The 57,671-nt window shown below is 51.4% G+C and carries 51 protein-coding genes (2 of these 51 only partly in view); 32 read left to right on the top strand and 19 right to left on the bottom strand.

The features are described 5' to 3' along the window. The 13 genes from gyrA to ACH50O_RS07610 all read left to right on the top strand — a co-directional run. A protein-coding gene (gene gyrA, locus ACH50O_RS07670; RefSeq protein WP_446811430.1) for a DNA gyrase subunit A crosses the window boundary here: on the top strand, positions 1–1,479 show its 3' portion. The gene continues 1,134 nt to the left of window position 1, outside the view; the window shows 1,479 of its 2,613 coding nt (coding positions 1,135–2,613); its start codon lies beyond the left edge, outside the window; its stop codon occupies positions 1,477–1,479. Positions 1,480–1,481: 2 nt separating this feature from the next. Beyond that, the gene (gene serC, locus ACH50O_RS07665) at positions 1,482–2,561 is read left to right on the top strand and encodes a 3-phosphoserine/phosphohydroxythreonine transaminase (protein WP_446811429.1); all 1,080 of its coding nucleotides are present in this window, start codon (positions 1,482–1,484) and stop codon (positions 2,559–2,561) included. 8 nt (positions 2,562–2,569) lie between these two features. Beyond that, entirely contained in the window at positions 2,570–3,655 is a 1,086-nt protein-coding gene (pheA, locus tag ACH50O_RS07660) for a prephenate dehydratase (protein WP_446811428.1), read from the top strand. An 11-nt stretch (positions 3,656–3,666) separates the two neighbouring features. Further along, complete coding sequence (gene hisC, locus ACH50O_RS07655; protein ID WP_446811427.1) at positions 3,667–4,770, top strand: histidinol-phosphate transaminase; 1,104 nt, start codon at positions 3,667–3,669, stop codon at positions 4,768–4,770. Continuing rightward, positions 4,763–5,638, top strand: a complete 876-nt coding sequence (locus tag ACH50O_RS07650) for a prephenate dehydrogenase (RefSeq protein ID WP_446811426.1) — start codon at positions 4,763–4,765, stop codon at positions 5,636–5,638. Before hisC ends, ACH50O_RS07650 begins: the two co-directional genes overlap by 8 nt. A gap of 10 nt (positions 5,639–5,648) precedes the next feature. Next, on the top strand, positions 5,649–6,965 hold the full coding sequence (aroA, locus tag ACH50O_RS07645) for a 3-phosphoshikimate 1-carboxyvinyltransferase (protein WP_446811425.1): 1,317 nt from the start codon (positions 5,649–5,651) through the stop codon (positions 6,963–6,965). Between the two features lies 1 nt (position 6,966). Then, entirely contained in the window at positions 6,967–7,623 is a 657-nt protein-coding gene (cmk, locus tag ACH50O_RS07640) for a (d)CMP kinase (protein WP_446811424.1), read from the top strand. Between the two features lie 96 nt (positions 7,624–7,719). Then, the gene (gene rpsA / locus ACH50O_RS07635) at positions 7,720–9,381 is read left to right on the top strand and encodes a 30S ribosomal protein S1 (RefSeq protein WP_033158077.1); all 1,662 of its coding nucleotides are present in this window, start codon (positions 7,720–7,722) and stop codon (positions 9,379–9,381) included. A gap of 66 nt (positions 9,382–9,447) precedes the next feature. Then, positions 9,448–9,753, top strand: a complete 306-nt coding sequence (locus ACH50O_RS07630) for an integration host factor subunit beta (RefSeq protein WP_446812124.1) — start codon at positions 9,448–9,450, stop codon at positions 9,751–9,753. A gap of 158 nt (positions 9,754–9,911) precedes the next feature. Next, positions 9,912–10,871 (top strand): acetylxylan esterase, encoded by a 960-nt coding sequence (locus ACH50O_RS07625; RefSeq protein ID WP_446811423.1) that lies wholly within the window; start codon positions 9,912–9,914, stop codon positions 10,869–10,871. Positions 10,872–10,874: 3 nt separating this feature from the next. Continuing rightward, positions 10,875–11,603 (top strand): esterase family protein, encoded by a 729-nt coding sequence (locus tag ACH50O_RS07620; protein ID WP_446811422.1) that lies wholly within the window; start codon positions 10,875–10,877, stop codon positions 11,601–11,603. Positions 11,604–11,641: 38 nt separating this feature from the next. After that, a complete protein-coding gene (locus ACH50O_RS07615; RefSeq protein ID WP_446811421.1) occupies positions 11,642–12,736 on the top strand; it encodes an efflux RND transporter periplasmic adaptor subunit in 1,095 nt (364 codons plus the stop codon). After that, complete coding sequence (locus ACH50O_RS07610; RefSeq protein WP_446811420.1) at positions 12,733–15,780, top strand: efflux RND transporter permease subunit; 3,048 nt, start codon at positions 12,733–12,735, stop codon at positions 15,778–15,780. The genes ACH50O_RS07615 and ACH50O_RS07610 overlap by 4 nt, the downstream gene beginning before the upstream one ends. A gap of 157 nt (positions 15,781–15,937) precedes the next feature. On the opposite strand, the gene ACH50O_RS07605 is transcribed toward ACH50O_RS07610, so the two are convergent. From ACH50O_RS07605 to purE, 3 genes are all read right to left on the bottom strand, one after another. Then, positions 15,938–18,961: a bifunctional diguanylate cyclase/phosphodiesterase gene (locus ACH50O_RS07605; RefSeq protein ID WP_446811419.1), complete on the bottom strand. Its 3,024-nt coding sequence runs from the start codon at positions 18,959–18,961 to the stop codon at positions 15,938–15,940. A gap of 232 nt (positions 18,962–19,193) precedes the next feature. Further along, a complete protein-coding gene (locus ACH50O_RS07600) occupies positions 19,194–20,288 on the bottom strand; it encodes a 5-(carboxyamino)imidazole ribonucleotide synthase (protein ID WP_446811418.1) in 1,095 nt (364 codons plus the stop codon). Further along, positions 20,285–20,782 carry a 5-(carboxyamino)imidazole ribonucleotide mutase gene (gene purE / locus ACH50O_RS07595; protein ID WP_020481450.1) on the bottom strand — a complete coding sequence of 166 codons (498 nt, stop codon included), beginning with the start codon at positions 20,780–20,782 and terminating at the stop codon, positions 20,285–20,287. Before purE ends, ACH50O_RS07600 begins: the two co-directional genes overlap by 4 nt. A gap of 145 nt (positions 20,783–20,927) precedes the next feature. On the opposite strand from purE, the gene ccmA reads away from it, so the two are divergent. The 11 genes from ccmA to ACH50O_RS07540 all read left to right on the top strand — a co-directional run bounded on the left by ccmA (position 20,928) and on the right by ACH50O_RS07540 (position 31,255). Continuing rightward, positions 20,928–21,560 carry a cytochrome c biogenesis heme-transporting ATPase CcmA gene (gene ccmA, locus ACH50O_RS07590; RefSeq protein ID WP_446811417.1) on the top strand — a complete coding sequence of 211 codons (633 nt, stop codon included), beginning with the start codon at positions 20,928–20,930 and terminating at the stop codon, positions 21,558–21,560. Beyond that, on the top strand, positions 21,551–22,225 hold the full coding sequence (gene ccmB / locus ACH50O_RS07585) for a heme exporter protein CcmB (RefSeq protein ID WP_446811416.1): 675 nt from the start codon (positions 21,551–21,553) through the stop codon (positions 22,223–22,225). Before ccmA ends, ccmB begins: the two co-directional genes overlap by 10 nt. Then, positions 22,225–22,986, top strand: coding sequence for a heme ABC transporter permease (locus ACH50O_RS07580; protein ID WP_446811415.1), 762 nt, complete (start codon positions 22,225–22,227; stop codon positions 22,984–22,986). The genes ccmB and ACH50O_RS07580 overlap by 1 nt, the downstream gene beginning before the upstream one ends. Beyond that, the gene (gene ccmD / locus ACH50O_RS07575; RefSeq protein WP_446811414.1) at positions 22,983–23,150 is read left to right on the top strand and encodes a heme exporter protein CcmD; all 168 of its coding nucleotides are present in this window, start codon (positions 22,983–22,985) and stop codon (positions 23,148–23,150) included. Before ACH50O_RS07580 ends, ccmD begins: the two co-directional genes overlap by 4 nt. Further along, positions 23,147–23,581, top strand: coding sequence for a cytochrome c maturation protein CcmE (gene ccmE, locus ACH50O_RS07570; protein ID WP_446811413.1), 435 nt, complete (start codon positions 23,147–23,149; stop codon positions 23,579–23,581). The genes ccmD and ccmE overlap by 4 nt, the downstream gene beginning before the upstream one ends. Next, positions 23,578–25,521, top strand: coding sequence for a heme lyase CcmF/NrfE family subunit (locus tag ACH50O_RS07565; protein ID WP_446811412.1), 1,944 nt, complete (start codon positions 23,578–23,580; stop codon positions 25,519–25,521). Before ccmE ends, ACH50O_RS07565 begins: the two co-directional genes overlap by 4 nt. Continuing rightward, complete coding sequence (locus ACH50O_RS07560; protein WP_446811411.1) at positions 25,521–26,051, top strand: DsbE family thiol:disulfide interchange protein; 531 nt, start codon at positions 25,521–25,523, stop codon at positions 26,049–26,051. The genes ACH50O_RS07565 and ACH50O_RS07560 overlap by 1 nt, the downstream gene beginning before the upstream one ends. Next, positions 26,048–26,503, top strand: coding sequence for a cytochrome c-type biogenesis protein (locus ACH50O_RS07555; protein ID WP_446811410.1), 456 nt, complete (start codon positions 26,048–26,050; stop codon positions 26,501–26,503). Before ACH50O_RS07560 ends, ACH50O_RS07555 begins: the two co-directional genes overlap by 4 nt. Continuing rightward, positions 26,500–27,708, top strand: a complete 1,209-nt coding sequence (ccmI, locus tag ACH50O_RS07550; RefSeq protein WP_446811409.1) for a c-type cytochrome biogenesis protein CcmI — start codon at positions 26,500–26,502, stop codon at positions 27,706–27,708. Before ACH50O_RS07555 ends, ccmI begins: the two co-directional genes overlap by 4 nt. Next, entirely contained in the window at positions 27,708–29,087 is a 1,380-nt protein-coding gene (hemN, locus tag ACH50O_RS07545; protein ID WP_446811408.1) for an oxygen-independent coproporphyrinogen III oxidase, read from the top strand. The genes ccmI and hemN overlap by 1 nt, the downstream gene beginning before the upstream one ends. 941 nt (positions 29,088–30,028) lie before the next feature. Next, complete coding sequence (locus tag ACH50O_RS07540; RefSeq protein WP_446809210.1) at positions 30,029–31,255, top strand: IS256 family transposase; 1,227 nt, start codon at positions 30,029–30,031, stop codon at positions 31,253–31,255. 96 nt (positions 31,256–31,351) lie between these two features. On the opposite strand, the gene ACH50O_RS07535 is transcribed toward ACH50O_RS07540, so the two are convergent. Next, positions 31,352–32,359: a DUF6602 domain-containing protein gene (locus ACH50O_RS07535; protein ID WP_446811407.1), complete on the bottom strand. Its 1,008-nt coding sequence runs from the start codon at positions 32,357–32,359 to the stop codon at positions 31,352–31,354. Positions 32,360–32,695: 336 nt separating this feature from the next. After that, entirely contained in the window at positions 32,696–34,771 is a 2,076-nt protein-coding gene (locus ACH50O_RS07530; RefSeq protein ID WP_446811406.1) for a carbon starvation CstA family protein, read from the bottom strand. Between the two features lie 233 nt (positions 34,772–35,004). On the opposite strand from ACH50O_RS07530, the gene ACH50O_RS07525 reads away from it, so the two are divergent. Then, positions 35,005–35,496, top strand: coding sequence for a cytochrome P460 family protein (locus tag ACH50O_RS07525; RefSeq protein ID WP_446811405.1), 492 nt, complete (start codon positions 35,005–35,007; stop codon positions 35,494–35,496). 28 nt (positions 35,497–35,524) lie between these two features. Here ACH50O_RS07525 and ACH50O_RS07520 read toward each other — a convergent pair whose 3' ends face one another. Together ACH50O_RS07520 and ACH50O_RS07515 are read right to left on the bottom strand one after the other, a co-directional pair. Beyond that, a complete protein-coding gene (locus ACH50O_RS07520; protein WP_446811404.1) occupies positions 35,525–36,472 on the bottom strand; it encodes a histone deacetylase family protein in 948 nt (315 codons plus the stop codon). Positions 36,473–36,801: 329 nt separating this feature from the next. Further along, on the bottom strand, positions 36,802–38,385 hold the full coding sequence (locus ACH50O_RS07515; protein WP_446811403.1) for a peptide chain release factor 3: 1,584 nt from the start codon (positions 38,383–38,385) through the stop codon (positions 36,802–36,804). Positions 38,386–38,789: 404 nt separating this feature from the next. Between ACH50O_RS07515 and ACH50O_RS07510 the strand changes: the two genes are divergently transcribed. The 5 genes from ACH50O_RS07510 to ACH50O_RS07490 all read left to right on the top strand — a co-directional run bounded on the left by ACH50O_RS07510 (position 38,790) and on the right by ACH50O_RS07490 (position 47,369). Next, entirely contained in the window at positions 38,790–41,420 is a 2,631-nt protein-coding gene (locus ACH50O_RS07510; protein ID WP_446811402.1) for a chemotaxis protein CheB, read from the top strand. Further along, entirely contained in the window at positions 41,404–43,635 is a 2,232-nt protein-coding gene (locus ACH50O_RS07505) for an EAL domain-containing protein (RefSeq protein WP_446811401.1), read from the top strand. The genes ACH50O_RS07510 and ACH50O_RS07505 overlap by 17 nt, the downstream gene beginning before the upstream one ends. Before the next feature lie 321 nt (positions 43,636–43,956). Further along, the gene (locus ACH50O_RS07500) at positions 43,957–44,565 is read left to right on the top strand and encodes a BON domain-containing protein (RefSeq protein ID WP_446811400.1); all 609 of its coding nucleotides are present in this window, start codon (positions 43,957–43,959) and stop codon (positions 44,563–44,565) included. Further along, entirely contained in the window at positions 44,562–45,686 is a 1,125-nt protein-coding gene (locus ACH50O_RS07495) for a DUF1207 domain-containing protein (RefSeq protein WP_446811399.1), read from the top strand. Before ACH50O_RS07500 ends, ACH50O_RS07495 begins: the two co-directional genes overlap by 4 nt. A 126-nt stretch (positions 45,687–45,812) precedes the next feature. After that, positions 45,813–47,369, top strand: a complete 1,557-nt coding sequence (locus ACH50O_RS07490; protein WP_446811398.1) for an HD domain-containing phosphohydrolase — start codon at positions 45,813–45,815, stop codon at positions 47,367–47,369. A 27-nt stretch (positions 47,370–47,396) separates the two neighbouring features. On the opposite strand, the gene ACH50O_RS07485 is transcribed toward ACH50O_RS07490, so the two are convergent. Continuing rightward, entirely contained in the window at positions 47,397–47,840 is a 444-nt protein-coding gene (locus tag ACH50O_RS07485) for a DUF2383 domain-containing protein (protein ID WP_446811397.1), read from the bottom strand. Positions 47,841–47,999: 159 nt separating this feature from the next. Beyond that, positions 48,000–48,191 (bottom strand): hypothetical protein, encoded by a 192-nt coding sequence (locus ACH50O_RS07480; RefSeq protein ID WP_446811396.1) that lies wholly within the window; start codon positions 48,189–48,191, stop codon positions 48,000–48,002. A 521-nt stretch (positions 48,192–48,712) separates the two neighbouring features. Between ACH50O_RS07480 and ACH50O_RS07475 the strand changes: the two genes are divergently transcribed. Next, positions 48,713–49,066, top strand: a complete 354-nt coding sequence (locus ACH50O_RS07475) for an EF-hand domain-containing protein (protein WP_446811395.1) — start codon at positions 48,713–48,715, stop codon at positions 49,064–49,066. A 69-nt stretch (positions 49,067–49,135) separates the two neighbouring features. Here the strand turns inward: ACH50O_RS07475 and ACH50O_RS07470 are convergent, their stop codons facing one another. The 9 genes from ACH50O_RS07470 to ACH50O_RS07430 all read right to left on the bottom strand — a co-directional run bounded on the left by ACH50O_RS07470 (position 49,136) and on the right by ACH50O_RS07430 (position 55,608). Next, on the bottom strand, positions 49,136–50,206 hold the full coding sequence (locus tag ACH50O_RS07470) for a protoglobin domain-containing protein (RefSeq protein ID WP_446811394.1): 1,071 nt from the start codon (positions 50,204–50,206) through the stop codon (positions 49,136–49,138). Positions 50,207–50,310: 104 nt separating this feature from the next. Beyond that, on the bottom strand, positions 50,311–51,663 hold the full coding sequence (gene gorA / locus ACH50O_RS07465) for a glutathione-disulfide reductase (RefSeq protein WP_446811393.1): 1,353 nt from the start codon (positions 51,661–51,663) through the stop codon (positions 50,311–50,313). A 24-nt stretch (positions 51,664–51,687) separates the two neighbouring features. Beyond that, positions 51,688–52,218, bottom strand: coding sequence for a peroxiredoxin (locus ACH50O_RS07460; RefSeq protein WP_446811392.1), 531 nt, complete (start codon positions 52,216–52,218; stop codon positions 51,688–51,690). A 52-nt stretch (positions 52,219–52,270) separates the two neighbouring features. Continuing rightward, the gene (locus tag ACH50O_RS07455) at positions 52,271–52,714 is read right to left on the bottom strand and encodes a DUF2383 domain-containing protein (protein ID WP_446811391.1); all 444 of its coding nucleotides are present in this window, start codon (positions 52,712–52,714) and stop codon (positions 52,271–52,273) included. Between the two features lie 44 nt (positions 52,715–52,758). Further along, the gene (locus ACH50O_RS07450; RefSeq protein WP_446811390.1) at positions 52,759–53,256 is read right to left on the bottom strand and encodes a hypothetical protein; all 498 of its coding nucleotides are present in this window, start codon (positions 53,254–53,256) and stop codon (positions 52,759–52,761) included. A gap of 234 nt (positions 53,257–53,490) precedes the next feature. After that, complete coding sequence (locus ACH50O_RS07445; protein ID WP_446811389.1) at positions 53,491–54,312, bottom strand: alpha/beta fold hydrolase; 822 nt, start codon at positions 54,310–54,312, stop codon at positions 53,491–53,493. A 249-nt stretch (positions 54,313–54,561) separates the two neighbouring features. After that, positions 54,562–54,912 (bottom strand): four-helix bundle copper-binding protein, encoded by a 351-nt coding sequence (locus ACH50O_RS07440; RefSeq protein WP_446811388.1) that lies wholly within the window; start codon positions 54,910–54,912, stop codon positions 54,562–54,564. A 175-nt stretch (positions 54,913–55,087) separates the two neighbouring features. Further along, the gene (locus ACH50O_RS07435; protein ID WP_446811387.1) at positions 55,088–55,366 is read right to left on the bottom strand and encodes a CsbD family protein; all 279 of its coding nucleotides are present in this window, start codon (positions 55,364–55,366) and stop codon (positions 55,088–55,090) included. A gap of 59 nt (positions 55,367–55,425) precedes the next feature. Next, on the bottom strand, positions 55,426–55,608 hold the full coding sequence (locus tag ACH50O_RS07430; RefSeq protein WP_446811386.1) for a CsbD family protein: 183 nt from the start codon (positions 55,606–55,608) through the stop codon (positions 55,426–55,428). Between the two features lie 392 nt (positions 55,609–56,000). Here ACH50O_RS07430 and ACH50O_RS07425 point away from each other — a divergent pair, with 392 nt between their 5' ends. After that, positions 56,001–57,002, top strand: coding sequence for an SbmA/BacA-like family transporter (locus ACH50O_RS07425; protein WP_446811385.1), 1,002 nt, complete (start codon positions 56,001–56,003; stop codon positions 57,000–57,002). Positions 57,003–57,190: 188 nt separating this feature from the next. On the opposite strand, the gene ACH50O_RS07420 is transcribed toward ACH50O_RS07425, so the two are convergent. Then, on the bottom strand, positions 57,191–57,671 hold the 3' portion of the coding sequence (locus ACH50O_RS07420) for a hypothetical protein (protein WP_446811384.1). Its footprint extends 41 nt past the window's final position; 481 of the gene's 522 nt are visible here — the last part of the coding sequence; the start codon falls outside the window, past its right edge — the gene reads right to left on this strand; its stop codon occupies positions 57,191–57,193.

The following is a 57,671-nucleotide window of genomic DNA, read 5'->3' as shown; positions in this document are numbered from 1 at the left end:
ATCCTGGAAGGTTTGGCGGTTGCGTTAGCAAACATCGACGAAATGATCGAATTGATCAAAACTTCGCCGAATCCGCAAGAAGCTAAAGTAGGGTTGCTGGCACAAACCTGGCAAGCCGGTTTGGTGGCCGCATTGCTGGATAGAGCAGACGCCGACCGCTCGCGACCGGACGATTTGTCAATCGAATTTGGTCTGGTGAATGGCGCCTATCGCCTGTCCGAAGCCCAGGCTCAAGCCATTCTGGATTTGCGTTTGCATCGTTTGACCGGTTTGGAGCAAGAAAAAATCGTCAACGAATACAAACAATTGCTGGAGTTGATCGACGAATATCTGCATATTTTGGGTAGCGATGTGCGCTTGATGGAAGTGATCCGCGAAGAGTTGGAAGAAATCAAAACCCAATACGGCGATGCCCGTCGTACCGAAATCGTGCAGGATTACTCCAACCTGTCCGCCGAAGATCTGATCACCGAAGAAGATATGGTGGTGACGATGTCGCACGAAGGTTACGTGAAAACGCAACCGCTGAGTGATTACAAAGCCCAGCGCCGCGGCGGTCGCGGTAAGTCGGCAACGGCGACGAAGGAAAACGATTTCGTCGAAAAATTAATCATCGCTAATACCCACGACACCATTCTGTGTTTCTCGTCGGCGGGCAAGGTTTATTGGTTGCGGGTATTTAATTTGCCGGTCGCCAGTCGGGCGTCGCGCGGTAAGCCGTTCGTAAATTTGCTGCCGTTGGAAGAGGGCGAGAAAATCAACGCGATGTTGCCGGTCCGGGAGTACAGCGCGGATAAATACATCTTTATGGCAACCTCATCGGGCACCGTGAAAAAAACTCCGTTGCCCGAGTTCGAACGACAACGCAGCAATGGCAAAATCGCCATCGATTTGAACGAAAACGACACCTTGGTGGGCGTGGCGATTACCGACGGTCAACAAAACGTATTGCTGTTCAGCAGTGACGGCAAAGCGGTTTGCTTCAACGAAACCGACGTGCGTTCGATGGGCAGAACGGCTACCGGTGTGCGTGGCATTCGCCTGCAGGAAGGCCAAAAGGTCATTTCCCTGATCATTGCCAGTGAAGGCACGGTCTTGAATATCACCGAAAACGGCTACGGCAAACGTACCAAACTGGAAGAGTTTACCCAGCACAGGCGCGGCGGTCAGGGTTTAATCGCGATTCAAACCTCCGAGCGTAATGGCGCGGTGGTCGGCGCGGTATTGGTGAACGACACCGACGAAATCATGTTGATTACCGACGGCGGCATATTAGTGCGGACTCGGGTTAAGGAAATTTCCGTGGTCGGTAGAAATACCCAAGGCGTTACCGTGATTCGTCTGGATAAGGGCGAAAGAGTGGTCGGTGTGGATCGAATCGATGGTCTCGGTGATGAAGACGACGATGCCGAAGGTGATATCGACGAAAGCGATGTCTCTGCGGACAGCGCCGAACAACAAGGCGGAGAAGAGGAATAAGCATGACAAGGATTTATAACTTTAGCGCCGGACCGTCGATGTTGCCGGAATCGGTTTTGCGGCAAGCCCAGCAAGAGATGCTGGATTGGCAAGATAGCGGCATGTCGGTGATGGAAATGAGCCACCGCGGCAAGCATTTCATGGCCATAGCCGAAGCGATGAAAAGCGATCTAATCGATCTGCTCGGCATTCCAGCCAATTACAAAGTGTTGTTCCTGCAAGGTGGTGCCAGTGCGCAGTTCGCGATGATTCCGCAGAACATTCTCAACGGCAAAACCAAGGCGAGTTATGTGAATACCGGTGCCTGGTCGACTAGTGCGATTAAAGAAGCCGGCAAGTATTGCGAAGTACAACTTGTTGCTACCTCGGAAGCCGAAAAATTTACCACTATCCCAGCGTTCGATACCTGGAATATCGATAAAGACGCTGCATATCTGCACTACACATCCAACGAAACCATCCACGGTGTGGAGTTTTCCGAGGTTCCCGATACCGGCGATTTACCGTTGGTGTGCGATATGTCGTCGAACATTTTGTCGCGTCTGGTCGATGTCAGTCGCTATGGCATCATTTACGCGGGCACGCAGAAAAACATGGGGCCGTCCGGCGTGACCGTAGTCATCGTTCGAGATGATTTGGTCGGTTTTGCACCGAAAACCGTGCCTGCGGTATTTGATTACCAGCAGCAGGCAAAAGCCGATTCCATGTTGAATACCCCTGCTACCTATAACTGGTATTTGCTCGGGTTGGTACTGCAATGGCTGAAACAGCAAGGCGGCATTACGGCCATTGAACAACAAAATATCAGCAAGTCCGGTAAATTGTATCAGGCGATTGATCAATCCACTCTCTACAGTAACCCTGTCGTGAAAGATTACCGTTCCAGAATGAACGTGCCTTTCGTGTTGGCTGATGCCGCCCTGGACAAAGAATTTTTGGCGCTTGCCGAGAAAAATGGTTTGGGTTCATTGCCCGGTCACCGCTCGGTCGGCGGTATGCGAGCCAGTATTTACAATGCCATGCCGGAAGCCGGGGTCGATGCCTTGATCGACTTTATGGCCGAGTTCGAGCGCACGCACTAGTTACCGGTATGACGGCGATTATTCCCCTGACTGAATTGCGCGAGCGTATTGACTCCATTGACAGGCAGTTGTTGCAACTGATCAATCAACGGGCCGAATGCGCTATCGAAGTGGCACGGACCAAATTGGCGGAAGGCGAGACCGGCAGTTTTTATCGTGCCGATCGCGAAGCCCAAGTATTACGCAAAATCAAAGAACTCAATCCCGGGCCTTTGAGTGATGAAGCTTCGGTACATCTGTTCCGGGAGCTGATGTCGGCTTGCCTGGCTTTGGAAAAACCTTTGGAAGTGGCGTTTTTGGGGCCGGTTGGCACCTTTACCCAGCAAGCGACGTTCAAGCATTTCGGGCATGCGGTGAAAGGTATCCCGGCGGCGACCATCCCGGAGATTTTTCTGGCGGTGGAAACCGGCCATTGCCAGTTTGGCGTAGTACCGGTGGAAAATTCCACCGAAGGCGTGATCGCGCATACGCTGGATCGTTTTATGACCACGTCACTGCAAATTTGCGGCGAAGTGGAAATTCGGGTGCATCAAAACCTACTCGGCAAAATGGATTCGTTGGCGGCGATTAACGAAGTCTATTCGCATCAGCAATCCCTGGCGCAATGCCGGCAATGGCTAAATACCTATTTGCCTGGCGTACCCTGCACTGCGGTAAGCAGTAATGCCGAAGCGGCCAGGCTAGCGTCTTTGGATCACAATAAGGCTGCGGTAGCCGGTTTAATGGCGGCCGAATTGTATGAGTTGAACATCATCGAACAGCATATCGAAGATGAATCCAACAACACCACGCGCTTTATCGTAGTAGGTAAGCAGCAACCGGCATCCACCGGACTCGATAAGACCTCTATTTTAGTGTCTACCGGCAATCAAGCCGGCGCCTTGCATAAGATTTTGGGGCCGTTTGCCGAATACGGCATCAGCATGGCGCACATAGAATCCAGGCCATCGCGGCAAGGCTTGTGGGAATACGTGTTTTTTATCGATATTGACGGTCATCGCGACGATCCCGATGTCGCCAAGGCGCTGGAAACCCTGCAAAACAACGTCAAAATGTTGAAAATCCTCGGCTCTTATCCAAAAGCCGTCATTTAAATCTTAGGTCGATGAACAAATTTTTAGAACTTGCTACTGCCGGTGTTCAACAGCTGGTGCCTTACGTGCCTGGCAAGCCGGTTGAAGAATTGCAACGCGAGCTGGGTATAGCAGAAGTCATTAAGTTAGCGTCCAATGAAAATCCCCTGGGCACCGGTGCGAAAGTTGCCGCCGCCATCCAGGCGACATTGCCCGAACTAACCCGCTATCCTGATGGCAGCGGTTTTGCGTTGAAAGCCGCACTATCCGCTAAATTAAACGTGGTGCCCGAGCAAATCACCCTGGGCAATGGTTCCAGCGAGATTCTGGAACTGGTGATGCGGACTTTCGTCACCCCGGAATTGGAAGTGGTGTTCTCTCAGCATGCGTTCGCGCTTTATCCGATTCTGACTCAGGCTGTAGGTGCCAAGGCCAAAGTGGTGCCGGCTAAAAATTACGGTCATGATTTGGCCGCGATGCGCGAACAGATTAGCGATAAAACGCGTTTGGTGTTTATCGCCAATCCCAACAATCCAACCGGTACCTTGCTGGATAAGGATGAGCTGGAAAAGTTTATCGCGTCTTTACCTGCCCATGTGTTGTGCGTATTGGACGAGGCTTACTACGAGTTTGTCGATCCTGCCGTGCGGACCGAATCGCTGGCTTGGCCGAATCGTTACCCGAATCTGATTATCGCGCGTACTTTTTCCAAAGCATACGGATTGGCGGGTTTACGCATCGGTTATGGGATTTCCTCGCCGGACATCGCCGATTTGTTGAACCGGGTGCGTCAGCCATTTAATTGCAGCATGCTGGCCTTGGCCGCTGCGGAAGCCGCGCTGGGTGATACAGACTATTTGAATGCAACGGTTTCGCTAAATAACGCCGGCATGGCGCAGCTGACTGATGCTTTTAAGGATTTGAATTTGTCGTGGATTCCTTCTTCCGGCAACTTCGTTTCGGTCGATGTCAAGCAGGCGGCTTTGCCGATTTACGATGCCTTATTGCGCAAGGGTGTCATCGTGCGGCCGGTGGCTAACTACGAAATGCCCAAGCATTTGCGGGTAAGTATTGGCACCGAACGTGAAAACGCGATATTCATAAAAGCATTGCACGAGGTGCTGAGCGGTGTTTAACCGCCTGTGCATCATAGGCATAGGTTTGATCGGCGGCTCGATTGCCAGAGCCGCCCGTGCTCAAGGCTTATGCCGTGAAGTCGTTGCATACGGCCGGGAGAAAAATCTGCCGAATATGCAATTGGCCAAGCAACTCGGCGTTATCGACGAGTTTTACACCGATATTGCCGCCGCACTGGAAAATACCGATTGCGTGATTGTGGCGACGCCGGTTGGTAGCATGCGAGCGATTTTCGAGCAGATTAAACCGCATTGGAATCCGAATGCGATCTATAGCGACGCCGGCAGCACCAAAGGCAGCGTGGTATCGGCGCTGGAAGCGGTTTTCGGCACCGTACCAAGCAACTTTGTGCCGGCACATCCGATTGCCGGTGCCGAGCGCAGCGGCGTGGATGCCTCAACCGTCGATTTATTTGTTAATCGCCGCCTGATTCTGACGCCGTTAGCAAATACCGATAAACAGGCGCTGGCAAAAATTCATTCATTTTGGGAAAAGATCGGCTCCAGCGTTTCGGTGATGTCGGTGGAGCATCACGATACCGTTTTAGCCGCCACCAGTCATTTGCCACACATACTGGCCTTTGCCTTGGTCGGTCTGTTGGGGCGCAAGGACGAACAGCGCGAGATATTTAAATACGCCGCCGGCGGTTTCAGGGATTTTACTCGCATCGCTTCCAGCGATCCGACCATGTGGCAGGACATTTGTCTGGCCAATAAACAGGAAATCCTGCCTTTGATTCGGCAGTTTCAAGCGGAATTAAGCCAAATAGAACAATTGCTGGTTGAGGATCAATCCGCGCAACTGTTCGAAACCTTTACGTATGCCAGAAATGCCCGGCAGCGTTTTCTCGATCAACAAGAAGACTAAGAAGATTAACATGTCACAAACCATTACTTTTCAAGTGCAGCCGGGTGGTAGTTTGCGCGGCGAGATCCGTGTGCCAGGCGATAAATCCATGTCACACCGTTCCATTATGCTGGGCTCTTTGGCGGAAGGCGTCACCCATGTCACCGGTTTTTTGAATGCGGAAGATGCCATATCTACCCTGGAAGCTTTTCGCGCGATGGGGGTGAAGATTGAAGGTCCAGTCAATGGCGAAGTAACGATACACGGCGTAGGCAAACACGGTTTGCAAGCGCCGGCAAAACCTTTGTATTTGGGCAATTCCGGTACCTCGATGCGATTGCTGAGCGGTCTGTTGGCGGGGCAACCATTCGATACTGTTTTGACTGGTGATAAATCGTTGGAATCGCGGCCGATGAAGCGTGTCACCGCGCCTTTGGCGCTGATGGGCGCCGAGATTATTACCCAGGAAAACGGTACTGCGCCACTGCATATCATGGGTAAGGCCGGCAAATTGCAGGGCATTCACTACGATATGCCTATCGCCAGCGCGCAGGTCAAATCCTGTTTGTTGCTGGCCGGCATGTATGCAGAAGGCGAAACCAGCGTCACCGAACCAGCACCGACGCGCGATCATACCGAGCGCATGTTGAATGGCTTTGGTTATCCCGTTACACGTGAAGGCAGTACCGCACGCATCAACAACCAAGGGAAATTAACTGCCGCACGGATTGATGTGCCTAGCGATATTTCCTCGGCGGCGTTCTTTTTGGTCGGCGCCAGTATCGCGCCTGATTCCGATGTGACTTTGCGCCATGTCGGTATCAATCCGACGCGCACCGGTGTGATAGATATTTTGCGTTTGATGGGAGCGAATATCGAAGTATTGAATGAACGAGAAGTTGGCGGCGAGCCTGTTGCCGATTTGCGCGTGCGTTCTGCGCAATTGAAAGGGATCAATATTCCTGAATATTTGGTACCGCTGGCAATCGACGAGTTTCCAGTCTTGTTTGTGGCCGCGGCTTGTGCCGAGGGTCAGACAATTTTGACCGGAGCCGAGGAATTGCGGGTTAAGGAATCCGACCGTATCCAAGTAATGGCTGACGGTTTGCAAATTCTGGGTGTCGACGCGCAACCTACCAAGGACGGCATGATAATAAACGGCGGCGGCCATATCGGCAGTGGCGAGGTCGAATCGCATGGCGATCATCGCATAGCGATGTCGTTTTCGATTGCCGGTCTGCGGTCGTCTGGTCCCACCACAATTAAAGACTGCGCGAACGTCAACACATCGTTCCCCGAGTTTCGTGATTTAGCCACTAAGCTAGGTTTGGCGCTGACGAGCTTTTAAGATGCAAGTACCGGTATTGACGATAGACGGTCCAAGCGGGGCTGGTAAAGGCACGGTTAGCCGTGCTGTTGCAAAACTTTTGGGCTGGAATTATCTGGATAGCGGCTCGATTTATCGCTCGTTAGCTGTTGCGGTCTTAAAATCGAGCGTCGAGTTAACGGACGTAGCCGCTATTTGCCGCGTCGCTGAAGCTATGTCGTTAGAATTCGATTGCGGTGACGAGTTAATCGTTAAGCTAGATGGCGCTGACATTACCAGCCAACTGGGCACCGAAACCACCGGCAATACCGCGTCCGTCATTGCCGCGTATCCGGAAGTAAGAGAAGTGTTATTGCAAAAACAAAAGGATTTTCAAAGGCTTCCGGGTCTGGTTGCAGACGGTCGGGACATGGGTAGCGTGGTGTTTCAAGATGCCAAAATCAAGGTTTATTTAACCGCCAGCGCCGAGGAAAGGGCGCTTAGGCGATATAAACAGTTGATTGGCAAGGGGATTGATGCTAATCTTCCTCAAATCACTCGGGAAATAGAAGAACGCGATCGTCGCGATCAGCAGCGGGCTGCGGCTCCGCTCACCGTGCCGGAAGGTGCGCATTATATCGATTCATCCAGTTTGACTATTCAGCAAGTGATTGAACAGGTAGTAAATTTAGTCGATTAAGGCTATTGGTGGTTAACGAATTATTTTCGGTGACTTTATTTTAATTTCAGAGAAGAGAAAGCTTGCTTGAGTCTTAGCAAGTTTGGGAAAGAAGAGATGGGCGAAAGCTTTGCAGAGTTGTTTGAAGAGAGTTATGCCAAGACCGAAATGCGTCCTGGCGCAATGCTAATTGGTACAGTTGTTGATATCGAAAACGAATTTGTTATCGTCAGCACACAAGCCAAATCAGAAGGGGTCATTCCTAAATGGCAATTTCTGAATGCCGACGGCGACCTAGAGGTCAATGTAGGCGACGAAATTGAGGTTGCTCTCGATTTATTTGAAGATGGCCTGGGCGCCACTCTTCTTTCCCGTGATAAAGCCAAGAAAAGTAAAGCTTGGGCGGAACTGGAAAAAGCCTTTGAAACGCAAGAAACCATCGTTGGCCGTATCAACGGCAAAGTACGTGGTGGTTTCACCGTTGCAGTTGGTGCATTACGCGCTTTCTTGCCAGGCTCATTGGTTGACGTTCGTCCTATCCGCGATACTGCTTTCCTGGAAAATCGCGATCTGGAATTTAAAGTCATCAAAATCGACCAAAAACGCAACAACGTTGTATTGTCTCGCCGTGCCGTCGTCGAAAGCGAATACAGCGCAGAGCGCGAAGAATTGGTTAAAACGCTGCAAGACGGCGCGATCGTTACCGGTATCGTTAAAAATCTCACCGATTACGGTGCGTTTATCGATCTCGGCGGCGTCGACGGTTTGCTGCACATCACCGATATGGCGTGGCGCCGTGTACGTCACCCGTCCGAGTGTGTAGAAATCGGTCAGGAAGTTAAAGTTAAAGTCCTAAAATTCGATAAAGACAAAACTCGCGTCTCGTTGGGCATGAAACAAATGGATGAAGATCCATGGCAAAACATCGCCCGCCGTTACCCAGCCGGCACTCGCGTGTTCGGTAAAGTTAATAACCTGACCGACTATGGCTGCTTCGTGGAAATCGAAGAGGGCGTTGAAGGGTTGGTACACGTATCCGAAATGGACTGGACCAACAAAAACGTCAATCCATCCAAAGTTGTCCAATTGGGCGACGAAGTTGAAGTTATGGTTCTGGAAATCGACGAAGAACGTCGTCGTATTTCACTGGGCATGAAACAATGCCGTTCTAACCCTTGGGATGAATTTGCCGCTACGCATAACAAAGGCGACAAAATCTCCGGCAAAATCAAATCGATCACCGATTTCGGTATCTTCATCGGCCTGGACGGCGGTATTGACGGTTTGGTGCATATGTCCGACATTTCCTGGAACGAGAACGACGAAGAAGCCATTCGCAATTACAAAAAAGGCGATGAAGTTGAGACTGTGATTCTGGCTGTTGACTCCGAGCGTGAGCGTATCTCCCTGGGTATCAAGCAACTGGAACAAGATCCTTTCCAAAACTACATTGCTGTTCATGAAAAAGGCAGCTTAGTCAAAGGCGTGATCAAAGAAATCGATGCTAAAGGTGCGGTTGTGACCTTGGCCGATAACGTCGAAGGCTACTTGCGCGCTTCCGAAATTCAACGTGACCGCGTCGAAGATGCGCGTACCTTGTTGAAAGAAGGAGAAGAGATCGAAGCCAAGTTTGTCGGCGTCGACAAAAAGACTAAATCTATTTCTCTGTCTATCAAAGCGAAAGACGTCGAAGAAGAGTCAAATGCCATTAAAGATTACTCGTCACAAAATGCTGGCACAGCCACATTGGGCGACATCTTTAAACAAATGGACAAGTAGTAAAACCATCTCCAAGGGTGGCATGACTAGCTCATGTCACCCTTTTTTGATTATTCAGGGCTGGATGTGACGAAATCAGAATTGATAGAGATGCTGGCACGAAAGCAGCCTCATCTCGCGCTTAAAGATGTTGAATTAGCAGTTAGATGCGTTGTTGATCACTTGAGCGATACGCTGGCAAGTGGCGAGAGGATAGAAATTAGAGGTTTTGGTAGCTTTTCCTTGCATCATCGTTCCGCTCGACTGGGACGCAACCCCAAAACCGGTGATTCCGTATCTTTAACAGAAAAGCATGTGCCGCATTTTAAACCGGGAAAGGAGTTACGGGATATGGTTGATGCTTCCAGGGAGAAATTTAAAATTGTCGATTGATAGCATACTTACTCTTAATGCTAATAACCGGCAACGGCGCGATACTCGCGTTAAGTTAAGTTGATTTTTGAGTGGTGACTCAGTCACCACTTATCTTTCCCTCCTCCTTCAAATTAGAGCTAAGTCCGAAGGCTTAAATTTCTATCAGGCCAGTGGCAGTGAGCGCTTTCGATCATTTTTACAGCTACGATCCAGGTTATGGTTACAGTCTTGACGATTTGTTAAGTGTTCCCACACCGCAGGAAGTGCGCAATTTCAGTCAATTCTGGCGGGAAAAGTATCAAAAAACCTTACTAGCTTCTCCGCTGTTATCATTGAATTATCAATGTTTACGCGCCGGCTACCGGGTTTACGACATAAATTATCGATCCACGGACGGCTACGATATTGGCGGATGGCTGCTGGAACCGGATTCCCAAATTATTACGCAAGCCATTGTTGTTGGGCATGGTTACGGTGGCAGAGAGCAGCCGGATTACCATTTAAGAATACCCGGCGCGGCTTTGCTTTTTCCTTGTTTTCGCGGCATTTCCCGTAGCCGTTGCGATCGCTTGCCCGAACAACCTAACCAACATGTTGTACACGGCGTTGACGACCCTGAGAGTTACGTAATCGGCGGGTGTGTAGAGGATCTATGGCTGGCTGTATCCGCGCTAATAGATCATTACCCGGCAGTTACCGATAGTATCGGCTACATGGGCATCAGTTTCGGCGGCGGTATCGGTGCGTTGGCGGCTCCTTGGGATGCTAGAATAAAAAGGATTCATCTCAATGTGCCAACCTTTGGCAATCAACCCTTGCGCCTAAGCTTGCCGACTAGCGGTAGTGCGGCCGCGTTAAGAGCTTACAGCCAACACCATCATCACGTGTTTGACACATTAGCCTATTACGATGCAGCAGTTTGCGCGCGCTATGCCTTGCAACCGTTGCATGCAGCTGTCGCACCGTTTGATCCTGTCGTTGCGCCACCGGGACAGTTCGCAATCTATAATGCTTGGGCTGCGGAAAAAGTCCTCTTCGTGCTCGATGCCGGGCATTTCGATTACCCCAGACAGTTCGAGCAGGAACGGCAGCTTATTGATGCATTGCAGAGATTTTTCGGAGTAACATCACTTTAATTTATGAACCGCGAGTATCATCACTGGTATAGCCCGCGCTTGGGTAGAGACATGGAGTTTCTGGTTTTTGGTCATGCCGGCGCCAAAGTGTTGATTTTTCCAACGAGAGACGGCCGTTTTTACGAGTACGAAAACCTTGGCATTGTCGAGCGTTTGCGTAATAAAATCGAAGCCGGGCACATACAGTTGTTCTGCGTTGATAGTATCGACCACGAAACCTTCTATTGCTTTTGGCGGCGGCCGGAAGACCGCATTCAGCGGCACATGTTTTTCGAAGACTATGTGTTGAACGAAATTATGCCGTTCATGGCCTTGAAAAATCCGCATCCCTGCGTCATTGCCCACGGTTGCAGTTTAGGCGGTTATCATGCAGCCAATATCGCTTTCAGGCATCCGCATTTGTTTAAAAAATTGGTGGCGTTTTCCGGACGTTTCGACCTTACGCTGGAAGTCGAATGTTTCAAAAACTTGTTCGACGGCTATTACGACGATCATGTCTATTTTCATACGCCAAGCCATTTTTTACCGAACCTGAATTGCGAAACGCAACTAACGCATTTACGGCAAATGGAGATTACGCTGGTAATTGGTAAGGATGACCCTTTTTTGCAGAACAATCATGAATTGAGTCAAGTACTGATGCAGAAGGGTATTCGTCATGCGCTGTACGAATGGGAAGGACGTGCGCATCAAGGCCACTATTGGCGGCGTATGGCACCTCTGTATATTTGATAGACTGCTGATTTCCACTTAAGTGAATTATTTTGCGCATGACTAAACGTATTTTACTGGTCTTGTTGTTGACCATTCTGATTCTGGGCGGCTTGTTTGGCATGAAATTTTTTCAGATCAAACAAGCCATCAGCCAGGCGCAAGTACCGCCGCCTCCGCTGATCGCTGTTGCGGAAGTTAAAACGGAGCAATGGCCTGCTTCATTGACGGCGGTCGGCAGTTTACGCTCGGTGGCAGGCATTAATATCAGCAATGAAGTGGCCGGACAAATCAAGGCGATTCATTTCGAATCCGGGCAAGCAGTCAAGCAAGGTCAGTTGTTAATCGAATTGGATAACGCAACTGATCAAGCGGAATTGCGAGGTCTGCAAGCCGAGCAACGCCTGGCGCAAATTCGTTATCAACGCAGCGTTCAATTGATAGATAAAAAATTTATAGCTCAATCCGATTACGACCAAAACAAAGCCTTGCTTGAAGAAGCAAGCGCCGCCGTCAGTAGCAAACAAACTTTGATTGCCAAGAAACAGATAAAGGCACCTTTTGGCGGCGAACTAGGTATACGTCAGGTGGATATAGGCCAATACCTGCCGGTCGGCTCCGCTATTATTTTGTTGCAAAAGTTGGATCCGATCTTTCTGGATTTCAGTCTGCCGGAACGTTATTTGAATCAAATCAGCGTGGGTCAGTCAGTAACGGTCAACGTTCAGGCTTACCCCGATGACGCTTTTAGCGGTGAGATCATGGCGATTAGTCCGGCTGTGGAGCAACAAAGCCGCTCTTTGAAAGTACAAGCGCGCTTAAGAAATCAGGATAGACGGTTGCATCCCGGTATGTTCGCCCAAGTGCAAATCGTTTCCGGGCATCAGAACGCGGTATTAACCGTGCCGGATACGGCTGTAACCTACAATCCCTACGGCGAGTCCGTCTTTTTTTTGGTGAATGACGACAAAGGCTTTACCGTACAAAACCGGCAGGTGCAAACCGGGCAAAGCCGGGCGGGTAGGGTAGAGATTATTAGCGGGCTCAGTGCCGGCGATAAGGTTGTTAGTGCAGGGCAGGTCAAATTACGCAACGGCATGCCGGTTGCTGTAGATAAGCAAGCGGCGCCGGGCGAGCGCGGGGCCGTGCAGTGAAGTTTACCGATCTATTTATTCAACGGCCGGTGTTGGCCAGTGTAGTCAGTCTGTTGATACTGATTCTCGGATTGCGGGCGTTGACGGTACTGGAGCTGCGGCAATACCCGGAAACCGAAAACACCGTGGTGACGATTACCACCTCGTATCCTGGTGCGGGCAGCGAGCTGATCAAGGGGTTTATCACGACACCCTTGCAGCAAGCCATTGCCGAAGCTAACGGTATCGATTATCTATCCTCCAGCAGCCGCCAAGGCAGTTCGGTAATCGAGGCGCATATGCGCCTGAACTACGACCCGAACGCCGCCGTCGCGGAAATCCAGGCAAAGGTGGCCAGCCAGCGCAACGTCCTGCCGGCCGAAGCCGAGGATCCAGTCATCACCTCGCAGACCGGCGACGACACGGCTTTGATGTATATCGCGCTGTACAGCGATACCTTGCAAGCGGCGCAGCTCAGCGATTACATGCTGCGGGTGGTTCAGCCCAAGCTGCAAGCGGTGGCCGGCGTCGGCAAAGCCGCGATGTTGGGCAATAAGACTTTTGCGATGAGGATTTGGCTGGATCCGGAGCGGATGGCGGCATTGGAAGTCACCGCTGGCGAAGTCGATCAAGTCCTGCGCGCAAACAATTACCTGTCGGGGGTGGGAGGCACCAAGGGCAATTACGTCAAGCTCGATTTAGGTGCCACCACCGATGCGGTGAACCAACAGCAGTTTCAACAATTGGTTGTCAGCAATCGCGGCGGTACATTGGTGCGGCTGGCCGACATCGCCAATATCGAACTGGGTAGCGAAGATTACGATTCGGTAGACTGGTACAAAGGCAAAATGGCGATTTTCATGGGTATAGAGCAAGCACCCGGCGCTAATCCGCTCACTGTCGCCAAAGCCGTTAAACACCAATTGCAAGAAATAGAGCGGGATTTGCCCGATGCGATGCATATCTTGTTGCCGTATGACGCCAGCCAATTTATCGACGACTCCATCCATGAGGTATTCAGCACCCTGTTGGAAGCCGTGGCTATCGTTTTGGTGGTGATCTTTTTGTCCCTGGGCTCCTTGCGAGCCGCCTTAATCCCGGCGGTGACCGTACCTTTGTCTTTGGTGGGCGGCGCGTTTTTGATGTTGGCGATGGGATTTTCCCTGAATTTGTTGACCATGCTGGCCATGGTTTTGGCCATCGGATTGGTGGTCGACGATGCTATCGTCGTGGTGGAAAACATTCACCGGCATATCGAGGATGGCCACACCCGGATGCAGGCCGCCATTGAGGGCGCGCGCGAACTCAGTTTACCTGTCATCGCGATGACCACCACCTTGGTTGCGGTATACGCGCCGATCGGTTTCATGGGCGGGTTGGTGGGCACCTTGTTTACCGAGTTCGCTTTTTCGCTGGCCGGCGCGGTGTTGATTTCCGGTGTAGTCGCGCTGACCTTGTCGCCGATGATGAGTTCGCGCTTTCTGAAAGACGCCGGCCAGCCCGGACGTTTCGAATTGGCTGTCGAGCATTTTTTCGACGGCCTTGCCCGCTTCTATTTGCGTTTACTGCACAAGGTGCTGGAATTTCCGGCGGCAATTATGATGTTTGCATTGCTGGTTCTGGTCAGTATTTATTTCATGTTCACGTTGTCCAATAAGGAGTTGGCGCCCACCGAAGATCAAAGCTTTTTGTTTGCGATTTCCACCGCGCCGCAAACGGCAACTTTGAAATACAACGAGGTCTACGCGCGCGAGTTGATCAAACAGTTTGAGAGCGTTCCTGAGCACGAAGAAAGTTTTTTGATCATGGGTTTCGGCGGCGATGCCAATACCGTATTTAGCGGTTTCAAAATGCCGTCCACATTTCAGCGCCAGCGTTCATTGCCGCAGATTGTGCCGGAATTGCAAAGCAAAGTGGATAAAGTGGCCGGTTTTCAGAGCGCGGTGATTCCGCCGCCCAGTTTGCCCGGTTCCGGCGGCGGACTGCCGATGCAGTTTGTGATCACCAGCGATGCCGATTACGTCAAGCTCGATCAAGCCGCCGATCAATTATTGGATAAGGCTATGCAAAGCGGGCAATTTGCCTTTCTGATGAAAGACGTTTCCTTCAATCGGCCGAAATCGACACTGGTGATTGACCGTGATCGCGCAGCCGATCTTGGCATTACCATGCAGGATATAGGCAGTAACTTGGCCACTTTGTTGGGCGGGCAGTATGTCAACCGTTTTAGTTTGCAAGGCCGCAGTTATAAAGTGATTCCGCAGGTGGAGGACGCTTCCCGCCTGGATGTCGGTAAACTGGATTCTTACTATCTGCGTACCGCCTCCGGCGCGCAAATACCGTTGTCCTCGCTGGTAAAAATCGAAAAAACGGTAGAACCCGGCAAACGTAGCCAGTTTCAGCAGTTAAATAGTCTGACTGTCAGCGGCATGGTAATTCCAGGCGTTGGTTTGGGCGATGCAATGGCCGGATTGGAAAAAATTGCCCGTGACGTATTTCCGCGCGGTTTTGGTTGGGATTACACCGGCGAATCCCGGCAATATTTGCAGCAAGGCAATGTATTGATTCTCACCTTCTTCATGGCGCTGCTGATTATCTATTTGGTGTTGGCCGCGCAATTCGAAAGTTGGCGCGATCCTTTGATCATTTTAATTTCGGTGCCGCTATCCATTGCCAGCGCGATGGCGTTTCTGATGCTAGGTTTTGCGACTGTCAATATTTACACACAGGTGGGACTAATAACTCTGATCGGTTTGGTCGCTAAGAACGGCATTTTGATCGTCGAGTTTGCCAATCAGTTGCAAATTCGCGACCGGATGGATAAGCATTCAGCCATCGAACAGGCCGCCAGTATTCGCTTGCGGCCTATCTTGATGACGACTGTAGCGATGATCGTGGCAATGCTGCCTTTGTTGCTGGCCACAGGGCCCGGCGCCGCCAGCCGGTTTGCAATCGGCTTGGTGATCGCTACCGGTTTAGGCTTGGGCACCCTGTTTACTTTGTTTGTGGTGCCGGCTTTTTATTTGCTGTTGGCTGGCGACCATAATGTGGCGCAATCGGATTAAGTAATCGATTTGCCTGAGGTTTTCCCGGTTCTAAGTCAGGTAAAGCCGTTATTACTTGCCGTTGATTTTAGCGGACCGAATCCGTACAGCCTCGTCTTTGGCTACGGATGAGCCGCCATAAGTTTATCTGACGGTCGTGCAAAGATTTTATCCCCGATTAAGCGGGTTCGGCTCGATGATCCGAGCGCGCCAACAATTTTTCAAATTCCTCTGCGGGCATCGGTTTGGCGAATAGATAGCCTTGCCCGAAATCGCAGCCGATTTGCTTGAGAAAGTCGCACTGCGCCTGAGTTTCCACGCCTTCAGCGATGACTTTTATGCCAAGTTTATGCGCCATTACGATCATCGCTTCGCATAGCACCATGTCGCTGGATTCCGGGCTTAAATTGCGCACGAAAGATTGATCGATCTTGAGATAATCGATGTCGAATTTTTTCAAATACGACAGTGACGAGTAGCCGGTGCCGAAGTCGTCGAGCGCTACTTGCGTACCGTTATCTCTAAACTTAAGTAGTTGATTGCTGATATTTTCTCCGGCCTCCATGAGCAAGCCTTCGGTAATTTCTATGACGATGGCGTCGCCAGGCAAGCCGAGGCGGGCCAAATGCGCGAACCACGCTACGTGTTGCGAGCCGGCGCCTTTAAACTGAACCGGCGACTTGTTCACGCTGATTTGAAAGTTCGGATGATAAGTATCACGCCAATGCGCGGCTTGGTTGGCAGCTTGCAGATATACCCAATCGCCAATTTCGATGATTTGTCCCGTATCCTCGGCAATCGGGATAAATTCCGCCGGGCTTATCAAGCCGTGTTTGGGATGCAGCCAGCGTATAAGGGCTTCCGCCTTGCGGATATCGCCTGTGGCTAAATCCACTATGGCTTGGTAATGCACTTTTAACTGATTGTCCGCCAATGCCTGATGTAAATCGTTAGACAGTCGCACCCTGGCGTTAGCCCTATCTTGCAGCGCAGGGGTGTAATAGTGAAAACAATTTCGGCCTTGACGTTTTGCGGCGTACATTGCCTGATCGGCGTTGCGGAGCAGAGCGGGCAGATCGGCGGCATCTTGGGGATAAACGGTAATCCCGATGCTGGCGGAAATGTAAGCCAGTTCGTCGTTTAAACGATAGGGTGCCGCTAAACTGTCCAACAGTTTCCGCGCGATACGCTCAATGCAGTCTATTTCGTCAAGTTCGTTCAAAATTATCATAAACTCATCGCCGCCCAGACGCCCCACGGTATCTGTCTCACGCACGCAACTCAGCATGCGCCCGGCGGCGTCTATCAGCAAAAAATCGCCGATGTCGTGGCCGAGGGCGTCGTTAACTTCCTTAAACCGATCAAGGTCGATGAATAACAGCGCAATCGGCTTTCGTGTTCGTAGCGATTTTTTGATTTCCTCTTTCAGGCGGTCGCGCACCATTTGCCGGTTGGGTAAATCTGTTAATACGTCGTAGTTTGCCTGCCGCCAGATTAAATCGTCGTGTTGCTTCTTTTCAGTGATGTCGGAAAACATGCCAACCCGACGATGCAGTGAGCCGTTATCGTGGTAGATACTGTTGATAGATAACCACTGCACGTAGGTTTCGCCGTTTTTGTGTCTGCTCCATAACTCTCCCTGCCAATTGCCGGTTGTTTCCAGCGCTTGCCAGACCGCTTCGTAATTTGAGTTATTTTGCTTGTCGGAAATGAGGATTTTTGGGTTTTTGCCGATTGCCTCAGCGGCCGAGTAGCCGGTTATCGCCGTGAAAGCCGGGTTTATCGAAATTATATTGTTATCCGCATCAAGCACCATCATGCCTTCGTTGCTGGCTTGATAAACCAGCGCGGCGATTTTCATTTCTTCTTCGGCGTGCTTTCGCGCGCTGATGTCTTCGACGATGGACCAGATATATTGCTGGTTATCGGAGCCCTTCACCAGCATGCCGTTTAAGCATAGCGGCACCAGGCTGCCATCTTTTCGCAGATATTCTTTTTCATAGGGCCCGTAATGACCGGTGGAGCCGATTTCCTGTAATTGCGCGGCTTCTTCTGTTTGGTATTTTTTGGGAGTCAGCGCCCAATAATCTAAATTCCGCAGTTCTTCCGCCGAGTAGCCGCAGATGCGGCGAAAGGCATCGTTGAATTCGATGTAGCGGCCGTTCAAATCGTTGAGTGCAATCCCCAGCGGAGATAGCTCGAAAAGGCCGCGCAATTTTTCGGAATCGGATTGCAGTCTGCGCAGGGTGCGAATCAACAGCCATGAGCAGACGCTAGAGGTAACTAAAAAGATCGTGATTAGGGTCGCGGCAATCCTGACTTCCTCGTGCCAACTCCTTAAGTAATCGTTTTCGCTTAGACCGACATCGATGTAGAACGGATACCTGTCGAATTTTAAATAGGCGTGAATATGGGGGGAACCATCTGCGTTACGGTAGATGCCTTTGCCGGGGTCGGCTTGTAAGGCGTGTGCGAAGGATGCCGGCAAGATCCGGCTGCCGATGTTTTCATCAGCCAGCTGCTCTGTCGGGTATCCGCCAATCAAAGCAAAATCCTGGTCCAGTAGACTAATGGTCGTGCTGGGGCTGGCCTCGAGAGGCGAGAGAACATGCTCGAGATGCCGAAGACGAATTTCGGCAAACACTGCGCCGGCAAAACTTTGTTCCGGATGCCGTATCTTTCTGGCAAAAACGATAAGCCATTGTTTGCTGGTTTTTTCAAAGACCGGTTTGGCAATGAAAAGCCCGGTTTGCGTGGCGTCCCGTAGGCTCCGATAAAACTCCGGGCCGGCGTAATTTGTCTCGGGTAACAACGAAAAATCCGATGCACAACTTAAATCACCATGTTCATCTATGAACCCGAGCTTATCGACATCGGGTAGGCGCTGTTTTTCGGTGTTAAGCAATCCGGCGATGAGCTTAAGGTCTGTTGCATTTAAAACTATTTGCCGTTCGATCTGTTCGGCCGCGATTTGCAAAACCATATCGGTTCGGTCTATTAAACCGCTGAGCGAATACTCCAGAATTTGCGCTAAATTCCGTGCGTCGGCAGCGGTGAGTTGCGCCGAATGTTGTCTGCTTTGATAGAGTGAGAATGCCGAGAAGGAAACGATGGCTAAATTCAGCAGGAATAAGGCGAGCAATAGTAGTTTGATAAGACCGCTGGGGGTAGACGTACCGAGAGAGGGTTTAGCATCCCGCATTTCAATCGACTCTGAGTCCAATTCCAATTACCTCAACTTGGCCGGGACGGATTGGCGCCCCGGCGCGTTCTTGCCAAACAATATAACCTTAATAATATCCGGTTTTTAAGCTTTCAACGGGTAATGTGCCGAGATCTCTGCATTCCTTGTGCCGGAAGCAGTATCAAGCGGCAATGGAGCCGATGAATTTGCAAGATTTTGGCGTTGTTTCAAGCGAAAAACGAGAAGACGATCAGGACTCGTCAACCGCCAAGGCCAGATTGGCCAAAAGCTGTAACGCGTCCCGGTATTGGATTTCGGAATCGGCTCTAACCGTGGCATGCGCAACTTTACGGCCTTTGCGCGGGGTTTTGTCGTATAAATGAAGATGCGCGTTGGGAATGCTTAACAGTTTCGCGTCGTCGGCCAGACCGCCGATAAAATTCACCATGCCGGCATAACCGCGCGGCTTGGTGGAGCCTAGCGGTAAGCCTAGGATCGCGCGCAAGTGATTTTCGAATTGGCTGGTTTCGGAGCCTTCTATCGTCCAATGTCCCGAGTTATGCACGCGCGGCGCAAATTCATTAGCCAATAGTTCGCCGTTAAGATCAAACAATTCCAGCGCTATCACGCCGACATAATCCAGTTTTTCCAGCAGTAAGCTAACGTAGTTCTCGGCAATGGTCTGTTCGGGATCATTAGTGCTGCATTCGGCGATACGGAGAATGCCGCCGCGATGTTGATTTTCCGATAAAGGGTAGTATGCAATTTCGCCGGACGGACTGCGGGCGGCGATAATCGATACTTCGCGCTGAAACGGCACGAAACCTTCGACAATAGAGGCTGCGCCTTGCATGCTTTGCCAGGCTGATTCGAGTTCGTCGGCCGATCTTATAACCACTTGACCTTTGCCGTCGTATCCCATGCGCCGGCTTTTCAAAATAGCCGGGTAGCCGATTTCGGGCATTGCTTGTTCCAAATCCGCCAAGCTATCGATCGCAGCGAACGGTGCGGTGCGTATGCCTAAATCTTTGAAGAAATTCTTTTCCAGCAGGCGGTCCTGCGCGACGGCCAACGCGCCGGCCGGAGGGTAAACTTGGGTGTGGCTGGACAGAAATTCGGCGACATGCGCGGGCACGTTTTCGAATTCGTAAGTCACGATGTCGGCTTTTTCGGCCAGTTCCGCCAGCAAATCCGGATCGTCGTAACCACCCAGTAGATGCTCGCTTAACCCCCCAGCGCCGGCATTGGGATCGGGATCGAGGACGATAAATTTCAATCCCAATGGATAACCGGCTAAGGCAATCATTCTGGCGAGCTGGCCGCCACCCAAAATACCAATTTTCATCCTGCCACCTGTCTTGGGTCGGGAGTGGCGATCACGCTGTCGGTTTGTTGTTGACGATAAGCATCGAGAGCCGGGCGATATTGCGGATGTTTGTTACTGATAATCGCAGCGGCCAGCAGTGCGGCATTGATGGCGCCGGCTTTACCGATGGCCAGAGTGCCGACCGGAATGCCGGCCGGCATTTGCACGATGGATAATAAAGAATCCATACCGTTTAACGCCTTGGATTGCACCGGCACACCCAATACCGGCAGTGCGGTTTTCGCGGCTGTCATGCCCGGCAAATGCGCGGCACCGCCGGCGCCGGCTATAATCACTTCCAAACCTTTGCCTTCCGCGGTTTCCGCATACTTAAACAACTTGTCGGGGGTGCGATGAGCGGAAACCACTTCCACTTCATGCGGAATATCAAGATGTTCTAGGGTTTGCGCTGCATGTTGCATGGTTTCCCAGTCGGATGTGGAACCCATGATGATGCCTATCAATGCGGTCATGCAAAATCTCCGGTATCTGCAATAAATCGAAACGGCCCGATTATCGCATAAATGGGGAGATTTTCTCTGTCGGCGAATTGCGAACAAAGCCGGGCTTAATGATAAGATAGCGCCCCTCGTAATGTGTCAACCTAAGGATGGATGAATGGACAACTCGCAACACGCTTCGCTGCTAGCCAGTGAATTATCGTGTTTTCGCGATGAGCGCTTGTTGTTTTCCAATCTGAGTTTCGCGTTGCAAGCCGGGGAAGTGCTGTTGCTGGAAGGTGCAAACGGCAGCGGCAAGACGTCGTTGTTGCGCATTCTGTGCGGATTTCGAGAAGCCGATGCCGGCGAAATTTACTGGTGCGGCAGCAAAATCGCCGACAGCAGTTATTACACCGACATGGCTTATGTCGGTCATGCCGACGGCACAAAAAAGGAATTGACCGTGTTGGAAAATCTGAAGTTTGCGTTGGCCTTGGGCGGCGTCGGCAAGTACGGTATTGAACAAGCATTGGACAAAGTGCAGCTGGCCGGATTCGACGATAACCCCGTGCATACCTTGTCGGCAGGCCAAAAGCGGCGCCTATCGCTGGCACGCTTATTGATTACGCATAACCTGCTGTGGATACTCGACGAACCTTTCACCTCGCTGGATAGGCAAGGCATCAAATTGATAGAATCGCTGATGGCCGAACATATTGCGCAAGGCGGTATGGCGGTTTTGACCTCCCATCACGATTTAAGCATGGCCGATCTCAATCTGAAACGTATTCATCTGCAAGCATGCCAATAATTCGGGCTTTTTGGGCAATCATCCGCCGCGATTTATTGCTGGCGTTTCGGCGCCGGGCGGAAATGGCTAACCCGCTGTTTTTTTTCGTGCTGGTAGTGACTTTGTTTCCATTGGCAGTGGGCGCGCAACCCAATTTATTGCGGGCGATGGCGCCGGGTGTGATTTGGGTTTCCGCGCTATTGGCGGCTTTGTTATCCTTGGATGGCTTGTTTCGTAGCGATTTCGAAGACGGTTCGCTGGAGCAAATGCTGCTTAGTCCGCATGCCTTATCGATATTGGTGTTGGGCAAAATCATTGCCCATTGGCTGGTGACCGGTTTACCGTTGTTGCTGGTTGCGCCGTTGCTGGCGGTGTTTTTGGGTTTGCCGGAGCAGGCCATGGGAACTTTATGGCTGACATTGATCTTAGCTACTCCGCTGCTGAGCTTGATTGGTGCCATCGGCGTGGCGTTGACGGTCGGTTTGCGCCGGGGCGGCATGTTGTTGTCCTTATTGGTATTGCCTTTGTATGTGCCGGTATTGATCTTTGCCAGCGGTGCCGTCGATAGGGCCGCCAGCGGCTTGCCGGTTGGCGCCCAACTGTATATTTTATTGGCTATGTTGTTGTCGGCATTGGTGTTGGTGCCGCTGCCGACAGCGGCCGCGTTAAAAATGAGTGTTAATTGATGTCTTGGATACCCGCGCCGGTTAGCCGGTTTTTTCATCGTACTTCCTCGCCGCCGCATTTTTACGCGCTGGCGGATCGTTTTATTCCCTGGTTGACGGTCATTTTTCTGATTTTGTTAGTTTCCGGCCTTTATCTGGGCCTGTATCAGGCGCCGACCGATTATCAGCAGGGTGACAGTTACCGGATTATTTATATTCATGTGCCGGCGGCGTGGATGTCGTTGTTCATTTATGTGCTGATGGCGGTGATGGGCGGTATAGCCTTAGTCTGGCGCATGAAACTGGCCGAGGTGATGCTGATCAGTAGCGCGCCGATCGGCGCCGGTTTCACCTTTGTGGCCTTGGTAACCGGTTCCTTGTGGGGTAAGCCGATGTGGGGCACCTGGTGGGTGTGGGATGCGCGTTTGACCTTCGAATTGATTCTGTTGTTTCAGTATTTGGGCGTCATCAGCTTGTACGGCGCAATAGAAGACAAGCGCTCGGCGGCGCGGGCGGTATCGATATTGGCATTGGTAGGCGTAGTCAACGTCCCCATCATCCATTATTCGGTGGAATGGTGGAACACGCTGCATCAAGGCCCGACCGTTAGCAAGATGGATAAACCGTCGATACACGTCAGCATGTTGATACCGCTGTTATTGATGGCGGTGGCCTTCAAATTTTATTATCTGATCGCGGTGTTGCAGGCTGCCAAACTGGAATTATTGAAACGTGAGACCAGTTCGCAATGGGTCAAAGCGCTGCTGGAGAAGCAAGCATGAGCTGGGAAAGTTTTTTATACATGGGTGGATACGCCATTTACGTCTGGCCGGCTTACGGCGTGACCGCACTGGTATTGGTCGGCAATATTGTTTGGCCGGTACTGCAACGGAAGCAGTTGTTACGACAACTCACTATTAAACAAAAACGCACGCAAGCTCGATGAAACCGATAAGAAAACAACGTTTGATATTGATCGTTTTAATGTTGGGGGTGCTGGGCTTGGCCGCGACCTTTGCCCTAAAAGCGTTTAACGAAAACCTGATGTATTTTTTCTCCACCAGCGATGTGGCGGCCGGCAAGGCGCCAGCCAATTCTCAGTTTCGCTTGGGAGGCATGGTGGTCAAAGGCAGCGTGGAACGGCCCAACGCCGATTTGTTGGTGCGCTTTAAACTCAGCGATTTCGAAAAGGAAGTGACAGTGGAATATTCGGGGATCTTGCCGGATTTATTCAGGGAAGGGCAGGGTATTGTTGCCAAGGGTGCGCTGGATGGTCGCGGCGTGTTCGTTGCCGAGGAAGTGCTGGCCAAACACGACGAAAATTATATGCCGCCCGAAGTAGCCGGTAGCCTGAAAAAACCGGCGGCGCAACCATGATCCCGGAAATAGGCCACTTCGCATTAATTCTGGCTTTGTGCATGGCAATAGTACAAGGCATTTTACCTATCTTCGGCGCAGCCAAATCGATCACCGGTTGGGTGCATGTGGCCAGACCCGCTGCGTTCGGACAATTGCTGTTCATGGGCGTGGCTTACGGCTGTTTGACCGCCAGCTTCATCAGCCACGACTTCTCGGTGGCCTACGTCGCGCAAAACTCCAATACCGCATTGCCGCTGATCTACCTGATTTCCGGCGTCTGGGGTGCTCACGAAGGTTCCTTATTGTTGTGGGCGCTGACGTTGTCGATCTGGACCGCGCTGGTGGCGGCATTTAGCACCCATATTCCCGATGCCACCCGGGCCAGAGTTTTGGGGGTGATGGGCTTGGTCAGCATCGGCTTTATCCTGTTTTTATTGCTGACCTCTAATCCTTTCGAGCGTTTGTTTCCGTTCCCGGCCGAAGGCCGCGACTTGAACCCGTTGCTGCAAGACCCGGGCTTGGCAATTCATCCGCCGATGCTGTACATGGGCTATGTCGGCTTCTCCGTTGCATTTGCGTTTTCTATTGCCGCCTTGCTGGAGGGCCGACTAGATGCGGCCTGGGCGCGCTGGTCGCGGCCCTGGACCAATATCGCCTGGATGTTTTTAACCCTCGGTATCACTCTGGGCAGTTGGTGGGCGTATTACGAACTGGGTTGGGGTGGCTGGTGGTTTTGGGACCCGGTGGAGAACGCATCGTTCATGCCTTGGCTGGTCGGTACTGCTTTAATTCACTCTCTTGCAGCCACGGAAAAACGCGGCGTGTTCAAAACCTGGACCGTGCTACTGGCGATTTTCGCTTTTTCCTTAAGTTTGCTCGGCACCTTCCTGGTCCGCTCCGGCGTACTGACTTCGGTACATGCCTTCGCCAGCGACCCTGCGCGCGGTTTGTTTATCCTAATTTTCCTGGCTGTCGTTGTCGGCGGTTCGCTGCTGTTGTACGCGATTCGCGCGCCGCAGGTGAAAAGCCATGCCCGTTTCGAGTTGGTATCGCGGGAATCGGTGTTGCTGGTGAACAATGTGTTGTTGGTAGTCACCGCAGCCAGCATCTTGTTGGGTACGCTATATCCTCTGGTGGTCGATGCCTTGGGCTTGGGTAAATTGTCGGTGGGCCCGCCGTATTTCAATGCGGTGTTTATCCCGTTGATGGCGCCGCTTGCCTTGGTGGTTGGCCTGGGTGTATTGATGCGCTGGAAGAGCGATGATCTAAAGGCTTTAGGCTTGCGCGTACGTTGGCTGATTGCCGCTTGCGTCGCTCTGGCGCTGTTGACGCCCTTACTGATGCCGTTTTACTCATGGGGCGCGGCCTTGGGTACCGGTCTGGCTTTATGGACCTTAGCCATAACCGGCTTGGCGTTCAAACAACGCCTACAAAGCTGGTCCTGGCAGCGCCTGCAACAAATCCCCGCCGGTTTTTACGGCATGACTTTGGCGCATTTCGGTATCGCGGTGTTTGTGATCGGCATTACTTATACCTCGGTCTATAGCATCGAACGCGACGTGCGTTTGGCGCCCGAAGAAACTTTGGATTTGTTCGGTTATGTGTTCCAGTTCCATGGCGTGAAAAGTACCGAGGGACCGAATTATCGTGCCGAGCAAGCCTATCTGACTGTCAGCCACGACGGCGCCATCGTTGCCGAACTGTCTCCGCAAAAGCGCGTTTATCGGGTACAAACCATGCCGATGACCGAAGCGGCTATCGACGCTGGCGTATTCCGCGATCTGTTCGTGGCCTTGGGCGAACCTTTGGATAAACAAGGCGCCTGGAGTTTGCGGGTTTACTACAAAGCCTTTATCCGCTGGATCTGGATGGGCGGGGTGTTCATGGCTCTGGGTGGCCTGATTGCCGCCAGCGACCGCCGCTATCGTTTGCTTAACAAACCCCTTTCGCAAAGTTAATGAAATATTTGTTGCCGCTTCTGTTGTTCATCGCCTTATCGGTTTTTTTGGCGATCGGTTTAAAACTCAATCCACGGGAAATTCCGTCGCCGCTGATCGATAAACCCGCACCGGCCTTTAACCTGCCGATTCTAGCCACGCCGGAGCAACGCCTGAGCCAGGCCGATTTTAAAGGCAAAGTCTGGTTGTTGAATGTCTGGGCGTCCTGGTGCGTATCTTGCCGCGAAGAACATCCTTTATTGATCGAACTGGCCAAGCAAAACAAGGTGTTGCTGGTAGGCTTGAACTACAAGGACGAAGCGCCGGCCGCCAACGCATGGCTAGGCAAACACGGTAACCCTTATAACGTCAGCGTGATGGACGCTGACGGCCGCGTTGGTATCGATTACGGCGTTTACGGCGTGCCGGAAACCTTCGTGATCGATAAACGCGGCGTAGTGCGATACAAACATACCGGACCGGTCCAACCCGGCGAACTGGAAAGCATTTTCCTGCCGCTGATTGAAAAACTCGAGGCCGAAAGCGCATGAAAACTCTCTACGCCTTGATCTTGTCTTTGTTTACGTATCAAGCCCAAGCCGAGATCGAATACCGCGATTTCAAACAGCCCGAGCAGGAACAGGCTTATCAAACCCTGATTTCCGAGCTGCGCTGCCTAGTCTGCCAAAATCAAACTATTGCCGATTCCAACGCCGATTTGGCCAAGGATTTGCGCCGGCAAGTTTACGAAATGCTGCAACAAGGTAAATCCCGCCAGGATATCGTCGATTTTATGACCGACCGTTACGGCGATTTCGTGATGTACAAGCCGGCTTTGAAACTGAAAACCATGCTGCTCTGGCTGGGGCCGGTGCTGTTCCTAGTTGTCGGCTTAGCAACAGTTTGGGTATTGCGCAGCAAAACCGGCAGCAGCGACGAACAGCTAACAAAAGAGCAACAGGCCAAACTAAACAGTATTTTGGAAAAAGGTGACGACGCGTGAATCTTGAGTTTTGGCTAGTCATAGCCGGTTTAATCGTACTCGCGTTGTTGGTGCTATTGCCGCCCTTGTTCAAAAAAACTCCGTTACGCTATGCCGATGGCGAACAACGCAATACCGCAATCGCCCGTCAACAACTGGCCGAGCTTAAACTGCAATTGCAAAACGGCGCGTTGTCGCAAGAGCAATACGATGCGCAGTATCGCGAATTACAACTGACGCTGCTAGACGATCTGGAAGCCGACTCGCCGGCGATGCCCAGTGCTAAAACCGGCCGCTGGATAGTGCCTGTTGTGGCAATCAGCCTACCGTTGTTCAGTCTGTTTTTGTATGGCTTGCTCGGTGAGCCGCAAGCCTTGGTCAAAGCCGAATTGGCGGCTAACAATCAAAAAGTGGCCGACAACGTTAAAAGCATGGTCAACAAGCTGATAGAGCGTCTAAAACAGCATCCGGAGGATCTGGAAGGCTGGATGATGTTGGGACGTGCTTATGTCTACGCGCAGCAATATCAGGACGCGGCTAATGTGTTTGCCGAGCTGAACCGGCGTAAGCCTAACGATCCGGCGGTAATGTTGCATTATGCCGACGCCTTGTCGATGGCTCGTAACGGTCAAATGAGCGGGGAGCCGGCCGAGTTGGTTGAGCAGGCGCTAAAACAGCTGCCGGAAGACCACACCGCTTTATGGCTGGCCGGTATGGCTAAAGCCGAAGCCGGTGATTTCGCGCAAGCAATAGTGCACTGGAAGAAATTGTCCGGTCTATTGCCAGCCGATGACGAAAACCAGCAGCAATTGCAAAAAATGATACAAATGGCCGAGGCGGAGCAGCAAAAGCCGCAAGCTGCACCATCTGCTGCGGCGGCTATCGATATTACTGTCAAAGTGGAGTTGGATGCGGCGCTCAAGACCAAAGTCGAGCCGCAACACACCGTCTTTATCTACGCGCAGGCAGTGAATGGCCCAAAAATGCCGCTGGCCATCATCCGTAAACAGGTAGCCGATTTGCCGGCCAGCGTGGTGCTGAACGATAGTGTGGCGATGCAACCGCAAACCCATCTGGCCGATTTCAAGCAACTGCGCATCGTCGCCCGCATTTCCAAAACCGGTAATGCGATGTCGCAACCCGGCGATTTGCTGGGTACGGCACAATTGGATGCGGTGTCGGGTAATCCCAGCGTCAGTATTACCATCAATCAAGAAGTGCAGTAATGGATCAATCAATCAAATTCGACCTGGACTTGATTAAACGCTACGACAAGTCCGGTCCGCGCTATACCTCGTATCCCACCGCACTGGAATTGCACGAAGGCTTCGGCGAGGCCGAGTATTTACAGCACATTCAAAAATCCAATGCCGCCGGCGGGCCGCTGTCGTTGTATTTTCACATCCCGTTTTGCGACACGGTGTGCTTTTATTGCGCCTGCAACAAGATCGTCACCAAGAACCGTGCGCATGCGGTGCCGTATCTGGAAAACCTGTGCCAGGAAATCGAGATGCAGGGCAAGCTGTTCGATAACAGCCGCTCGGTTAATCAATTGCATTGGGGTGGCGGCACGCCGACGTTTTTAAGCTACGAGCAAATGAAGCGGTTGATGGACACCACCCGTCAGCATTTCAATCTGCGCGACGACGACAGTGGCGAATACTCCATCGAAGTCGATCCGCGCGAAACCAACGATTTGACCATCGCTCAATTGCGCGAACTGGGTTTTAACCGTATCAGTTTAGGTTTGCAGGATTTCGATCCGGACGTGCAAAAAGCCGTGAATCGCCTGCAAAGCAAGGAACAAACCTTCGCGGTTTTGGAAGCCGCCCGCAAGGAAGGCTTCCGCTCGACTAATATCGATCTGATCTACGGCTTGCCTTTGCAAACCGAACAAACCTTTGCGACCACGTTGGATCAGGTGCTGGCTTACGCGCCCGACCGTTTTTCGATCTTTAACTATGCGCATATGCCCAGCCGTTTCAAAACCCAGCGGCAGATCAACGACAATGATTTACCGACAGCGGCAGTGAAGCTGGAAATACTGCAAATGGTCGGCAAGAAACTGACCGATACTGGTTATGTGTACATCGGTATGGATCATTTCGCCAAACCGGACGACGAACTGGCGGTGGCGCAACGCGAAGGCAAGTTGTACCGAAATTTCCAGGGCTATTCCACCCATTCCGATTGTGACTTGGTCGGCTTGGGTGTGACTTCCATCGGCCGGGTAGGCGATGCCTACATGCAAAATTACAAGGAACTAGACGAATACGACGCGGCGATTTCACAAGGCAAGTTGCCGGTGTTTCGCGGCGTGGACTTGGATGAAGACGATAAACTGCGCCGTGCGGTAATTACCCAGTTGATTTGCCATTTCGAACTGAGCTTCGGCAAAATCGAAGCCGAATTTAATATCGATTTTTCCAAATATTTCGCGGCCGAATTGGAAAGTTTGCGTCTGATGAAGGAAGACGGCTTGCTGGAACTGACAGCCGATGGCATTAGAGTGTCTTCCGCCGGGCGCTTGCTGATCCGCAATATCTGCATGGTGTTTGATAAATATCTGGCGCAGAAACAGCAGCAATTTTCCAAGGTGATCTGAGCCTAAACGCAAGAGTAGTTTACTGCTCGAGCATCGCGTTAAGGCTGAACCACCGGCTCCGAGTCGGGTAAGGCTATCCAGGTTTGCACTTGAAGCCAATCGCTTCGTCCGCCAAGGATTTTTGCTTGCGGGCAAGCTGGGGTAGGCCGGTGATCGAAGCGGATTACCTGTTTTGAATAGTATCTCGGGTGTCGCGCAAGCTCTTGTAGGTTTGGGCTTGAACCGATTTGGCTTTCTCGAATAGCTTTTTAGCTTGCACAAAAGCCTATCCAGGCTTGCGATTAAAGCTATTTGCCATCCGCGAGAAGCATTTTTGCTTGCGGGTTGGCTTATGCAAATTTGCGATAGAAGCAATTTGCCTTGCGCGTATTGGTATTTTGGGGTGCTGGCAAGCCGAAATGCTTGGCGGTTAAAGATAAAAGGTTTTCGGGAGGGGCAAGTAGCTAGCCGGTGATAGCTTTTCGCTTGAAGTGCCTGGTTTCGGGCCAGCTGTTCCACGCAGCCGGCAGAGAGGCTTGAGAGGGGGAAGGCTCAAAGCGGCCAAAGCCTGCCAGACGAAACCATAAGTACCAACGGCAGCTGTCCAGCCAAAAGCAAGCGAAGGGTGTGATGAGTTTACGAACGGCACCAATCGGGAACGACGCTGTGCAATTTTTTATGGCATATTGAGCCTGAACAGCCACCAAGTCATTCAACGAATAATATGTTCATGTAGGCTGGTTGCACCGAGTTCTTTTCGCACCAAGCATCAAAGCGATCACGATCAATCGCCACGTAGCCGCTCCCATCATTATTAGTTAGAACGTGAGTAACACGAGATTGGCCGCAAGTTCTCGCCGTCCTTAGCAAAGGCTCTGGTTTGAAGTAACGATTTGAGGGTGTAAGAATTTTTGTGTAAACGGTCATTAGGCAGGAAACTGCCCTTACTTTGAGGAGTAACTATGACCTTACCCAAATCGATCCCAACCGACCTAATCGATACCTTATTGTCCGGCTATCAAAAACCGGAAGACCTGCTGGGCGAAAATGGCCTGCTGAAACAACTCACCAAGGCGCTGGTGGAGCGGGCTTTAGAAGCTGAAATGACCGAACATCTGGGGCATGGCAAGCATGAGTCTGTCAGTAATGCTACGGGGAATACGCGCAACGGCAAAAGCCGTAAAACGCTGAAAGGTGATTTTGGCGCATTGCCGATTGAGATTCCACGTGATCGTCATGGTCAGTTCGAGCCGCAAATCATTGGCAAACACCAATCCCGTTGGACGGGCTTTGACGACAAGATTATTTCGCTTTATGCCCGAGGGCTGACGGTCAGGGAAATCCAGAGCCATCTGGAAGAGCTGTATGGCACTGAAGTGTCGTCTAGCTTGATTTCCTCAGTGACGGACGCCGTGATTGAGGAAGTGAAAGCCTGGCAAACGCGACCGCTCGACCCGGTTTACCCCATCGTTTATCTCGATTGCATCCACGTCAAAGTGCGCGATACCGGTGCGGTGCGGGTCAAGGCCGTTTATCTGGCGATTGGAATTAACCTAAGCGGGGAAAAGGAAGTGCTGGGCTTATGGATTGCCCAAACCGAAGGTGCCAAGTTCTGGTTACAGGTGGTGACAGACCTGAAAAATCGCGGCGTCCAAGACATCTTCATCGCCTGTGTCGATGGCTTGAAAGGCTTTCCCGAAGCGATTGAAACCGTCTATCCACACACAGCCGTTCAACTGTGCATCGTGCATTTGGTCCGCAACAGCCTCAACTATGTCGGCTGGAAAATGCGCAAACAGATCGCCGCCGATCTCAAGCAGATTTACCAGTCAGCCACCGTCGCCAAGGCGGAGCAGAAGCTGGCTGAGTTCGAGGTGCAGTGGAACGAGGCCTACCCTCCCATTGCCCAAATTTGGCGACGTCATTGGGATCGGATCATCCCCTTTTTCGACTATCCGCCGGAGATACGCCGCATCATTTACACCACCAATGCCATTGAGTCGGTCAACATGAGTTTGCGGAAAATCACCAAGAATCGCGGTTCATTTCCCAGTGATGAAGCCTTGTCGAAATTGTTCTATTTGGCCCTGATGAATATCAGTAAAAAATGGACCATGCCTTTGCATGACTGGAAAGCCGCGTTGAATCGGTTTAGCATTCAGTTTGAAGACAGGATGCACAATCGATAATTAAATCCCGTTTACACAAAATTCAGGACACCCTCAACGATTTAACAACTTGTTCTAATGTATGGTTGTGTTCCTTTTTCAAGTACACATCCATTCCTAAATCAAGGGGAGGTAGCCGCCCTGCATTGCCATTATGTTAATGGCAGATAATTCTGCGGCCCCAACTTTTGAGGGCTCCCAAGTCGTTTGCTCGCCTCGCACAAGACGCTTTTCTTTGTATTCGGTTGAGTTGTAAGCCCAGCCAACTTGTTCCCCTACTTCGTGAGGCTCTGCGATCAACAGAGGCGCGACAGTCTCCATATCCAGGTCTGAGCCATACGGCATTTTTACATCAAAATGACTCGAAATCTTCGACCATATTAACTCCAAAATTATTCTTGCGGGATTGTGTCGCGTGGAAAAAATAACCACCCACGAATTTGTGTCCCTAATGACAAGATAAGGGTAGCCATTCCCTTTAATTACACAGAAATTGTTGGATGTTACCAATGTTGGCAGACTAGGGACACCGAGCCCCTGGCCACTTGTTTTTTCCCGTTCTTCGATTATGTCAATAAAGGCAGTGCGAAGTCCTGCTTCGGTCTTGTATCCTTCGTAGCCATGCACAATACTTACTGGTGCATGCTGTTCTTGAACTAAGGTGTAAAAAAGTATAGCTTCTGTTTTCGGGAGTTGATGTATACCAAGATAATGAGTTGGAGCCATCTTTCCTGTAAGTTGAGCGAACGCCTTCCTTGCTTGGGAAATATCTGGTTCAAAATTGCCACCCCTCAGCTTTTCCTCGAAGTGTTCTGCAAATTTTCTTCTGATGTCTCCTAGATGATCAAATGCGTCGGAATAATCTGCTTTAGTAAGCGTTTTCTTAACTTCAAAGATGCAAAGAATGCAACTTATATCATAGATGTATTGGTCGGTTATTCCGTACTGTCGACCATTGCCCTCTACTAGCATGCAATCGATCTGCTGGGGCAGCATTTCACCCGCGATTTCTATAAATCCACTAACAACACGGAGATTTAGGGACTTGGGTATTGCAAAGTTTTTGTCGATGCCTTGTTTCGTTATTTCCTCGTAAGCACTTCCTAGGGTTGGCATGTGAGGCATGACGACACCGTTGAGTTTCTTTTTTCCTCTTCAATGAAAAGTGTCAGGAGTTCAGATGCATGCGTGATCATGAGGATAAATTGAGGGAACTTATGGCAAAGTGAAGTAGGGTGGGCACACTTTCTGTGCCCACGCGGAAGCCCCCTTATATAGGTTGGCAGAAAAATCATTGCCTACCCTACGCATTTGCCTTGTTTTGGGGGCGTTTTTGCAGATTACTTTGCCATCAAATCGAAATCGGTTCATCGAGTTTTCAAAATCAATTTAGGCCGATTCCTAATAAAACGATCATCGTGGTCAAGTCGTTCCAGGGGGCCGGATCGATCTTGGAACACTCTAATCCCTCACCCATTCTTCCACCAGCCGGCTAGGCATATGCGTGGACTCGCTGGATTGCGGGTAGTTTTTGCCGGCGAGGATGCAGTAGATCACCCGTAAGGTATCTGCCAGCAACAGCCAGGTGATCAGCATGAACAGGCTGGTCAAGCCGGCATTCAAATAGTCGTTGAAGATCAGATGCGGAGCAGCTTTGATTTGTTCGGCCGGTAGTGCGCCGTTGGCGAGTTTGGCGGATAAATCGGCGGCGTGAGACAAAAAACCTACCCGTAAATCGGCGGCAAACAATTTTTCCCAGGCGGCGGTGCTGGTGACGATAATCAACCAGGCCAAAGGGACGGCCGTTACCCAAGCGTATTTCAGTTTGTCCGACTTCACCAATATCGTGGTGGCGACGCATAAGGCAATCGCGGCCAGCATCTGGTTGGCGATGCCGAATAATGGCCACAGGCTGTTGATGCCGCCCAACGGGTCGATGGTGCCCATGTATAGAAAGTAACCCCAGGCACCCACCACCAAACCGCTAGTCAGTAGGATGCTGGGATAGCTATTGGTTTTTGCCAGGCCAATATTGCCCAGCATATCTTGCAGCATGAAACGGGCAACGCGGGTGCCGGCGTCGAGCGTGGTCAAAATGAATAAAGCTTCGAACATGATTGCAAAGTGATACCAGGCTGCCAGCAGGTGTTCGCCGAACACTTGCGCGAACAAACTGGCCATACCCACCGCCAGCGACGGCGCGCCGCCGGTGCGGGCGAACAGCGTCGATTCGCCCATGGTTTTCGCCAGGGTTTGCATCTGCTCGACACCAACTGGAAAACCCCAACTGCTTATCTTGGCGACCGCATCGACCGCTTCCTTGCCGACGATGCCGGCCGGGCTGTTGATGGCAAAATACACGCCCGGCTCCAATACCGAGGCGGCGATCATCGCCATGATCGCGACGAAGGATTCCATTATCATCGCGCCGTAACCTATGAAGCGGGCGTCCTGCTCGTTAGCCAGCAACTTGGGCGTGGTGCCGGAGGAAATCAGTGCATGAAAGCCGGAAATTGCGCCGCAGGCGATGGTGATGAATACGAAGGGGAAGAGCTTGCCGCCGAATATCGGGCCGGTGCCGTCTATGAACTGGGTGAGGGCAGGCATTTTCAACTCCGGGCGCAGTACCACAATGGCAATCGCCAGCGCGGTGATGGTGCCCAGTTTCATGAACGTGGATAAATAATCGCGCGGAGCCAACAATAGCCAGACTGGCAATACCGCCGCCGCAAAGCCGTACAAAATCACCATTAAAGCCAGTTGCGGGGCGTCGTAATCGAACCAGCTCCGTATGGTTGGGCTATCGTCTATCCAGCCGCCGCCCAGGACCGCAAATATCAGCAAGGAAACGCCGATCAGGGTGGCTTCCAATACCCGGCCTGGCCTTAAATGATGTAAGTAACAGCCCATCAGCACCGCAATCGGGATCGTCGCCGCCACGGTGGAGGTGGCCCAGGGGCTATGCTTCATCGCGTTGACCACCACCAGGCCCAATACCGCGATCAGTATGATCATGATCATCATCACGCCTATCATGGCGGCGGTGCCGCCGATCGCGCCCAGTTCGTCCTTGGCCATTTGTCCCAGGGAACGGCCGTCGCGGCGGATCGAGAAAAACAGCGTAACAAAATCCTGCACGCAACCGCCCAAAACCGCGCCGATCAATATCCATAAAGTACCCGGCAGGTAGCCGAATTGCGCCGCCAAAGTCGGGCCGATCAACGGGCCGGGGCCGGCAATCGCGGCAAAATGATGGCCGAACACCACCCATTTGTGAGTCGGCATGAAGTCACGGCCGTCGTCGAAGCATTCCGCCGGTGTGGCGCGGCTGGGGTCTAACACTAAGACTTTAGTGGCGACAAAGGCGCTGTAGAAACGATAACCCAGCGCATAAATGCAAATCGCCGCGACGATCAGCCACATGCTGTTAATGCTTTCGCCGCGTTGCAAGGCGATGCCGCCGAGCGCGCAGGCGCCGGTCAGGGCCACGCAGGCCCAAAAGAAAGTGGAGGATAGTTGCTTGTTCGGGCCGGGCATGGCTGTTCCTTTCGAAAGTAATTCAGGGTATTGCGTGATAAAGTTCGCAAAATGGTAGCACGCCGGCAACGATTGCTGTAGCCGGTTAATAGCGGTTTTCCGGCGTTTCGGCATTTTTAGGCATCGGGTATGAGCCGCCGTCCGGGATAATATTGCTCGCGCGTCGAGTTAACCGATAACATTCCCAGCGTTATAAATAGACTTTTTTCAATGCTTGACTAAGGAGGACGATGATGAATAAAAATACTTTCAGCATGATGTTGTTGGCCGCTACGGCTATTCTGACGGCTAAGCCGGCATTCGCCGACACCGCGCCGGCCGCGAAACCGGAACATGGCGAGTACCGGGACTGGCGTTTGCTGGGCGTATCGCTACGTCATGACAAAAGCAGTATGCGCGCCATCGTCGGTAACGACATCGCGATCAACGCCGCGCGGGCGGGGAAAGTGAAACCCTGGCCCGACGGCTCCGTCATTGCCAAGATCAAATGGGGCGAAAGAAAACATCCCAACTGGGAACAAGCCACGGTCCCCGGCGAATTCACGGCGGCCGAAGCGATGGTAAAAGACAGCAAAAAATACGCGGAAACCGGCGGCTGGGGCTTTGGTATTTGGGAAGGTAAAACCTTGAAAATGCTGGATAAGGAAAAATCCGCACCTTGTTTTGCCTGCCATTTGCCGATGAAGGACAGCGATTACGTTTACACTTTGCCTAATCTGCAATAACCGTCTTTAACTTGAACCGGAGGCTGGCTTATTCGCCTCCGGTCGCGATAGACATTAGACTGCCGACATGCGCCGCGACGCTGTTTGCCAATGCCTGCAAATTGTAGCCGCCTTCCAACGCCGAAATGAGCCGGCCCTGACAGCAACTGTCGGCAATGGCGATCAATTCTTCGGTAATCCAGCGATAATCGTCCTCCAATAACTCCAAGGATGCCAAGGGGTCGTCCCGATGGGCATCGAAACCGGCCGAGACCAAAATAAGTTCCGGATTGAATTTTCTCACCGCCGGCAAAACGATCTGCCGATACTTTTCCCGGAAGACTTCGCCGCCGCTGCCGGAAGGCAGGGGCACGTTGATGATATTGCCCACGCCGTTTTCCGAAGGATGACCGCTGCCCGGATAATGCGGCCATTGATGGCTGGAGGCGTATAAAACTTGCGCTTGTTCGTAAAAAGCCGCTTGGGTGCCGTTGCCGTGATGAACGTCGAAATCGACGATGGCGATGCGCTGCAAGCCATATCGGTGGCGGGCATATTCCGCGGCTATCGCGATATTGTTGAACAGGCAAAACCCCATCGCATAATCCGGCATGGCGTGGTGGCCCGGTGGCCGTAACGCGCAAAACGCATTAGTATTTTGCCCGCCGCAGACCCTATCCACCGCATCGCATACCACCGCTACTGCCCGCAGCGCCGCTTGCTTCGAACCGGGCGACACTACCGTATCCGCGTCTAAATTGGCGTATCCTTGCGCGGGTATCGTTGCGAGTACCTTGGCAATCATGCTTTTACTGTGAATCAACGCAATCTTGTCTTGAATATCGCTTGGAATTTCCGGCAGAAGCCGAACCAGACCGGCAAACTCCGCGGCGGCAAGCGCTTGTTCGATCACTTGCAAACGGTCCGCACTTTCCGGATGCGCCCGGCCGGTGTCGTGACCCAAGAAATCGGGATGCCCATAATAAAGTGTGCGCATAAGCTTAATCCCCCGGATTTTGCTCAGAGCCATTCTCTTTGCGGTTTGTTAAGTGCAGTGTATATCAAGCGGACTAAAAAAAGCCATGGATATTAGCTGCTTAGCGCTGGTTTTATTTTATGCTGGGTATTTTCCGGTTGCGATTAAGTTAGCCGCAGCCGATAGCATGCGCCCGATATATCGCAAAATTCTTGCTTTGTGAATTAAACGAAACTACGGCCGGCGGAATAGGCACTGTAGGAAGGCCCGATTGTTGGGCGAAGTGTTTCTGTCGGGCGATTCGAACAAACCCGACGCAGTTTTCCGGGTTGCTCGAACCTATCCAAGGTTTAAAGCTCTCTAGTCGGACTAAAGCTTATGTCCGGCCAACGCTCTTCGGTTAATTGTAAATTGACGCGACTGCTTGCCAGATACACTAAGTAGCCGCCGCCATCTTCGGCCAAATTTTCGAAGGCTTTGTTTTTAAACTCTTCCAATTTGGCCTGGTTTTTCGAGCTGATCCAGCGCACGGTGTTGATAGGCGACACATCGTAGGCACATTCGACGCTGTATTCGTTTTTCAAACGATGAGCCGTAACGTCGAACTGCAAGATGCCTACCGCGCCGAGTATCAAATCGTTATTCTTCAGCGGTTTGAATAGCTGCGTGGCGCCTTCTTCGGTCAACTGAATCAAACCTTTCTGCAAAGCCTTCGCCCGTAACGGGTCTTTCAATACCACGCGCCGAAATAATTCCGGTGCGAAATAAGGAATGCCGCCAAATTTCAGGGTTTCGCCTTGCGTAAACGTGTCGCCGACCTGAATCGTGCCATGGTTGTGCAGACCGATGATGTCGCCAGGGTAAGCTTCTTCGACGTTTTTGCGGCTGTCGGCCTGAAAGGTAATGGCATTGGCGACCTGAATATTTTTACCGATCCGTACATGATTGACTTTCATGCCCTTATCGAATTTACCGGAGCAAATCCGCATAAACGCCACACGGTCGCGATGGGCGGGATCCATATTGGCCTGAATTTTAAACACAAAACCGGTGAATTTTTCCTCGTCCGGCTGAACTTCGCGTTGTTCCGCCTTGCGCGACCGGGGGCCGGGCGCATATTCGGCAAATGCGTCCAGTAACTCAATAATGCCGAAGTTATTGATCGCGGAACCGAAGAATACCGGCGTTTGTTCGCCGGCTAAATATTTGGCGTGATCGAATTCATGGCTGGCGCCTTTGACCAATTCGATCTCGTCGCGCAATTCTTCCGCCTGATAACCCAGTAGTTCGTCGAGCTTGGGATTGTTTAGGCCTTTGATGATTTCGGCCTTGGCAATCCGGCCGCCATGGTGCGGACTGAACAGCAAAATCTCGTCCTTATAAAGCTGATAAACCCCTTTAAAGCGTTTACCCATGCCGATCGGCCAAGTCATTGGCGTGCATTGAATTTTCAATACACTTTCCACTTCGTCCAGCAATTCGATCGGTTCGCGGCCTTCGCGGTCCAGCTTGTTGATAAAGGTCAAAATCGGCGTATCGCGCAAGCGGCAGACTTCCATCAGTTTGATGGTTCTATCCTCTACACCCTTGGCGACGTCGATCACCATCAAAGCCGAGTCCACCGCGGTCAAAGTGCGGTAAGTATCTTCCGAGAAGTCTTCGTGGCCCGGCGTGTCCAGCAAATTGATGATGCAATCGTTGTGTTCGAACTGCATCACCGACGTGGTGACGGAAATGCCGCGTTCCTTTTCCATCTCCATCCAGTCGGAGGTGGCATGACGCGCGGCTTTTCGGCCTTTAACCGAGCCGGCCAACTGAATCGCGCCGCCGAACAGCAACAGTTTTTCGGTGATAGTGGTTTTTCCCGCGTCGGGATGCGAGATGATCGCGAAGGTTCGGCGTCTATTGGCTTCTGCGGCAATTTCAGTGGTCATGATGCTTAGGTAATTGGTATATCAATTGCTTATTATCCCGGTTTTTGCCGGAAAAAATAAGGGGCTATACGAGAGTCCCGGTCGCCATGCCGGGGTTTTTATCCGGGGCGATGGCAGAACCAGCGACAAGTCGGCAAATTACGCCACGAAATACTCGTGCGCGACTCACGCCGGTTAACGCCGACCGTCCATGCGTTCGGGATAAATTTGCTGCCGCATCAATGTGCGCTAACGTACTGACGTTATACTTGGTAGGCGTTAGTCTGTGCTAAACAGACTGTATGATTCCCATTCCAATATGTTATCCGGGCTCGATGCGGCGAAGCGACCCGCGTGCCGGCGCTAACGACAGGCAAAAATCTGGTGATATGATTCGCCGCCCCTATATCCAATCGAGCTGAAACATGGACAAACCCCGAAATGCCAGACTAGGCTCCGACGCGTTATCGTTAGTTCGCTCCACCCATAAAGCCGATAAACCCAGCAAAGCGTTAAAGCTCGGGACCGATGCCAATAGCGCGCCACCTATCGTCGCCATAGGCGCATCGGCTGGGGGCTTGGAGGCTTTGGAACAGTTTTTCGCGCAGGTTCCCGCGGCCTGCGGCGTGGCTTTTGTGGTGATTCAGCATCTTGATCCCAATCATCAGGGTATGTTGCCGGAACTGTTGCAGCGGGGTACGCCGTTGACAGCGGTTCAAATAACCGACCGTATAAAAGTGAAGCCGGATTGGGTGTACGTGATTCCGCCGAATAAAGACTTATCGATTCTGCACGGCAATTTGCATTTGCTCGAGCCGCTCGCACCTCGGGGTCTACGCTTGCCCATCGATTCATTTTTCCGGGCTTTGGCGGACGATCAGCACGAACGGGCGATTGGTGTCATCTTATCGGGTATGGGTTCCGACGGTACCTTAGGGCTACGGGCAATCAAGGAAAACGCCGGTTTGGCGGTGGTACAGGAGCCAAGCTCGGCGCAATTCGATTCGATGCCGCGTAGCGCCATCGATGCCGGCCTGGCGGACATTGTTGCTGCGCCGCAAGAATTATGGGAAAAGATACTGGCTTATTTAAAGCGCAGTCCGCGCGGCTTGCACGCCGTACCGGAAATTGTCTTGGAAGCGAAAAGCCAAAGCGCGCTGGAACAAATCGTGATTTTGCTGCGCGAGCGCACCGGAAACGATTTCTCTCTGTATAAAAAAAACACCATTTATCGGCGCATCGAACGGCGCATGGGCTTGCATCAAATCGACGCCATAGCCAACTACGTGCGTTATCTGTGCGAGAACCCGCAGGAATTGGATCTGCTATTCAAGGAATTATTGATCGGCGTGACCAATTTTTTTCGCGATCCGCTGGTTTGGGAATATTTAAAAACCGATGTCATACCGGCGCTGCTGGCCGAATATCCAGCCGGTAAGGCTTTGCGTGCCTGGGTGCCGGCTTGTTCGACCGGCGAGGAAGCGTATTCTTTGGCAATAATCTTCAAGGAAGTATTGGCCGCAAACCAAACCCGGCAGCCGTTTAAACTACAGATATTTGCGACCGATCTGGATCAGGACGCCATCGACAAAGCCCGGCAGGGTCTGTATCCGGCCAATATCGCCGGCGACGTTTCTGCCGAACGCTTGAGTCGGTTCTTTAGCGCGGATGGCGGCGGTTATCGAATTAAAAAAGAAATCCGCGAAATGGTAATTTTTGCGCCGCATAACGTGATCATGGATCCGCCGTTTACCAAACTGGATTTGCTTTGCTGCCGCAACCTGTTGATTTATCTAAGCCAGGAATTGCAGAAAAAACTGGTTTTGCTATTCCATTACGCGCTTGCCAACCAAGGGGTTTTGCTGCTGGGCAACGCCGAAACGACCAGTAATACGGCGCATTTATTTAATGTAATCGATAACAAATCCCGGCTTTACCGGCGGATAGGCACGCCTTTTCCGTTGGACGTGGATTTTCCTACCAAGTATTTCCCCATCACCGCCATGGCAAACGACACCGATAAAATTCAACCTATCGCCAATCTGCAAACTTTGGCCGACCAGTTGCTGCTGCAGCACTTTGCACCGGCGGCGGTTTTGGTCAATACCGGCGGCGATATTCTCTATATCAGCGGCCGTACGGGTAAGTATTTGGAACCGGCGGCCGGCAAGGCCAACTGGAATATCCACGCGATGGCTCGGGAAGGATTGCGGCACGAATTAATCGGCGCGTTAAAGAAAGCTCACGGCCAAAGCGAAGCCGTTCATGTGCAGGGACTTAGCGTCGGCAACAATGGCGGCAGCCAAACCGTCAATTTGACGGTGCAAGTGATTACCAAACCCGAAGCCTTGAAGGGCATGTCGATAGTGGTGTTCACCGATGTGGCAACGCCGGCAAGCGGCACCACCAGCAGTAAATCGCCCAGCGCGGCGCAGAAATCATTACAAATCGAATTGCAGCAAGCGCGCGAAGATTTACAGACTTTACGCGAAGAAATGCAGACCTCGCAGGAAGAATTGAAATCCGCGAACGAAGAATTGCAATCGACAAACGAGGAGTTGCAATCCACTAACGAGGAACTAACTACGTCCAAGGAAGAAATGCAGTCGTTGAACGAGGAACTGCAAACCGTCAATGCCGAATTGCAGATCAAAGTCGACGACCTGTCCAGGGCCAGCAACGACATGAATAATTTGTTGAACAGCATGGAAATTGCCACGGTGTTTCTGGACAACACGCTCAATATCCGCCGCTTTACCAGCCACATCAGCCATTTGTTCAAGGTAATCGCCGCCGACGTTGGCCGGCCGCTGTCGGACATTGTGACCGATTTGGACTATTCCGAATTACAACAGGATGCTCAGGAAGTACTACGTACGCTGGTGTTCGTGGAAAAACAGGTTAGAGCCCGCGACGAACGCTGGTTTAAGGTGAGAATTATGCCTTACCGTACCCAGGATAATTTAATCGACGGTGTGGTGATTACCTTCATCGACATCTCCGAAACCAAAAAGCTGGAAGCCGAATTAAGGAACAGCAATGAAAAAACGCCATGATTGCAGTCGGAGCAATGGAGAATTACGCGGGCGCGCCGAGCGGCAATTGGCGGAAACCGCGCCGGGTAACGCAAACGAAGCGGACCACAAGTTGGTGCACGAGCTTCAAGTACATCAAATCGAATTGGAGATGCAAAACGAGGCGCTACGCGAGGCCCGGATGACTGCCGAACAAGCCTTGCAACGCTACGCCGAACTGTTCGATTTCGCCCCTGTCGCTTACTTTACCTTGAGTAGCGACGGCGGCGTGAAGCAGACTAATTTCAACGGCGAACGCATGTTGGGCATGGAACGCAGCAAGATTAGCGGCCGGCACTTTGCCAATATCGTCGCCAGCGAATATCGCACTTCGTTTCAACGTTTTTTGGAACAAGTGTTTACCAATCCGGGGGCTCAGCATTGCGAGATCGTGCTGGAGCCTGGTGGCCATCCTTGCTGGGTAGCTGTCGAGGCGATTGCCGATAGCGACCGCCGCACCTGTCTGGCCGCCATGGTGGATATCAGCGAGCGCAAACGCGACGAACAGGAGCTGCAACTGGCTGCCACCGTCTATCTGGCCATAGACGAAGCCATCATGGTGGCCGATACCAACGACTTGATCATTGCCATCAATCCGGCATTTACCAAGCTTAACGGGTATTCAGCCGCCGAGGCCATCGGCCAGACCACGGCCTTATTGAAATCCAGCCGCCACGACGAGGCCTTTTTTAACGCGATGTGGACGCAGCTAAATACCACGGGCCAATGGCAAGGCGAGATCTGGAATCGGCGAAAAAACGGCGGCGAATATCTGGCACGCTTATCGATCAGCACGGTCTTTGACGGCAATGGCCGGGAGATTCGGCGGGTGGCGATGTCGTCCGACATTACCGAACAACGCCGTGCCGAAGAACTGATCCATCAACAAGCCAATATCGATCCGCTCACCGATCTGCCGAATCGGCGGATGTTTCTGGATCGATTGCAGCGGGCCATCAACAAGTCGCACCGCGAACATCAAAAACTGGCCGTAATGTTCATGGATTTGGATCATTTCAAAGACATCAACGACACGCTTGGTCACGACGTAGGCGACCGGTTGCTTAGGGAAACCACGCAACGCCTGATGAGTTGCATTCGCGAAACCGATACGTTGGCCCGGCCGGGCGGCGATGAATTTACGCTGATCATGAGCGAACTGCATGAACTGAACAGCATCGACCGGGTGGCCCAGGCCATGTTACGAACCATGACGGCGCCGTTTCAGCTAAAGAACGAACGTTGCTACGTATCGGTCAGTATAGGTATTGCCTTGTATCCGGACGATGCCGGCACTTTGGAAGACTTGCTAAAGAAAGCCGACCAAGCTATGTACGTCGCGAAAAGCAAGGGGCGCAGCCAGTTTTGTTACTTCACGCCGGCGATGCAGGACGCGGCGGAAATCAGATTGCGGCTGACTAACGACCTCCGGCACGCCATTACCGACAATCAATTCTGGGTGGCCTACCAACCGATAGTCGATTTGGCGACCGGCGAAATCAAAAAAGCTGAGGCGCTGGTGCGTTGGCAGCATCCCACTCGCGGCTTGATCAGTCCCGCCGAATTTATCCCGATAGCGGAAGACAGCGGCCTGATCACGGAAATAGGTTCCTGGGTATTTCATCAAGTTGCCAATCAAGTAGCGAATTGGCGTATCAATCACCATGCCTTGTTTCAAATCAGTATCAATAAATCCCCGGCGCAGTTTCACAATAACAGCGACAAAATGGCCGATTGGTTTGAACATTTAGCGCGCTTGGGTTTGCCCGGCGGCTGCATTGCCGTAGAGATTACCGAAGGCTTATTACTGGAGAATTCCAGTATTGTGTCCGATAAATTAATGGCCTTTAAAAACGCCGGTATGCAAACCTCGTTGGACGATTTCGGTACCGGCTATTCCTCGCTGTCTTATTTAAAAAAATACCACATCGATTTTTTAAAGATCGACCAAGCCTTTGTCTCCAATCTAGTTGCCCATTCCACCGACATGGCCTTATGCGAAGCCATTATTGTGATGGCGCACGTGCTAGGGATGAAAGTGATCGCGGAAGGCGTGGAAACCGAAGAACAACGCGACTTGCTGTTGAAAGCCGGCTGCGATTACGGCCAAGGTTATTTATTTTCGAAACCGGTGCGGGCGGAGGAGTTCGAAAAGTTATTTCAAACCGGAGAGTTCGACAACGCTGCAAGCGTATAGTTAGTAAGTCTAACGCCTGCGGTTGAGACTTGGCGCAGTCAGCAGATTTTGCTAACTAGCCGAATTAAGATTCTTCCGGTGCGAATTTTCAAAACAGATCGGCATCTCGTATCGGCGCATAGCAGCTGAAATTGATCCGCATATGCCGCCCGAACAACAACTGGTGGCGCCGCTTTGTTCGTTACCGTACAGACTAACGCGGGTTCCGTCCTTAGAATCAGAGTGAGCTTTCAAGCAGCCGGGCGTGCTGGATTAGTGTGGATTTTACACATGTCGTTACCGGCGCCTTGTCCGTAAACACCACTCAAAAAGGAACCCGTCATGAAAACCTCATCCATTAACTTATCCGATAAGCTGTTTGCTATTGGATGTATATCCGCCGTGTTAGGACTGGTTGCGTGTCAACCGGAAGGGCAGGCGGAAAAAGCCGGGCAAAAAATCGATAAAGCCGTGGAAAACCTCGGACAAAACGTCGAACAATCCGCGGACAAGACCAGCCAAAAAATCGAAGCAGTGAAACAATCGATAGAGCAGCAGGCAGAAAAAACCGGCGCATCCATCGATAAAGCCGGCGAAACCTCTAACGAGGCGCTGGAAAAAGCCGGTAAGCAGATAGATCAAGCCATTAATAACTCCGAAAGACGCATCGAAGCCGCCAAGGATTCGGTAGTGGATAGCACTAAGGCCACAAGCGAATATCTGGACGACTCGGTAATCACCGCCAAAATCAAGACGGTGTTGTTAAACGACGATTTTCTAAAACTGGCACCGATCGATGTGACGACAGTTGATGGCGTGGCAACCTTGCGCGGTACCGTCGATTCCGAGCAAATGGCGGCGAGGGCGATAGGCTTGGCGAATAGTCAAGAGCACGTTAAATCGGTGCAAAATCAGCTAACAATCAAAACCAGCGTGCCGAGTAAATTATGAATATTTGTCATCCGATTATTGTTGCCGGGACCGTAATACTTGCGGCGCCAGCGGTGCAGGCTACGGCTGCGGACGATGCCTATATCGCCGGCTATGCCGCTGCTGCTTTGAAGCACGACTTAAACCTGGATATGCCGGCACTGGCAGTCAAAGACGGCGTTATCACTCTGCCGGCTGCTAACTTAAGCGGGTCGGAACGCGCCCAAGCCAGCAAAGTTTTAGCGGAGATTCCCGGCGTGAGTGCAGTCAAAATAGCCGAAACCACCGATGTACATGCCAGAGAGGCCGCTGGGTTTGCCGGCGATTCGACTACCTTGACCGCAACCGATACGCTGGTGTTGCCGACCGGATTGTTGCCGACCGGGCATTTGTTCAAAGGGTTACTGGCCGATCCGCGCTGGGCTCATTTTTCCGCGGCTTACCGGAATTACCAAAGCAATAATTTCGACGGCCGCGATATAGCCTCGGTAAGCTTTGGCGAAACCATCCCGTTTTATCGCGCCAATTTCGGCCGTTCCGCCGCGCAATGGGAAGCGGGTCTGCAGGCCGGCGTTTTTAGCGACTTCAACCTGGACGCAGCGTCATCCGATCTGGTGAATACCGATTTTATTGCCTCGGTTTACTCCAGTGCACGCGTCGGCCAGTTTTCAGCGTTCGGCCGGCTCTATCATCAAAGTTCGCATCTGGGCGACGAATTTTTGTTGCGTAAGGTCAACACCACGTTCGAGCGGGTTAACCTGAGTTACGAAGGTGTGGACTTGAAACTGTCTTACGAACTGCCTTACGGCGTGCGGATTTACGGTGGCGGCGGCGGCTTGTTCCATAGAGAGCCTTCCGCGTTGAAAAAATGGTCCGCGCAATACGGTATCGAATTCAGAAGCCCATGGCGTCTGGATTTTGCCTCGATGCGTCCGATCATCGCCGCCGACATCAAGAATTACGACCAAAACAACTGGAGCGCCGACATCTCGGCTCGAGCCGGCGTCGAATTCGATAATGCCAAAGTACTGGGGCGTAAACTGCAAATTCTGGTCGAATATTTCAATGGCTATTCGCCTAGCGGCCAGTTTTACAAAGACAAAGTGGAATACGTTGGCTTGGGCGCGCATTACCATTTTTAGCGCGTAGGTATAAACAGACGAAGCGCGTCGTTATCGGCGCGCTTCGTCTGACACGAATATTGGCCGGCGCTGTCGCGTACCGTCATCAAGATCTAATCCTAACTTTAAATAACCTTGGCGTTACCGATGCAAACTGCCGAAGAATATGCCGCCACGCTGGCGGCAATCGATAAAGCCCTGCGCTTTTCGGAAGCACGCTTTCGCCGGCTATTCGAAACGGCGCAGGACGGGATTCTGCTGTTAAACGCCGAAACCGGGATTATCGAAGAAGTGAATCCCTTTCTGATGCTGTTGCTAGGCTATTCGCATGAAGAGTTTCTGGGCAAAAAGCTCTGGGATATTGGCGTGTTCAGGGATAGCGCGCTTAATCGGGCCGAGTTTAGCGAACTGCAGACCAAGGGCCATATCCGCTACGACAACCTACCCTTGGAAACCAAGGATGGGCGCAGCATTCCGGTGGAGTTTGTCAGCAATATTTACGAATGCGACGGTATTGACGTCATCCAGTGCAATATTCGCGATAACACCAAACGCCATCTGGCCGAGATTGAGTTAAGGGCAACTTCGCGGGCATTGAAAATGCTCAGCGAAAGCAATGTGGCCTTGATTAAAGCCACCACCGAAACCGATCTCTTAAACGAATATTGCCGGATTGCGGTGGATACCGGCGGCTACCGTATGGCCTGGGTGGGATTTGCCGACTGTGGCCCGGACAAACGCGTCGACGCGATAGCGAGCTACGGTCACGATGACGGCTATTTAGCGGGCGCTAACATTAGCTGGTCAGACAGCACCGCGCTGGGCAACGGGCCAACCGGCCGGGCAATTCGCTCGGAAAAAGTCCAGTTCGTGGAAAATATCGCGACCGATGCGTCTTATAAGCCTTGGCGCGAGCAGGCATTGCAGCGTGGCTACCGTTCCGCGATATCCTTACCCTTCAAGCTTTCTAATGAAGATGTCGCCTGTTTGAGTCTTTATGGAGAAAGATTCGATAACTGGTCGGTAAGCGAACGCCAGCTATTACAAGAAATATCCGGCGATATCGGTTTCGGTATCGCCGCGCTGCGCACCGCGATTGCAAAATTTGAGTATCAAGAACAACTTCGTGCAAGTCTGGAGAAAACCATCCAGGTGATCGCCGATACCGGCGAAGAGCGCGATTCCTATACCGGTGGTCATCAACGGCGGGTAGCTAACCTTTGCTCGCAGATTGCCGCCGAATTAGGCCTCGACGCCGATAGGATACATGGCTTGCATCTGGCGGCGACGATACACGATCTGGGCAAGATCGGGATTCCGGCGGAAATATTGGCCAAGCCCCGGCGATTGACTGCGATGGAATTCGGACTAATTAAAGAGCATCCCGTCATCGGCTTCAATATTCTGAAAGACGTCAGTTTTCCCTGGCCCATAGCCGAGATTATTCGACAACATCATGAACGGATAGACGGCTCCGGTTACCCGCGGGGACTGACGGGCGATGATTTATTATTAGAATCGAAGATTCTGGCCGTCGCGGATATAGTCGAAGCCATGGCCTCGCATCGCCCTTATCGCGCGGCATTAGGTATCGATGCCGCGCTAACGGAAATTACCAGACAACGCGGGCTTAGTCTGGACGAACAAGTGGTCGATACCTGCCTGCGTGTGTTTCAAGTGCACGGATATATCATCGAAGACTAGATATTCGTGCACCTGCGCCAGCAATACCTAGGCCATTACCGCGTCCAATAGGCTGTTTAAGGTACGTAAATGCCGTTGTTGTGCCGGTAACAGCTTTGTTTCGATTAAGGCACGAATCTCGGACGGCAGCTCATGATCTTGCAACGCTTTTTCATAGTCTTCGGTGCCGGTTAATTCGCCTTCGCGTAATACCTTTAGCGCAGCTTGTTTACCCAATAAATTAGCGCCGGTCATGATTATTTTGGCCCAAGTTCCCCAGGCTCCGGAATCTTGCACGGATGAGCCGCCCAGTTGTTGTATTTTGCCCTGCAAACCGCCAGCCGCTGCCTTATGTTCCTCAAAAGAAGACATTAAAAAATCTAATTCTCCCAGTGCGGTTTCCTTCCGGAATTTATTCAACGCCATTTGATAGATTTCTACTGCGGATAATTCGTTTTGTAGCAAACTGGTTGTCGATTGTAAGTTGTACATAGTATGACTCCACAATAATGGTATTAAGCGGATATTTGCATTATGGAAATTCCGCCTGTAAGTAGTTTTGTTAATTAAATCGTCTTCGCAATTCAGATAGATTGGCATATGCGATAAGTATTTTCCTATCCTAGAAGTCCATAAATATGTCTATCTCTATCAGTAGGATGGCTGTCTATGGCTTTTTTTTATTTTTACTCTGTAGTTTCCAAGGTTATTTTCTATTTTGTCCTGCTTACGGCGTAAATATCTTTCGAGCTCGCTGTCATCCTGATTTAAAACATATTCGCCGGAATCTTCCGTACTGGCCGTAGCCTTGTGAATGCCGTTTTGCCGATTGTCTTCGTTCATAAACAACTCTCCGGTAATTTGGTATAGCCCGTGAAAATCTCAGAGCGCCGTTGTTTGCGCTCGACGAAAACTTTACAAACAAAACTTGAATTGATCGGTGCGTTAGCACACAGATGAAAAGCTAGAGTGCGCGCCTCGTGCCTCTGGTTTATTGGTGTCCTCATCCTAATCTTATTCTTTTATGTCCCGAGGGGGCGGAGGGAGAAGATATTATCGCAACAGTGAAAGGTCTAACTTGAGGGCATTGGGGGAAGGCAGTGTAAGACTCCGATTTAATTCTATAATCCGGGGTTTTGACGCTAAGGATGCAGGTTGTCCCTATAACTTTTAGATGTTTCCGTAAGCCTTTCGCTAACTGACATTAATAGAAATTTAATAAGACAAAAATATGTGTGCCAACGAACCGACTTAATTCAGGTGAGGCTTATAATCATGCCTGTTGGATAATATAATAATTTTAAGTAATTTATAAAATTATTGGCAACTTTAAATTAAACCTAAATCTTAAAAAACATATTAATATGAAAACCAATAAAACAAAAATCAGTGCATCTAATAATGGCAATCCGTATATCAAAATTATTCAAATGAGTTTGATGCTGGGGCTTGGTGTTATCGCCATTATTAATCCGGTCAGTGCCGAACAATCGCAGATTAAGCCAGTCGCGAAGTCGGCCGATGGCAAGGGGAAATTACCTACGTTTGCCCAAGCCGATATTAACGGTGATCATCTGGTCACCAAAAGCGAATTGCAAAATTTTCCATATATGTTGCAAACTTTCGATAAAGTTGACGCCGGTAACGACGGCAAACTGGAACAACACGAATACCAAAATCTGAAAATGGAAACCAAACGGGAAGGCGAGGTCAAGTAGTCAATTTATAGCTATTGGCACGCTCATATTTAGAATTTATTTGCCGACTCCCCATTGGATATATTAATGCTATCCGATTTCGGCTTTGAATTTTTTCTTAGCGTCGTACATTCTCAAATCGGCCTGATTAATCAGCAAATTAGGCTCTTCGAATTCGTCCGGACCGGTTTGTGCGATGCCGACGCTTAAACTGACATCGTCCAACTCTTGTTTTATAACTGCGTTGAGACGAGTGATGTATATATCTTGCGCCTGGGTTTCCCGGCAGTTTGGCAGTATCATACAAAACTCGTCGCCGCCATAACGAAAGCAGCGATCCTCCATCCGGGAAACTTTTTTTATTGCCGCCGCGACGATGCGAAGAATTTCATCACCGCGGCGATGGCCTTTGACGTCGTTAATCATTTTGAAATCGTTAATATCGATGTATGCGATCGACACGGGTTCGGAACGGCGCTGCGCCGCACGCAAGGTTTGCGTCAGTGTTTCCGTTAGATAGCGCACACTTAGCAGACCGGTCAGGGAGTCGGTGCGCGTCATTTGTTCCAGTTGTTGGGTGCGCTCACGCACTTTTTCTTCCAATGCGCAGGCATAGCGTTCGGACTTTTGCTTGGAAATTTCGATTTCGGAAACCAGGCTGCGAATATAGGTTTCGAATACCAGTGTGATGTCGAACAAAAACAGTTTATCCAACGCCGCCACCATGGTCTGGCGTTCGGCATTGTCGCTCAACGTCTCAAAAATAATTTCGCTTAATAAGCTCTTTAGCGTGCTGATCGCCGATAGGTAGAGTTTGGGTTCTACGCCGATTCGCTTATGGACCAGACCGATACGCAGGCGGTTGTTGACATAGTCCATATCGTAAACGCCGCTGAACAGATCGAGCACGTAACGCCGTTGGGCATTTTCCAGGCGGTGTAGGGTATCGGCATCGCCGATCAGCAGTGCTATTTCCGGGATGCTGGTTTGCATTTCGTAGAAGCGGGCGACCAAAGAATCGATACGCGCGGCGATAACATTGCTAAAGCTACTTAAGACCGTAAAGTCGTCTTCGGTCAGCGACAGCAAGGTTTTGCGATTGGCAATATCGAATTCGGTAATTTGCAATTGTTCCAGCAGGGTCTGTTCGGTTTGCTTCACTTACCCTCCAGTTTATTCAACTAGTTAATTGCTAGGCTTTACATTATAGCCTGTCGAATAAAGGAACACGCTGTATAGCGTCCGTTCTTAACTAACAGTATTGATTAGGGGATTTTGCGAGTCATGGTCACAAACTCTTCGGCGGAAGTAGGGTGGATGCCGATAGTCGAATCGAAGATGGCTTTGGTTGCACCGGCGCGCATCGCCACAGCCATGCCCTGGATAATTTCCGGCGCATCGGCACCTATCATATGCAAACCGATTACCCGATTGCTGCCGCACTCGACAATCATCTTCATCATAGTGTTTTCATCCCTCCCTGACAGCGTATTTTTGATGGGTTTGAATTCGGTTTTAAATATATCGATGTCGGGATATTTTTCTCGCGCCTCGGCTTCGGTCAATCCGACACTGGCGATATTGGGCTGGCAAAACACCGCAGTGGGGATGTTGTCGTAATCCACCGGTTGCGCACGCTCGCTATACAAACGCTGAGCCAGCGCTTCGCCTTCGGCTATTGCCACCGGCGTCAGGTTGACCCGGTCGGTGACGTCGCCCAGCGCATAGATAGACGGCAGATTGGTTTGATAGTGGGCATCGACTATGATCGCGCCGTTGTCGTCCAGTGCCACGCCGAGCTGTTCCAGGCCGAATCCGCGTGAATTCGGCGTTCTGCCGGTGGCGTACATCACCAAGTCGGTGATCACGGTGTTGCCGTCCGCCAAACTGACGCTAAACGCAGTGCCATTGGCTTCGATAGCCAGAACATCGCAATTAAACAAAATCTTGATACCCTGCCGGCTCATGGCGGCTGCCAGATAATCGCGAATATCCTCGTCAAATCCTTCCAGCAGTTTCTCTCCGCGCTGGCAGACAGTGGTATCGACGCCAAGCCCGTTAAGAATGCTGGCAAATTCCACAGCGATGTAGCCGCCGCCGACAATCAAAATCCGCTCCGGTAGCTTATCCAGGGAAAACATGTCATTTGAGGTAACGACATGTTGTTTACCGGCTATATCGGGTACAAAAGGCCAGCCACCCGTGGCGAGTAAAATGCGTTTGGCCGTGCATTGTTCGCCGGCAACCGCAACGGTATGCGCATCGAGTAATTGTGCTTTGCCGTTGAATACGGTCACGCGCGATTGTTGTAAATGCTTTTGGTATACCGCTTGCAAACGCTCGACTTCCCGGTCTTTGTTGGCGATCAAACTTGGCCAATCGAAGGAGGCGTTATCCAGCGTCCAACCAAAGCCGGCAGCAGCGGCGAAGTCGTCTTTAAACTGCGAGGCATACACCAACAGCTTTTTCGGTACACAGCCTAAGTTGACGCAGGTGCCGCCAAAATGACGAACTTCCGCAATAGCCACCCGCGCCCCTTGATTGGCAGCCATATTGGCGGCACGCACACCGCCGGAGCCGGCGCCCACGACGAATAGGTCGTAGTCGTAGTCGGTCATGACGGCTCCCTGGCGCTATTTAAGTTAATCACTGTTGCCCCGTAAATAAGCCAACAGGGTGTCTGCATCGCTCACCGTAAACGGATCGTCGGGGCAGTTATCGCTTTGGCCGGGTTCGCTGAAGACTTTCAGAATATTTTTATCTTTTACCAGCATCGAATAACGCCAGGAACGACTGCCAAAACCGACGTTATGTTTTTTAACCAGCATACCCATCGCTTCCGTAAACTCGCCGTTGCCGTCAGGCAGCATTTTTACGTTGGCGATTTTTAGATGCTGACTCCATTGGTACATGACAAAGGCATCGTTGACGCTGAGGCAATACACCTCATCGACACCTTGCGCGATCAGTTCCTGGTATTTCGCGTCGAAGCCGGGTAGGTGTTTCGACGAGCAAGTAGGGGTATAAGCGCCGGGTAGCGCCAGCACCACGATCGTTTTGCCTTTAAAAATATCGTCAGTACCGACATCTTGCCAGCGAAACGGGTTGTCGCCGCCGACACTTTCGTCGCGAACGCGGGTTTTGAAAACAATATCGGGGACAGTGCTCAGCATGGTGTGACTCCTTGGAATTTTATACAACTAACGGGACGATGTGCTTGGCAGCTTAAGCCGCCAATGACCCCATCAATTGATCGAGTGCTTGTATATGCGCGTGTTGAGCGGGCAGCAGTGTTTGTTCTATCAAGATCCGTATTTCACTGCCGAGCTCTTGATCCAGCAGCGCTTTTTCATAGTCACCCAAGCCGCTTTTTTCGCCTTCCTGCAACATTCTGAGCGTAGCTTGTTTACCGAAGGCATTAGCGCCGCTTTGAAACAATTTAGCCCATGCGCCCCAGGCGCCGGATTCCTCGGCTGGCGTACCGCCGAGTTCTCGGATTTGTGTTTTTAAACTGGCAACCGCCGTTTTATGTTCTTCGTAAATCGGCAACAAGGATTCGGTTTCGCCTAGCGAAACTTGCTCGCGTAATTTTTTTAACACCTGGAGATAAGTCTCTGTGGCCGCTAATTCGTCTTTAAGTAAGCTGTCTATGGTATCGATGCTATGCATAATAAAATTCCTGAGTATAAAGGGTGGGAAAAGGCCAAAACGCCTTAAACGATGACCGATACTTCTTCCGAAGAGGAAATGTCCTGGGCGTCGGCTTGTCGGAAAATAGTATTGGCGGAATCACGCGTATCCACGTTGGCCGTATTGACTACGATCAAGGTAAGTCCGCTCTTGATTTTTTCTTGATAGTGCTTGGCTTCCTGCCCCGGAATGCCGACACCGACGAGTGCGGTCATTAAATCTACAACACTGTCTTTTTTCGGTGTGCGGCTTAACTCAACCACAATAGGTCCGCCGGCAACGAACCGGCCGCTTCCGGGTATTTCCAGGCTAGCGATTCCGCTGATCCATTCCAGATCGAGGCGATTTTCTTCTGCGCTGGCGCCGTTTTCGCCGGGGTTTTGTAGCGGTGTTTCGGTATTTGCGGATTCGGAAAACAGCAGGGATATTTCGTTGTTGGAAAATCCCGCCATTTTAAGATTATTGACGATAGCGGCTGTCTGACCGATGCTTTGGCAAATACAAAAAACAGGCTTATACATAATATGCTCTTCGATCCGAATAACAGCCTGATTTTTAGCTGTTATTTTGGTGATTTTTACAGCGATTTCATTAATAACCAAAGAATGATCAGGCTATTAATAATTTATTTATTGGCTGACAAGATACTTAAGCGTTAATTAATATCTTGTTTGGAGAAGGTAACAATACAGCTAAACGACCTTACTTTCGGTACGCTGCCACACATTCGCGGCGAATGTCGTCAGCGGCGCGAATCAGGTTTTAAGAAACGTAAGCAAGTCATTATTCAATTGCTCTTTATGCGTGTCGGCCAAACCATGCGGACCGCCCGGATAAATCTTCAACGTCGCATTGCTAACACAGCTTATGGCAGCCAGCGCCGACGCAGTAATCGGCACAATTTGATCGTCGTCGCCATGGATAATCAGGGTCGGTATAGCGAATTTTTTTAGATCGTCGGAAAAGTCGGTTTCTGAAAATGCTTTGATACAAGCAAGTTGATTTAGCAGGCCGCCCTGCATCCCTTGGCACCAAAACGCATCGAGTACACCTTGGCTGATCGTCGCGTCCGGCCGGTTGGCTCCGTAAAACGGGGCCGCAAGATTTTGATAAAACTGCGAGCGGTCAGCGTAAACGCCGCTACGAATGTCGTCGAATACCGAGAGCGGCAGGCCGATCGGGTTATTGTCGGTTTTTAGCATCAGCGGCGAAACGGAACCGACCAACACCGCCTTGGCAACTCGCTGGCAGCCGTGGCGGCCAATGTAGCGCGCCACTTCGCCGCCACCGGCCGAGTGGCCGACCAAGCTGATGTCTTTTAGATCGAGCGTTTCGATCAGTTCCGCCAAATCGTCGGCGTAGGTTTCCATATCGTTACCAAGCCAAGGCTGATCGGAACGGCCGTGGCCGCGTCTATCGTGAGCGATGCAGCGGTAACCGTTTGCGGCCAGATGCACCATCTGGCTTTCCCAGGCATCGGCGCTTAGCGGCCAGCCGTGGCTGAACACCACCACCGGTCCCAGGCCCCAGTCTTTATAGTAAATGCGGGTGCCGTCTTTGGTGACTAGCGTACTCATGATGGATACTCCTTAACTGGCGTGATTAATTCCGAAAGCTTACTGTCGTTCTCAGCAGAAAACTTGATACAAGCCGGCGCGGCAAGTGATTTTGCCGAGCAGGTTTTCTTTACTTGCGTTGTTGTCGGACGAGGCGTCGGCTGGTAGTGAAGGAGGCGCCGGCAGACCTGTAGCACAAGCTGCAAGCGCCATCGCCATAACCGCGAATATCAATAGAGATCTGGAGCCCATGCTGACGAAAGACTGGCTTTAATGTTGGGTGCTAAGCATTTGCCGGCAGCTGTCGGCGCATTGCTGGCAGGCGACGACACAATCTTTCATATCGCCGATTTCATCGCATTCGGCTGCGCAGGCTTCGCATATTTCCGCGCAAAGTTCGTGCAGGCGATGTAGAAAATGCGAGCCGGTCAGTTGAAAGTTCGCTGAAGTCTGGCAAATCTCCGCGCAGTTCAGCATCAGGCGCAGATGCTTGGCTTTAATATGTTTGCCGCCGGTTTCAAGGCAATGGTTCATCGCGGTTTGCAGACAAATTTGGTGACAAACACTGCAGGCCGCTATGCAGGCTTGCGTGGCATGTTCGGAGTGAGACGTTTGATGCATGGGATTCTCCCGATTGAAGCGTTTGATCTGGTCTACGAAAGGGCAACAAGATTGTTAATCGAAGTTGTAGAGACGCAATATTCCCGCGTCTCTACAAGGTCGCGCTCGCCGCTAGCCGGCCGATTAACCCGCCAAGAGGGGGAGGCGAGTCGTCTGCATAGATAGCGGCTTTTCCTTACTTGCCTTCTTTAATGTCCTGCTTAATATCGCCATAGCCCTTTTGAGCTTTGCCGAGATTTTTTTGGACATTGCCTTCCACTTCCATGCCTTTGTCATCGATTATCTTGCCGGTGACTTCCTTGACCTTGCCCTTGGTTTCTTCGACCCGGCCTTCCACCTGATCTTTGTTCACGGGCGTGTCGTATTCATGATTTGCCGCGTAGGCGGCAACAGAGCATGCAGCCAGCAGGATGCCGGCCCATAAAACGGCAGTTTTGTGATGAATTGGGTTCATGATAGTTCTCCGCGTAAAGTCATTATCCTGTGTTGAAAACATAAACTTGCGCGGTGTTACTAATCGTCTACAGCCTTTTTCACTTTATCTTTAAGATCGCCGAAACTGGATTGGACTTTGCCGGTATGTTTTTGGACATTGCCTTCCGCTTCCAGGTCTTCGTTGTCCAATAGGTTGCCTGCTACTTCTTTGATTTTGCCTTTGGTCTCTTCGACGCGGCCTTTTACTTGATCTTTGTTCATGAGAATTCCTGGTGATTGTTTTAATAATGAAACGAGCGAGTACCGGTGTTTTCGGTGCTCGAAGCAAACCATACTCGTACTGCCAATTAGGGTCGGTGCGTCACCGCACATTGCCCTAACGGCTGCTGACTGCAGCGTTTTGATGCCCGGGCGGTTTGGTACGCTAGCGCACAGACTCGAAAATTCCGGCAGTGCATCGTATCCATATCGATTGTCCGTTTTTGTTAATACATATGTCAGTTCCCCGGAAAAATCCCCAAACTCGTGCCATTAAAATACCCGTTGATCTAATGATGCGGCAGCCTGCGCCTACGGGGTTTTTCATTAAATTTTTGCGATTGGCGGGGCCTTTTTGGCGATCGGAACATAAGACGCGTATCTGTAGACGCACGTTGAATTTACTGGTGTTGACGGTGCTGCAGATTATCATTGCCGTGATGATTACAGAGTGGAGTGCGGCACTGTTCGATGCGCTGGAACAACACAATATGGCGGGCTTGCAGACGCAGATTCGCGATTTGCTTTTAATTTTTGCCGCCAGTATGTTGGTGACGGTGTTGCATTTAAAAATTAAACGGGATTTGCAAATCAGTTGGCGGGCTTGGTTGACCGCTCACGTTATCGGCCGTTGGATGCACAAAGGCCATCATTACCAAATTGCCCAGATACTGACGGTGGGCCACGATAACCCGGACGGACGGATTGCGGAAGATATTCGCGTGGCTACGGACGAAGCCGTGAATCTGAGTTTTACGCTGTTCTATTGCTTGCTATTGCTTTGCAGCTTTACCCAAATTCTCTGGACGCTTTCCGGTAGCGTCATACTGAATTTGGGGTATATTCAAATACCGATATACGGTCATCTGGTCTGGTTGGCGTTGTTGTACGCGGCCTTGGCTTCGATATTGGGTTGGTGGGCCGGTCGCCCGCTGACCCTCACCACCAACGCGATGCAAACGGTCGAGGCCAATTTTCGCTTCGGCCTGGTCAAGGCGCGGGAAAATGCCAAGATCATTTCCGCGAACAAGCGGGAGGCTCATGAAAAAAAGCGCTTTTTAGGCCTTTTTCAAGACATTAACGGTATTTACGACCTGCAAACCCGGGCTTGGGAGCACATCATTTTGTTCAGCTCGGGTTATGCGGTGCTGTCGATGGCATTGCCTATCCTGATCGCCGCACCGCGCTATATCCTGGGCAGTATTACTCTCGGCGCATTAATGCAGTCGGTACAGGCGTTTCAGCAAATGGCGGCGGCATTATCCTGGCCGGTCAATAATATGCCGGTGATCGCCCAGTGGCATGCCTCGGTGGACAGGGTGTTGGGTTTGGTCGATGCCTTGCACGATTTGGAACAACAAAGCCTTGTCACCGATCCGGCAAGCGATGCCGAATGATCGTGGTAAATTTACACGGTCGCGGTTTGTTACTTGGGATTGCCGATTGCAGTTTGCCATGGGCTGACCTAAAAACGGCAAAAAAAATGCCCGGTCCGACTGGCGGTGGGCATTATGGAGGCGCTACACAGGAAGCTTGTAAGGCCTACAAAGGCAAATCTCGTAGGCACGAAAACAAATAGCGGACCTTAAGCGGGTACTGATGCCTCGTCGGTATAAGAAATATCCTCGGCATGCGCATGCCCGAAAATTTCCTTGATCTGATCAATGGCTTCGCCGCTGCCGGCATGCACCGAAATCAAAATGCCGCCGCCCTTGATTTTGCCTTCGTAACGCACGGCTTCATATTCCGGAATACCCACGCCGATCAAGGCGCCGCTCAAACCGCCAGCGGCGGCACCCAGGGCCGCACCGCTTAGGGCCGCCATAATCGGTCCGGCGGCGATAAACGGTCCCAAGCCCGGAATGGCCAGGCTGCCGATACCGGCCAGCCAACCCAGTACAGCACCGGTGCCCATGCCTACCGTTCCGCCAAGCGCCGCGCCTTCCGGGGCTTTGGTGTGTTTTTCATGGGCAAAATCCATAGTGGTGTTTTTATCGGGTAGCAATACGGAAATATCGTTGCTGGCAAAACTGGCGGCCTTCAACTGGTTCACAATGCTTTCGGTT

This window comes from Methylomonas sp. 2BW1-5-20 (genome assembly GCF_052474515.1).
This window is presented reverse-complemented; position numbering and strand designations above follow the sequence as displayed.

Excerpts from the sequence above, each read along its gene's own strand:
- serC (WP_446811429.1), top strand. The coding sequence starts at position 1,482 with ATGACAAGGATTTATAACTTTAGCGCCGGACCGTCGATGTTGCCGGAA.
- pheA (WP_446811428.1), top strand. The coding sequence starts at position 2,570 with ATGACGGCGATTATTCCCCTGACTGAATTGCGCGAGCGTATTGACTCC.
- hisC (WP_446811427.1), top strand. The coding sequence starts at position 3,667 with ATGAACAAATTTTTAGAACTTGCTACTGCCGGTGTTCAACAGCTGGTG.
- aroA (WP_446811425.1), top strand. The coding sequence starts at position 5,649 with ATGTCACAAACCATTACTTTTCAAGTGCAGCCGGGTGGTAGTTTGCGC.
- cmk (WP_446811424.1), top strand. The coding sequence starts at position 6,967 with ATGCAAGTACCGGTATTGACGATAGACGGTCCAAGCGGGGCTGGTAAA.
- rpsA (WP_033158077.1), top strand. The coding sequence starts at position 7,720 with ATGGGCGAAAGCTTTGCAGAGTTGTTTGAAGAGAGTTATGCCAAGACC.
- ACH50O_RS07620 (WP_446811422.1), top strand. The coding sequence starts at position 10,875 with ATGAACCGCGAGTATCATCACTGGTATAGCCCGCGCTTGGGTAGAGAC.
- ACH50O_RS07615 (WP_446811421.1), top strand. The coding sequence starts at position 11,642 with ATGACTAAACGTATTTTACTGGTCTTGTTGTTGACCATTCTGATTCTG.
- ACH50O_RS07605 (WP_446811419.1), bottom strand. The coding sequence starts at position 18,961 with ATGCGGGATGCTAAACCCTCTCTCGGTACGTCTACCCCCAGCGGTCTT.
- ACH50O_RS07600 (WP_446811418.1), bottom strand. The coding sequence starts at position 20,288 with ATGAAAATTGGTATTTTGGGTGGCGGCCAGCTCGCCAGAATGATTGCC.
- purE (WP_020481450.1), bottom strand. The coding sequence starts at position 20,782 with ATGACCGCATTGATAGGCATCATCATGGGTTCCACATCCGACTGGGAA.
- ccmA (WP_446811417.1), top strand. The coding sequence starts at position 20,928 with ATGGACAACTCGCAACACGCTTCGCTGCTAGCCAGTGAATTATCGTGT.
- ccmB (WP_446811416.1), top strand. The coding sequence starts at position 21,551 with ATGCCAATAATTCGGGCTTTTTGGGCAATCATCCGCCGCGATTTATTG.
- ACH50O_RS07580 (WP_446811415.1), top strand. The coding sequence starts at position 22,225 with ATGTCTTGGATACCCGCGCCGGTTAGCCGGTTTTTTCATCGTACTTCC.
- ccmD (WP_446811414.1), top strand. The coding sequence starts at position 22,983 with ATGAGCTGGGAAAGTTTTTTATACATGGGTGGATACGCCATTTACGTC.
- ccmE (WP_446811413.1), top strand. The coding sequence starts at position 23,147 with ATGAAACCGATAAGAAAACAACGTTTGATATTGATCGTTTTAATGTTG.
- ACH50O_RS07565 (WP_446811412.1), top strand. The coding sequence starts at position 23,578 with ATGATCCCGGAAATAGGCCACTTCGCATTAATTCTGGCTTTGTGCATG.
- ACH50O_RS07560 (WP_446811411.1), top strand. The coding sequence starts at position 25,521 with ATGAAATATTTGTTGCCGCTTCTGTTGTTCATCGCCTTATCGGTTTTT.
- ACH50O_RS07555 (WP_446811410.1), top strand. The coding sequence starts at position 26,048 with ATGAAAACTCTCTACGCCTTGATCTTGTCTTTGTTTACGTATCAAGCC.
- hemN (WP_446811408.1), top strand. The coding sequence starts at position 27,708 with ATGGATCAATCAATCAAATTCGACCTGGACTTGATTAAACGCTACGAC.
- ACH50O_RS07540 (WP_446809210.1), top strand. The coding sequence starts at position 30,029 with ATGACCTTACCCAAATCGATCCCAACCGACCTAATCGATACCTTATTG.
- ACH50O_RS07535 (WP_446811407.1), bottom strand. The coding sequence starts at position 32,359 with ATGCCTCACATGCCAACCCTAGGAAGTGCTTACGAGGAAATAACGAAA.
- ACH50O_RS07530 (WP_446811406.1), bottom strand. The coding sequence starts at position 34,771 with ATGCCCGGCCCGAACAAGCAACTATCCTCCACTTTCTTTTGGGCCTGC.
- ACH50O_RS07525 (WP_446811405.1), top strand. The coding sequence starts at position 35,005 with ATGAATAAAAATACTTTCAGCATGATGTTGTTGGCCGCTACGGCTATT.
- ACH50O_RS07520 (WP_446811404.1), bottom strand. The coding sequence starts at position 36,472 with ATGCGCACACTTTATTATGGGCATCCCGATTTCTTGGGTCACGACACC.
- ACH50O_RS07515 (WP_446811403.1), bottom strand. The coding sequence starts at position 38,385 with ATGACCACTGAAATTGCCGCAGAAGCCAATAGACGCCGAACCTTCGCG.
- ACH50O_RS07510 (WP_446811402.1), top strand. The coding sequence starts at position 38,790 with ATGGACAAACCCCGAAATGCCAGACTAGGCTCCGACGCGTTATCGTTA.
- ACH50O_RS07505 (WP_446811401.1), top strand. The coding sequence starts at position 41,404 with ATGAAAAAACGCCATGATTGCAGTCGGAGCAATGGAGAATTACGCGGG.
- ACH50O_RS07500 (WP_446811400.1), top strand. The coding sequence starts at position 43,957 with ATGAAAACCTCATCCATTAACTTATCCGATAAGCTGTTTGCTATTGGA.
- ACH50O_RS07495 (WP_446811399.1), top strand. The coding sequence starts at position 44,562 with ATGAATATTTGTCATCCGATTATTGTTGCCGGGACCGTAATACTTGCG.
- ACH50O_RS07490 (WP_446811398.1), top strand. The coding sequence starts at position 45,813 with ATGCAAACTGCCGAAGAATATGCCGCCACGCTGGCGGCAATCGATAAA.
- ACH50O_RS07485 (WP_446811397.1), bottom strand. The coding sequence starts at position 47,840 with ATGTACAACTTACAATCGACAACCAGTTTGCTACAAAACGAATTATCC.
- ACH50O_RS07480 (WP_446811396.1), bottom strand. The coding sequence starts at position 48,191 with ATGAACGAAGACAATCGGCAAAACGGCATTCACAAGGCTACGGCCAGT.
- ACH50O_RS07475 (WP_446811395.1), top strand. The coding sequence starts at position 48,713 with ATGAAAACCAATAAAACAAAAATCAGTGCATCTAATAATGGCAATCCG.
- gorA (WP_446811393.1), bottom strand. The coding sequence starts at position 51,663 with ATGACCGACTACGACTACGACCTATTCGTCGTGGGCGCCGGCTCCGGC.
- ACH50O_RS07460 (WP_446811392.1), bottom strand. The coding sequence starts at position 52,218 with ATGCTGAGCACTGTCCCCGATATTGTTTTCAAAACCCGCGTTCGCGAC.
- ACH50O_RS07455 (WP_446811391.1), bottom strand. The coding sequence starts at position 52,714 with ATGCATAGCATCGATACCATAGACAGCTTACTTAAAGACGAATTAGCG.
- ACH50O_RS07450 (WP_446811390.1), bottom strand. The coding sequence starts at position 53,256 with ATGTATAAGCCTGTTTTTTGTATTTGCCAAAGCATCGGTCAGACAGCC.
- ACH50O_RS07445 (WP_446811389.1), bottom strand. The coding sequence starts at position 54,312 with ATGAGTACGCTAGTCACCAAAGACGGCACCCGCATTTACTATAAAGAC.
- ACH50O_RS07440 (WP_446811388.1), bottom strand. The coding sequence starts at position 54,912 with ATGCATCAAACGTCTCACTCCGAACATGCCACGCAAGCCTGCATAGCG.
- ACH50O_RS07435 (WP_446811387.1), bottom strand. The coding sequence starts at position 55,366 with ATGAACCCAATTCATCACAAAACTGCCGTTTTATGGGCCGGCATCCTG.
- ACH50O_RS07430 (WP_446811386.1), bottom strand. The coding sequence starts at position 55,608 with ATGAACAAAGATCAAGTAAAAGGCCGCGTCGAAGAGACCAAAGGCAAA.